Source organism: Pseudomonas sp. TAE6080 (assembly GCF_018732265.1).
Taxonomy (GTDB): Bacteria; Pseudomonadota; Gammaproteobacteria; order Pseudomonadales; family Pseudomonadaceae; genus Aquipseudomonas; species Aquipseudomonas brenneri.
Genome location: NZ_JAHIDY010000032.1, coordinates 1 through 57671, shown reverse-complemented (window position 1 = coordinate 57671; position 57671 = coordinate 1). Strand labels below are relative to the sequence as shown.

The following is a 57671-nucleotide window of genomic DNA, read 5'->3' as shown; positions in this document are numbered from 1 at the left end:
AGCAAAAACAGCACCAGTGGCGTATGCACCAGCAACTGCACAAACGAAAACCCGATCAAGTCCCGCGCCTTCAAGCCCAATACCCCCAGCAACGGCAGCATATAGAACGGGTTGATCAGGTTCGGCAGGGCCTCGGCGGCGTTGTAGATCTGCACGGCCCAGCCCAGGTGATATTGCAGGTCATTGGCCACTTGCATCACATACGGTGCTTCGATGATCCACTTGCCACCGCCCGAGGGGATAAAGAACCCCAGTACCGCCGAGTACACGCCCATCAGCAGCGCATAGGTGTCGTGGGAGGCAATGGAAGTGAAAAAGGTCGAGATATGGTGGGCCAGGGTCTGGCCGTCACCGCCCTTGACCACGGTCATCAGCGCCGCGATGGAGCCGTACAGCGGGAACTGGATCAACACCCCGGTGGTGGTCGGCACTGCGCGGGTGACCGCGTCGAGGAAGCTGCGCGGGCGCCAGTGCAGCAAGGCGCCGACCATGATGAACAGGAAGTTATAGGTGTTGAGCCCCGAAATCGCGCTGATCGCAGGTTTGGTCGAGAACTCGTGGAACAGCCAGCCGGCGGCCAGCAGCGCCAGCAGGATGGTCAGCAATGGGCTGTGTTCCAGCCATTCCCCCGGGCGGCTTGGCGGTTGTGGCTTGGGCAGGTTGAATGCCGGGTCCACGCCGCAAGCCTTGGCGTCACGCGCCGAATTGGGGCCCGGCGCGGTGACATAGGCGATGATCAGCGATACCACGATCAGCGCCAGCAGCAGCACGCCCGATTGCCACAGAAAGATGGTGTCGGTGAAGGGGATGGTCCCGGTGATTGCCAGGATCGACGGCGGCAAGCTGGCCGGGTTGGCCTGCAATTGTGCAGCCGATGACGACAGCCCCAGCGCCCAGACGGCACCCAGGCCCAGGTAGGCCGCCGCGCCAGCGGCGCGATAGTCCATGCGCAAATCCGTGCGCCGGGCCAGGGCCCGCACCAGCAGCCCGCCGAACACCAGGGACAGGCCCCAGTTGAGCAGCGAGGCAACCATCGAGATCAGTGCCACCCACGCCACGGCCGAGCGGCCGTTTTTCGGGATGCGCGCCAGGCGGTCGATCAACTTCACGGCGGGCGGCGAGCTGGCGACCACATAGCCACCAATCACCACAAAGGCCATTTGCATGGTGAATGGGATCAGGCTCCAGAAACCATCGCCAAAGGCCTTGGCGGCGTCGGTCGGTGCCGCGCCCATGCCCAATGCCGCCACGGCGACAATGATCACGGCGAGGGCGGCAAACACCCAGGAGTCAGGAAACCAGCGTTCGGCAAAGTTCGAGCAACGCAGGGCAAAGCGGGCATAGCGGCTTTCTTCGATAGGATCGGCCACGTTATTTACCTCTTGTATTTATTATGGGGCGGATTGCAGGCATCTTGGCCCAAGGCCATTTATTTGGGAATGTTGTTATTTTCATGGATCAATGAGTAAAACGAATATATCCGCGGCGATTGCCAGGACCCGGCCCAGCTCATAACCTGCACGCCTTTTCGTTTGTCTGCCGAGTTTCTCCATGACTGCCAGCACTTATCCACAGGCGCAGCGTTTCTCCCGCTCCGACTACAAAACCCTGGGCCTGGCCGCCTTGGGCGGTGCCCTGGAAATCTACGACTTCATCATCTTCGTCTTTTTTGCCCTGACCCTGAGCCAGTTGTTCTTCCCTCCGGAAATGCCCGAGTGGCTGCGCCTGCTGCAGAGTTTCGGGATTTTCGTCACCGGCTACCTGGCGCGACCACTGGGCGGCATCCTGATGGCGCACTTTGCCGATCACTTGGGGCGCAAGCGGGTGTTCAGCCTGAGCATCCTGATGATGGCGTTGCCGTGCCTGCTGATCGGGATCATGCCGACCTACGCGCAAATCGGCTATTTCGCGCCACTGATCCTACTGGCACTGCGGGTGTTGCAGGGCGCGGCGGTGGGCGGTGAAGTGCCCAGCGCCTGGGTCTTCGTCGCCGAGCACGCCCCCGCCAACCATCGCGGTTATGCCTTGGGGTTCCTGCAAGCCGGGCTGACCTTCGGTTACCTGCTGGGGGCATTGACGGCGACCTTGCTGGCGCAGATGTTCACCGCTGAACAAATCCTCGACTACGCCTGGCGTTTTCCGTTTCTGTTGGGCGGCGTGTTTGGCGTGATTGGTGTCTGGCTGCGCCGTTGGCTCAGCGAAACCCCAGTATTCCTGGCCATGCAGGCACGCCGCCAGGCCGACGCCGAACTGCCGTTGCGCACGGTATTGCGCGACCATCGGCAAGCGCTGTTGCCGGCCATGCTCCTGACCTGCGTGCTGACCTCGGCGGTGGTGGTGCTGGTCGTGATCACCCCGACCATGATGCAGAAAACCTTCGGCATGAGCCCCAGCCACACCTTCGCCCTGAGCGCATTGGGCATCGTCTTCCTGAATATCGGCTGCGTGCTCGCCGGTCTGTTGGTGGATCGCATCGGCGCCTGGCGCGCGGTGCTGGTCTACAGCCTGCTGTTGCCGGTCGGTATCGCCGTGCTCTACGCCAGCCTGATCGCCGGCGGCGTGTGGCTGGGTGCGGCATATGCCGTTGCCGGGTTGAGTTGCGGGGTGGTGGGCGCAGTGCCATCGGTGATGGTCAGCCTGTTTCCGGCGCAGATCCGTGTGTCGGGGATTTCCTTTACCTACAACATTGCCTACGCGCTGTGGGCGAGCACTACACCGCTGATGCTGATTGCATTAATGCCCACCAGCCCGTGGATTTGCGTCGGGTATTGCGTGGTGATGGGCGCGGTCGGTGTGGCCAGCGCAGTGCGGTTTGCCAATCGACCTGTTTTTTAAAGCCACCGCCTTACAAGTGTGGGAGCGGGCTTGCTCGCGAAAGCGGTGGATCAGTGACATTGATGTTGGCTGGTACACCGCTTTCGCGAGCAAGCCCGCTCCCACAAGGGGCGATCGGTTAACACTTTGATGGCCGAACCATGACAATAATGAAATCCATACCGAAGGTTTCCATTTATCGCTCTATGATCAGCGCACATCCCCCCCCCCTTGAGGACATTCCATGAGCGCAGGACACAGCCACGCCACCGTACGCGCAGGCCACGAACGCAAGTTATGGCTGGCCCTGGGGCTGACCGGCAGCTTCATGATTGCCGAAGTGATCGGCGCCTTTGTCACCGGCAGCCTGGCGCTGTTGTCCGACGCCGCGCACATGATGACCGACACCCTGGCCCTGGCCATCTCCCTGGTGGCAATCCAGGTCGCCAAGCGCGCCGCTGACCGCAAACGCACCTTTGGTTATGCCCGTTTCGAGATCCTGGCGGCCGCGTTCAATGCGCTGTTGTTGTTCGTGGTGGCGTTCTACATCCTCTATGAGGCTTACCAGCGCTTGCAGGCACCGGCCGAAATCCAGTCCACCGGCATGCTGGTGATTGCCGTGCTGGGGCTGATCGTCAACCTGATTTCCATGCGCCTGCTCAGCGCCGCCAGCGATGAAAGCCTGAACGTCAAGGGTGCCTACCTGGAAGTCTGGAGCGATATGCTCGGTTCCATCGGCGTGATCCTGGCGGCGGTGGTGATCATGCTCACCGGCTGGGCCTGGGTCGACTCGGTGGTAGCCGCTGCGATTGGTTTCTGGGTGTTGCCAAGAACCTGGACGCTGCTCAAGGAAAGCATGAACGTGCTGCTGCAAGGTGTGCCGGACGGTATTGATATCGACGCGGTGGAGCAGGCTATCTGCGCTGTGCCTGGGGTCAAGGAGGTGCACGACCTGCATGTCTGGGCCCTGACCAGCGGTAAAAACGTGCTGAGCACCCATCTGGTAGCGGACCCGGCACTGGGCAGCGAACAACAGATCCTGGCCCAGGTGACAGAGTTGCTGCATGAACAATTCGATATTTCCCACGTCACCCTCCAGATCGAAGGCGAGGGTTTTCATCAGGAACCGATCGCGCACTGACCGCTATTCGCGGTCTTCCAACACATAACCAACCCCGCGCAAGGTGTGGATCAACTTGCGCTCGAAGGGGTCATCGATCTTCGCGCGCAGGCGGCGGATCGAGACCTCGACCACGTTGGTGTCGCAATCGAAGTTCATGTCCCACACAAACGAGATGATTTGCGTGCGCGACAGCACCACGCCGCTCTGGCGCATCAGCAAGTGCAGCAACGCAAACTCCTTGGTGGTCAGGTCAATGCGCTGGTTGCCGCGAAAGGCCCGGTGGCGGCCCTGGTCCAGTTCCAGGTCGCCCACCCGCAGTACGTCCGGCACGGCGGCCTCGACACTGCGGCGCATCAGGGTGCGGACCCTGGCCAGCAGTTCGGGAAATTCGAAAGGCTTGACCAGGTAGTCATCGGCGCCCAGTTCCAGGCCCTTGATCTTGTCGGCCAGGCGCCCTTGTGCGGTCAACATCATGATGCGGGTGTTGCTGGTCTGGCGGATCCGCTGCAGCACATCCCAACCGTCCATCAGTGGCAGGTTCACATCCAGAATCACCAGTTCATAGGTGTGCTGCCTGGACAGGTGCAAGCCGTCGGCACCGCTGGCCGCGCAGTCCACCACGTAGCCACTTTCGCTCAGTCCCTGATGCAAGTAATCGGCAGTTTTCAGTTCATCTTCGATAACCAGGATTCGCATGTCGAGCGCGCCTCGGGGCAGGGGAAAGTATCAGCAAGTTGCCGCGAAGGTTAAAGCAAAAGCCCGTGCCAGAGCCTTTGCTAACGGATTTGTAATGTTCTGGCCACCCCTCTGATAAGTGGCGAAAGTTACATTGCCCCTGCTTGGATTTATCCGCCAACTCATGGGTGTGGAACGCTTGCTATGCCAACGTTTTTAAGAACAATTGTGTGCTCCGTCATGGGGGTGTTGGCGATGGCCCAAGTGGCAAGCGCCAATACCCTGACCCTCGAATCGGCCCTGAAAAGTGCCTTTGCCGACAACCCGGACCTGGCCGCCGCGCAATGGGAAATCGACATCGCCCAGGGCGGTCGGCAGCAGGCCGGGCTGATCCCCAATCCGGTGGCCTCCTGGGACGCCGAAGACACCCGCCGCAGCACCCGCACCACCACCCTCAAGCTGACCCAGACCCTGGAGCTGGGCGGCAAGCGTGGGGCGCGGATTGATGTGGCTTCGCGGGCACAAGACGCGGCCGCCCAGGAGCTGGAGCAGCGCCGCAACCTGTTGCGGGCCGAGGTCATCGATGGCTTTTATGGCGCCCTGCGGGCCCAGGAACGCCTGGAGCTGGCCCAGCGTTCAGTCGCGCTGGCCGAGCGCGGGCTGGTGGTTGCCAATGGCCGAGTCACGGCGGGCAAGTCGTCGCCGGTCGAAGCCACCCGCGCGCAGGTACAGCTCTCGGAAATCCGCCTGGAGCGCAGCCGTGCCGAAATCGGCGTGACCGATGCCTATCGCCGACTGGCGGCGATCACCGGCAACGCCAATACCGATTTCCAGCGCGTCGAGGCTGGCGCTTCAGCCATTCCGGCATTGCCGTCCAGCACACAGCTGCTGGCGCGCCTGGAAAACACCGCCGAACTGCGCCTGGCTGAACTGCAAATCCAGCAGCGTGAAGCCGGGTTGGGCCTGGAAAAGGCCCAGCGGATTCCCGACCTCGACGTGTCCATCGGCAGCCAGTACGACGCCAGCGTCCGCGAGCGCGTCAACCTGGTGGGCGTGTCGATGCCGATCCCGCTGTTCAACCGCAACCAGGGCAATGTATTGGCCGCCAGCCGCCGTGCCGACCAGGCGCGCGACCTGCGCAACGCCACCGAACTGCGCCTGCGCACTGAAACCCGCCAGGCCCTGGACCTGTGGTCGACCGCAAACAGTGAAGTGCGTGCCTTCAACCAAGTGATCCTGCCCGCCGCCCAAAGTGCGGTGGACAGCGCCACCCGTGGCTTTGAGATGGGCAAGTTCAACTTCCTCGATGTGCTCGACGCCCAGCGCACCTTGATCGCAGCCCGCACCCAATACCTCGCCGCACTCGCCCAGGCCACCGACGCCTGGGTGCGCATCGAACGGATTTACGGCGACCTCGCCCGCATTTGATCTTTCAGGAGTTCCCCATGAACAAACAACAAGGCCTGGCTCTGGCCGTCGCAGTGGCCATTGCCCTTGGGGCGATGGTGTTTTGGCCGGCTACCAGCGTTGCACCCTCGGCACCGGCACCTGCAGCGAGCGTTGAAACGCCGGCGGAGGAGGAGGAAGAGGGCGCGCTGGTGCTCAATGAGCAGCAGATCCAGGCTGCTGGTATTCAACTGGCCAAGGCTCAGCCCCGGCAAATCAGCACGTTGCTGTCGTTGCCGGGCGAGGTGCGCTTCGATGAGGACCGCACCTCCCACATCGTGCCGCGTGCGGCGGGCGTGGTGGAGTCGGTCAAGGTCAACCTCGGGCAGACAGTGAAGCAGGGTGAGCTGTTGGCGGTGATCGCCAGCCAGCAGATTTCTGATCAGCGCAGTGAGTTGGCGGCCAGCGAGCGCCGGGTCGAACTGGCTCGCACCACCTTCCAGCGCGAGCGTCAGTTATGGCAGGACAAGATATCTGCCGAGCAGGATTACCTGCTGGCGCGCCAGACCCTGCAAGAAGCCGAGATCGCCCTGAACAACGCGCGGCAAAAGATGAACGCCCTGAGTGGCAGCGCGGTCCTGGCCGGCGGCAATCGCTATGAATTGCGTGCGCCGTTTGCTGGCGTGGTGGTGGAAAAGCACTTGGGCGTCGGCGAGGTGGTGAGTGAGACCAGCGCCGCCTTTACCTTGTCGGACCTGTCCCAGGTGTGGGTCACGTTTGGTGTGTTCCCCAAGGATCTGAACAAGGTCCAGGTCGGCAAACCGGTGAAGGTCAGCTCCGCGGAAATGGGCACCGACGTGATGGGCACCGTGGCCTATGTCGGCAACTTGCTGGGTGAGCAGACGCGTACCGCAACGGTGCGGGTCAGCGTGACCAACCCCGACGATTCCTGGCGCCCCGGGTTGTTCGTGGCGGTGCAGGTGGCCACGGATACTTACTCGGCGGCAGTCACCGTGCCGGTGGAGGCGATCCAGACTGTGGAAGACAAGCCGTCGCTGTTTGTGCGCACCGCCGAAGGTTTCATCACCCGCCACGTTGAGCTGGGTGTCAGTGAAAACGGCTTTGTCGAAGTGCGCCAGGGCCTGGAGGCCGGTGCACAGGTGGCGACCGTTGGCAGCTTCGTCCTCAAGTCCGAGCTGGGCAAGGCTTCGGCCGAGCACGCCCATTGATCCTGCGAGTGATTCCCCATGTTTGAACGTCTGATTCAATTTGCCATCGAGCAGCGCATCATCGTGCTGCTGGCGGTGTTGTTGATGGCCGGTGTCGGCATCGCCAGCTACCAGAAACTACCCATCGACGCAGTGCCGGATATCACAAACGTCCAGGTGCAGATCAACTCGGCGGCGGCCGGTTTTTCACCGCTGGAAACCGAACAGCGCATCACCTTTCCCATTGAAACCGCGATGGCCGGCTTGCCAGGCTTGCAGCAGACCCGTTCGCTGTCGCGTTCGGGGCTGTCCCAGGTCACGGTGATCTTCAAGGACGGCACCGACCTGTTCTTCGCCCGGCAACTGGTCAACGAACGCTTGCAGGTGGCCCGCGAGCAGTTGCCGGACGGTATTGAAACGGCGATGGGGCCGATTTCCACGGGCCTTGGGGAAATTTTCCTGTGGACCGTGGAAGCTGAAGACGGCGCACGCAAGGAAGATGGCTCGGCCTACACGCCAACGGACCTGCGGGTGATCCAGGACTGGATCATCAAGCCGCAGTTGCGCAACGTGCCCGGCGTGGCCGAGATCAATACCATTGGTGGTTTCGCCAAGGAATACCAGGTCGCCCCGGACCCCAAGCGCCTGGCGGCCTACAACCTGACCTTGAACGACCTGGTGACGGCGCTGGAGCGTAACAATGCCAACGTCGGCGCCGGTTATATCGAGCGCAGTGGCGAACAGTTGCTGATCCGTGCGCCGGGGCAAGTGGCGTCCATCGACGACATTGCCAATATCGTCATCAACACTGTCGACGGTACGCCGATCCGCGTGCGCAATGTGGCCCAGGTCGATATCGGCCGTGAGTTGCGCACCGGCGCGGCCACCGAAAATGGCCGTGAAGTGGTGCTCGGCACGGTGTTTATGTTGATCGGCGAAAACAGCCGCACCGTGTCCCAGGCCGTGGCGAAAAAACTCGAAGAGATCAACCGCTCCCTGCCTGAGGGCGTGGTGGCGGTCACGGTTTACGACCGCACTAACCTTGTAGAAAAAGCCATCGCCACCGTGAAGAAAAACCTCTTCGAAGGTGCGCTGCTGGTGATCGTGATTCTGTTCCTGTTCCTGGGCAATATCCGCGCGGCGCTGATCACCGCGATGGTGATCCCGCTGGCGATGTTGTTCACCTTTACCGGGATGTTCACCAACAAAGTCAGCGCCAACCTGATGAGCCTTGGCGCGCTGGATTTCGGGATTATCGTCGATGGCGCGGTGGTGATCGTGGAGAACTCCATCCGTCGCCTGGCCCATGCCCAGCACCGCCATGGTCGTCTGCTGACGCGCAGCGAACGCCTGCACGAAGTGTTCGCCGCCGCCAAGGAAGCGCGTCGTGCGCTGATCTTCGGGCAGTTGATCATCATGGTGGTGTACCTGCCGATCTTTGCCCTGACCGGGGTGGCCGGGAAGATGTTCCACCCGATGGCCTTCACCGTGGTGGTGGCATTGCTCGGTGCGATGATTCTGTCGGTGACCTTCGTCCCGGCGGCCATTGCGCTGTTCGTTACCGGCAAGGTCAAGGAAGAAGAAAACTGGGTAATGCGCACCGCACGCCGGGGCTATGCGCCGGTGCTGGATTGGGTGATGGCGCACCGTAGCTGGGCGTTCGGCCTGGCGCTGTTGACCATTGTGGTGTCTGGTGCAGTGGCCAGCCGCATGGGCAGCGAGTTTATCCCCAGCCTCAGCGAAGGTGACTTTGCCCAGCAAGCCATGCGTGTGCCGGGCACCAGCCTGACGCAGTCGGTACAGATGCAGCAGCAACTGGAAAAAACCTTGATGGCCCAGGTGCCGGAGATCCAGCGGGTATTTGCCCGGACCGGCACCGCGGAAATTGCTTCCGACCCGATGCCACCGAATATTTCCGACAGCTACCTGATGCTCAAGCCCAAGGACCAATGGCCTGATCCGAAGAAGTCCCGGGAAACCCTGATCGCCGAGATCCAACGGGCCAGTGCGATTGTGCCGGGCAGTCAGTACGAGCTGTCGCAACCGATCCAGTTGCGTTTCAACGAGCTGATTTCCGGGGTGCGCAGTGACGTGGCGGTGAAGGTGTTTGGCGATGATCGGGATGTTCTGAACAAGACCGCCGGGGAGATTGCCGAGACCTTGCAGAAGCTCAATGGCGCTTCGGAAGTGAAGGTGGAACAGACTTCTGGCCTGCCAGTGCTGACCATCAATATCGACCGTGACAAGGCGGCGCGGTTTGGCCTGAATGTAGGCGATGTGCAAGACACCATCGCCGTCGCCGTGGGCGGGCGCAAGGCCGGCATGTTGTACGAAGGTGATCGGCGTTTCGACATGGTGGTGCGTTTATCGGAAACCCTGCGTACCGATATCGAAGGCTTGTCGCGGCTATTGATCCCGATCCCGGCGCTGGCCGGCAACACCTCGGGCCAACTGGGTTTTATTGCCTTGTCGCAAGTCGCCAGCCTGGACCTGGTCCTGGGGCCGAACCAGATCAGCCGCGAAAACGGCAAGCGCCTGGTGATTGTCAGCGCCAACGTGCGCGGGCGTGATATCGGCTCGTTCGTCGCGCAAGCGCAAAGTGCGTTGGAGCAGCAGGTGAAGATCCCCGCCGGCTACTGGACCACCTGGGGTGGCCAGTTCGAGCAACTCAAGGAGGCATCCGAGCGCCTGCGGGTGGTGGTGCCGGTGGCATTGCTGCTGGTGTTCGGATTGCTGTTCATGATGTTCAACAACCTCAAGGACGGGCTGCTGGTATTCACCGGGATCCCCTTCGCGTTGACCGGTGGGATCATGGCGCTGTGGTTGCGCGATATACCGTTGTCGATTTCCGCTGGGGTGGGGTTCATTGCACTGTCGGGGGTGGCGGTACTGAACGGCCTGGTGATGATTGCCTTCATCCGCAACCTGCGTGAGGAAGGGCGCTCGTTGTCGGTGGCGATCAACGAAGGGGCGTTGACGCGCTTGCGTCCGGTGCTGATGACGGCGTTGGTCGCCTCCCTGGGCTTTATCCCCATGGCCCTGGCCACCGGCACCGGCGCCGAAGTGCAGCGGCCGCTGGCGACGGTGGTGATTGGCGGGATTATTTCTTCGACGTTGCTGACGTTGCTGGTGCTGCCGGCGTTGTATCAGTGGGCTCATCGCCGCGACGAGGAGCCCGTGTAGGCTGGGGATGGTGGCCGAAAGAACACTGCAACTATTATTCGCGGGCAAGCCCATGGGCAAATATCAACCTGAACAAGGTAGCGCCCCCTGGCACGCTACTGACATCAGCCTGCCCCTGGTGCAAGGTCATGATCGAACGCACGATTGCCAGTCCCAACCCGGTGCCACCCTCGGTGCGGGCGCGGCTGTTGTCGGCACGGTAGAAACGTTCGAACAGGTGGGGCAGGTGTTGCGCCTCAATCCCCACGCCAGGGTTGCTCACCGACAGCGAGGCCCCCTTGGCGTGAGGTTCGATCAGCAGCGAAATGCACGAGCCGTCCGGGCTGTGGCGAATGGCGTTGGACAGCAGGTTGGAAATGGCCCGTTGGATCATCAGCCGGTCTCCCTGGACACAGGCATCGCCGGACAGGCTCAAGGTCAACTGTTTGTCTTCGGCACTCAGGGCAAACAGTTCCATGACCCGGTGGGCCTCATCGGCCAGGCTCACGGCGTCAAACGACGCCCGCGCCGCCGGATGGCTGACCTGGGCGAGAAACAGCATGTCGGCGACGATCCGCGCCAGGCGGTCCAGCTCTTCGGTGCTCGATTCCAGCGCCGATTTGTAGTCTTCAGGCGCCCGGGCACGGGACAGTGTGACCTGGGCCTTGCCCATCAGGTTGGTCAGGGGCGCACGCAGTTCATGGGCCAGGTCGTCGGAGAATTGCGACAACTGCTGCACACCGGCATCCAGGCGATCGAGCATGAAGTTGATGCCCTGGGCCAGTTCACTGAGTTCCCTGGGCAGGTTCTCGACGGTCAGGCGATGGGTCAGGTCCTGGGTCGTGACTTTGCCGGCGACGCGGCTGAATTGCTGCAACGGTGCCAGCCCACGCTGCACCAGCCACCAGGCGCCCATACCGATCAGAATCAACAGCAGCGGCAGTGCGATCACCGTGGAGCGCAGGTAGGCACTGAGCAACGCTTGATCGTCGGAGCGGTTCAGGGACAGCAGCACCCGCACATTATCCCCGCTGCTCAAGCGCATCCGGCTCGACGCGCTGAGGATCTGATTGCCGTGCCCATCGATCCAATTGAGAAAACTCAACTGTTCGCGCGCTGCAAAGTTGAGCAACAACGGTTCCTGAGGCTTTGCACCAACACTCAGCAGCACGGTGTCGGCGGGCGCGGGGCCGATGATGCTCAGGTAGAAATTGTCGTGGCCCATCACCAGGTCCAGCAAGGAATGGGGGCGAGCACTGATGTCTCGGGGGTTGAGGTCCTGGAGCAGGCTGTGTTGGATCTGTTCCATCTTGCTTTCCAGGCCCTTGCGCGCGAGGTTTTCCAGCTCATGGGTGAGGGTCAGGTACGCCAGGGTTGCCAGCAGCACCACCAGGCCTGCGCCCATCAGGCTGACGGTGAGCCCCAGGCGCATGGATAAACTGCCGGTTCTCATGGGCGTTCTTCCAGTACGTAACCCACGCCACGAATGGTGTGGATCAATTTGACCTCGCTCTGGTCATCGACCTTGGCCCGCAGCCGGCTGATCGACACCTCCACCACATTGGTGTCGCAGTCGAAGTTCATGTCCCAGACCAGCGAGATAATCTGCGTGCGGGTCAGCACTTCACCGCTCTGGCGCATCAAAACCTGCAACAGCGCGAACTCCTTGGTGGTCAGGTCAATGCGTCGCGTGCCCCGGTACGCACGATGGCGACGCGGGTCCAGCTCCAGGTCCGAGACGCGGAAAACTTCCGGCAACGCGATGGGTTCACTGCGCCGCAGCAACGTGCGTACCCGGGCCAGCAATTCGGGAAACTCGAAGGGTTTGACCAGGTAATCATCGGCGCCCATGTCCAGGCCCTTGATCTTGTCGGCCAAGCGGCCGCGGGCGGTGAGCATCATTACGCGCAAGGTGGTGTCGCGGCGCAGTTGTTCCAGCACTTGCCAGCCGTCCTTGCCAGGCAGGTTGACATCAAGGATCACCAATTCGTAATGGTGTTGCCCGGCCAGGTGCAGACCGTCGATGCCGCTGGCGGCACGATCGACGACATAGCCGCTTTCACTCAAGCCTTGATGCAAGTAGTCGGCAGTTTTTGGCTCGTCCTCAACCACAAGGATACGCATGCAGATTGACCTCTTACTGATAAGCGAATAGGAGAATGGAGCTACGCGGGAGAAGGGCTGTAGTCCTGAATGTAGGAAAATTCTGAGCCTTGAAGCTACTTCAGGGTCAAGGCGCATCCCGAGCAATCGCGCTGTTTGGGCGCCAGTGCGACAATTGGTCGCCAGGGGCGGGGGGGGATTGCATCGAGCGGGCAAAAAAAAGCGCCCGTAAGGGCGCTAAAAATTCATCTCCTTCCAAAGGAGCTCCACAAAAAAAGCTTCAAGAGATGAATGTGCTCGGTGTGCGCCGCTCAGATGGCCTCTGGGGCCGGTGTATCCGAGGGCGCTGGCGTTTGCTCGGCCACGGCTTCGCTGCCATGGATCTGTTGCTGTTGCTGGCGAAACTCGGCCAGGAACTGGCGTGAACGATCACTGCCGTCGTCGGCCAGTGCCGCGGTGGAGGCTGTGCTGAGTAAAACGGTGAATAAAATAGGCAGTGGCTTCATAAACTTTCTCCGCAAAGGACCTTTGCCGTTAGTTGCAAAAAATCGCCTCGGCCGGTCGATGCAGGCAGTATATAAAGTTCAACTTAACGAGAACGTGAGGCGCATATTACAGTTCTGACAGGCTGCAAATTGTGAAGAAGTGCTAGTCAACGGCAAGTGAATGTAAGCACTTGCCGTTGAGTGTGATCAGAGGATGGCCAGCGGATATTCCATGATCAGCCGGAATTCTTCCAGGTCCGACTCAAAGGCACTTGAGCGCACCGTCGCCTGGCGAATGCGTACAGACAGATCTTTCAACGTACCGCCCTGGAACACGTACTTGGCCTCGATATCGCGCTCCCAGCGGCGTTGGTCGGTGAGCGGGTCACCCAAGGCGTCGCGGCGCATATACACCGAGTTGGCGTTGCTGTAGTCGGCGCCCGTGCCCTTGCCGTAGCGGGTCATGAACGACAGGCCCGGGATGCCCAGGGTCTGCATGTCCAGGTCATAACGCAGGGCCCAGGAGCGCTCCTTGGGCGAGTTGAAGTCGCTGTACTGGATCGAGTTGTCGAGGAAAATCGAGTCCGACTGACGCAGGTAATCGAAGTCATTGTTGCCGTTGTTGCGCTGATGCGACAGGGCCAGTTGGTGCGCGCCGACCTTCACCCCAAGCTTGGCACTCCAGATATTGTTGTTGAGTTCACCCAGCAGTTTCTTGCCTTCATCCTGGGCGTTGTAGTAATTGAAGCCGCCAAACACCGACACCTCTTCTGTCAGTGGATAATTGGCCGCCGTGCCGAAATAGTACTGGTCCCAGGCGTCCTTCAAGCGGCTGCTGTAAAGGCTCAGGCTCACGTTTGGGTTCAGTTGATAGTCGCCCCCGAAGTAACCGACCCACGGCGAATTCACATTGCCGGCATAAAACGTCGCGAAGCCGTCACGCAGGCTGCTGTTGGTGGGCTGGCTCATGGCATGCAAGCGTCCACCTTGCAGGCTCAAGCCCTCTAGGCTGGTGTTTTCCACGGTGACACCGCGAAAGCTTTCCGGCAGCAGGCGTGAGTCACCGTAGTGCACCACCGGGGTTTTCGGGAACACATCACCGACCCTGACCACGGTATCGAACAGGCGCATTTTCACCGCGCCGCCGAGCTTGCTGTAGTCGTCTTCGGGGCGGTTGTCGCTGTCTACCGGCAACATGCCGAAGGAGCCCTTGCCGCCGCTGCGCCCCGTGCCGGAGTCGAGCTTGAGGCCGTACATGGCGAAGGCATCCAGGCCAAACCCCACGGTGCCCTGGGTGAAGCCAGACTCGAACTTGCCGATCAGGCCCTGGGCCCAGGCTTCCGAGTAGCCGTTGCCAGTCGGGCTGGATTGGCCCTTGCGGTCATCACGGTTGAAGTAAAAGTTGCGGGCCAGCACGTTCAACGTACTGCCCTCGATAAACCCTTCGGGCTTGTCTTCCACCGCCATGCTCGCCAGCGGCGTAGCGCCAGCCAGTGCGGCGATGATGGAAAGGGAAAGTGTGTGCTTAGTGCGCATGTATCGCTCCTCAGTGTTGGCAGCTATTAGCTTTTTTAGTCGCCTGGGGCGTTCTTATTGGATGGGCGCCCGAAACCCAGGAGGCCCGGCTTATAGTTGCAAACGCGAGATAACGCAGAGGTGTCACGCACATTACAATTTAGCCAGTTATAGAGAACCTGACGGATACGTAATCTGCGCGTGAACCTTCTGACAGGGTGCGTTAGTTACTCTTGGCTCTGAATTTTCAACGATGAAATCAGACGAGAGAGACTCTTATGAAACGTTTGACCTTGGCTTTGGGCGTGATGGTTTTTTCGCTCTCCATGGGGGCAATGGCTGAAGTCGGCGGCGATCGCGAGATTGCTCAATTGATGCAGCAGAACCAGCAAGCCATGAGCCGGTACGCCGCCAAGCAGGGCAAGCCGGCGCCCCAGGTGCGGGCTTACGAATATGGCATGAAGCTGGATATCGCCAAGGTGGTCAGCGTCACGCCGCCGATTCGTGCCTGCAAGGTCGTGCCTTCGCGCATGACCTATGAAGACTCCAGCGGCACTATCAAGACCCTTGAGTATCAGGTCATGGGCTTGTGCCGTAACAACGGCAGTTGAGGGGTTGAAAAAATAGTTGAGCCTGGGGCTCAAGTACTCTTCAGAAAACGCCAGCAGCGCCGATGGTTAGACAATCCATTCATATCTGCCCTCCGGTGCCGCCCATGTTCAATACCCGCTTGAAGCAGGAGCTGTCCGCTCTTCGCGAAGAACTGTCCAGCCTGCAGCAGGTCAAGGAAAGCCTGGAGAGCGAGATGCTGGCCTTGAGCCTGGACCCAGAGGGCCGTATCGAGTCGGTCAACCAGAACTTCCTCGACGAAATGGTCTACAGGTCCGGCGACTTGCTGGGGCACGCTATTCATCAGTTTGTACCGGAGCATGTGAAACGCGATGAGTTCCAGCAACGCTTCAACAACGCCCTGAGTCGTGGCGAGCACTTTGCCGGCACCGTGCGCTTGCTGCGTGGCAACGGCAAGGAGGCGTGGTTGCGTTCCATCGTGCAGCCGGTGCGTGGTGCGGATGGACGCATCATGCGTTTCTCGGTGTACTCCAGCGACTTGACCCGTACCATCGAAGCCTCCCGCGAGCACGAAAACCTGATCGCCGCATTGGTGCGTTCCACCGCCGTGATCGAGTTCGACCTCAATGGCAATGTGCTTGCCGCCAACGACCGTTTCCTGCAGGGCATGGGTTACAACCTGGCGCAGATCAAGGGCAAGCATCACCGCATATTCTGTGAACCACAGGATTACAACAGCGCCGAATACCAGGCGTTCTGGAAGCGTTTGAACAGTGGGGAATTTGTCGCCGGGCGCTTCAAACGCATCGACGCACATGGCCGCGAGGTCTGGCTGGAGGCGTCTTATAACCCGGTGTTGGATGCCAACGAGCGGCTGTACAAAGTGGTCAAGTTCGCCACGGTGATCACCGACCAGGTCAATCAGGAGCGCGCGGTGGCCGAGGCCGCCAACATTGCCTACAGCACCTCATTGCACACTGACAGCAGCGCCCAGCGCGGTACCGCTGTGGTCACCCAGGCGGTGGAAGTGATGCGCGACCTGGCCAAGCACATGGAGCAGGCCGGCGAGGGCATCGAGGCACTCAATGCGCAGTCCCAGGTGATTGGCAGTATCGTCAAGACCATCAGCGGGATTGCCGAGCAGACCAACCTGCTGGCGCTGAACGCAGCCATTGAAGCGGCCCGTGCCGGCGAACAGGGGCGGGGGTTTGCCGTGGTGGCCGATGAAGTACGCCAGCTGGCGTCGCGGACCAGCAAAGCCACTGAAGAAATCGTCGGCGTCGTGCGCCAGAACCAGGACATGGCCCGCGATGCCGTGGCACTGATGACCGATGGCCGGCTGCAGGCCGAGCAGGGCCTGTCCCTGGCGGCAGAAGCGGGCACGGTGATTGTCGAGATTCAGGACGGTGCGCAGAAAGTGGTGAGTGCGGTTGGTCAGTTTGCCAATCAGTTGTCCACCTAGACACCTGACTCAAGGCCGGCAAGGTCAAAGGTAAGAGCATCAGGGGGCGTGGATCTCAAAGAGCAACAGATCGGACCATTGCCCGTCGAGCAGGAACGCCTTGCGTGAATGACCATACTGGGTAAAGCCGCTGCGCTGCAACACCCGCAGCGAGCCGGGGTTCTCTGGGCGCACGGTGGCCTCGATGCGCTTGAGGGCGTGCTCGCCAAAGGCTTTCTCCAGGCCCAGCGCCACGGCTTGCCGGGCCAGGCCGCGCCCGGTGAACTCGGCACCCATGCGATAACCCAGGGAGGCCGAGTGATAGTAGCGACGGCGCACCTGGGTAAAGTTGATCCGCCCGACCAGCACGCCGTTTTCGCGGATCAGGTACTGGTAGGCGCGGTCTTCGCTGGCCTCCAGCAGTGCGCTCTCGATGGCACGTTGTACCCCTTCGACGCTGTAGTACGCCTCGGGCCGGGCATTGATCCAGCTTTCGAAAAATGTCCGATTGGCCAGCTCGAACGCCAGCAGTTCGTTCACGTCATCCCACTGTGGGGGCGTCAATGTCAGGTTCATCCCTGGAAACCTCGCGATGGCAGTAGCGCAGGGGTTCTTCTTCTCACATTCGGGCGGCAGGATTCAAGCGCCGGCTACCATTGCGCCTGCGCCAATGCCAGGGGCGAGGCTCAGCATTTCTGTAGGAGCGAGCTTGCTCGCGAAGAACTCAAATGCACCGCGTTTATCCTGGATAAACACGGCGTTCTCAGGTTCTTCGCGAGCAAGCTCGCTCCTACAGTTTAACGGCCGAGCATCTTCACCCAGCGCGACGGCGGGATGCCGAAGGTGCTGCGAAACTGCCGGGTCATGTGGCTCTGGTCGGTGAAACCGGCGATCAGCGCGGCATCCACCAATGACTGGCCCTGACCCAGCAGGTTGCGCACAAGATCCAGGCGGCGCATGGTCAGGTAGCGATAGGGACTGGTGCCGAACAGCAGGCGGAAATCCCGCGACAGGGCCCAGCGATCCCGCCCGCAGTGCGCGGCCATTTCATCCAGGGTGATGCTGCGCCCCAAGGCGCTGTGGATAAATTCACGGGCGCGTTCGGCGGCCTGGTAATCAAAGGTCTTGCGACAGACGCTGATGCCCGAGGCATTGTTCAGGGCATGGGCCAGGTCGAACAGCGCGTCCTGCTCCTGCATCGGGTCCAGCGGGCAGTCGAGTTGCTGCACAAAGGCCTGGCAGGCCCGGTGTAGCCATGGGTCGTTGGACAGCCCATTGTGGATAAACGGCAACGGCTTGCCGCCGAGAATCTGCTGGATCAGCGCCGGCTCCACATAAATCATCCGGTACTTGAAGCCTTCCTCACTGCCGGCCCAGCCGTCGTGGACCTCGTCCGGATGGATCACCATGGTCGTTCCCGGCAGGCTGTGGGTCTGGCTGCCGCGATAATGAAAGCTCTGCACGCCGAACAGGGTGTGGCCAATGGCGTAGGTGTCGTGGCGGTGAGGGTCGAAGCCAAACCCGGAAAAATACGCCTCGATCCGCTCCAGGCCGCTGGCATGGGGCGCCCGGTGCAGCCAGTCGATGTTCGCGGTGAGTTTGCCCATGGGATGTTTTTCGAAAGATGTCGGATGGAGTTACGTTAACTGAGTCTGGGGCGGCTGTCTGCCGGGGTCTTGTACGATTGTGCGTGGTTGCAAAGGTGGCTAATGGCTGACGGCTCATGGTAATAAACCTTACTTTTACAGTGAGGCCGGGTCATGAGTCAGTTGCGGGTAGGTATTATTTTTGGTGGGCGTTCGGCCGAGCATGAGGTGTCGTTGCAGTCGGCACGCAACATCGTCGACGCCCTTGACCGCACGCGTTTTGAGCCGGTGTTGATCGGTATCGACAAGGCCGGCCACTGGCACCTGAACGACACCTCGAACTTCCTGCTCAACCAGGAAAACCCGGCGCTGATCGCTCTCAACCAGTCCAACCGCGAACTGGCGGTGGTGCCGGGCAAGGTCAGCCGGCAACTGGTGGAAACCTCGGGCCAGAGTCTGCTGGAGCACGTTGATGTGATCTTCCCCATCGTCCACGGCACCCTCGGCGAAGACGGTTGCCTGCAAGGTTTGCTGCGCATGGCGGACTTGCCGTTCGTGGGTTCCGACGTGCTGGGTTCGGCGGTGTGCATGGACAAGGACATCAGCAAACGCCTGCTGCGCGATGCCGGTATTGCCGTGGCGCCCTTTATCACCCTCAACCGTGGCAATGCGGCGCGCACCACCTTCGACCAGGCGCGGCAAAAGCTGGGTTTGCCATTGTTCGTCAAACCGGCCAACCAAGGCTCCTCAGTGGGCGTGAGCAAGGTGGCTGACGAAACCGAGTATCTGGCCGCCATTGAACTGGCCCTGGGTTTCGATGAAAAAGTGTTGGTGGAGTCTGCCGTCAAAGGCCGGGAAATCGAATGCGCAGTGCTGGGCAACGAGCGTCCCATCGCCAGCGGCTGTGGCGAGATCGTGGTGCGTGACGGCTTCTATTCCTACGACAGCAAATACATCGACGACCAGGCCGCGCAAGTGCTGGTGCCTGCCGATATCCGTGTCGAAGACAGCGAGCGCATTCGCGCCCTGGCCGTTGAGGCCTTTGAAGTGCTGGGCTGCGCAGGCCTGGCGCGGGTCGATGTGTTTCTTTGCGAGGACGGTGAAGTCTTGATCAACGAGGTCAACTCATTGCCCGGTTTTACCCGCATCAGCATGTATCCCAAGTTGTGGCAGGCGGCGGGGATGAGCTACAGCGAGCTGGTCAGCCGCCTGATCGAACTGGCGCTGGAGCGGCATGGGCTGCGCAAGGGCTTGAAGATCAGCCGCTAAGCCTCAATCGCCATCGCCGGCTTGCCGGCGATGGTGGTAATCCTGAGTCAGTCCCCCAGCGCCTCACCCTCACGCCGTGGATCCGCGCCACCACTCCACGTTGCCTTGCCCTGGGCATCCCGCACCCGCACGATGGCCTGGGTGCCGCTGGTCATGTCGATCTCGCTCAAGGCGTGCCCCCGATCCTTGAGTGCCGCTTTCAACTGTGCGCTGAACAGCCCTCGCTCCAATTCGGTCGCGCCGTTGCGGCTGCCGAAGTTGGGCAGGCTGATGGCGGCTTGCGGGTCGAGGTTCCAGTCGAGCATGCCCACCAGGGACTTGCTCACGTACTCGATGATCTGCGAGCCACCGGGTGAGCCGACTGTGGCCAGCAGTTCGCCACTTTGGCGGTCGAAGACCAGGGTCGGCGCCATGGACGAGCGTGGGCGTTTGCCCGGCTCGATACGGTTGGCCACTGGCTGGCCGTTTTCCTCAGGGATAAAGGAAAAGTCCGTCATCTGATTATTCAGCAGGAAACCCTGGACCATGACATGGGAACCGAATGCCGCCTCGATGGTGGTGGTCATTGATACCGCGCCGCCCTGGTCATCCACGGCCACCACTTGCGAGGTAGAGATGCGCAGCGGCGAGCGATCCGGTGCGTAGGCCACCTCAATCCCGGTCGGCTGGCCTGGCTTGGCCACGCCCATGCTGCGCTCACCGATCAATGCCGCGCGGCTGGCCAGGTAACGGGGGGCGACGAGGCCCGCGAGCGGTACCGGGACAAAGTCTGCATCGGCGACATATTGCGCACGGTCGGCGTAGGCCAGGCGATCGGCCTCGGCAATCAGATGCACCGCTTCGGGCGCAGGTTCCAGGCCGGCAGCTGTCGCGGTCTTCACGGGTTTGAGCGGTGCCAGGGCCCAGCGCGGGTCACGGGCTTCCAGGGCCTGCAAGGTGCCGAGGATCTGCGCAATGGCAACCCCGCCCGACGACGGCGGCGGCATACCGCATACCTGCCAACGCTTGTAGTCGGTACACAACGGTGTGCGTTCCTTGGCGCGGTAGCCTTTGAGGTCGCTCAGTGCAAGGCTGCCAGCGTTGCGGTGGCCCTGGACTTTGCGTGCAATTTCCTCGGCGATCGGGCCTTGGTAAAGCGCGTCGGGTCCCTCTTTGGCAATACGCTTGAGTACATTGGCCAGCGCCGGGTTTTTCAGCACGGTGCCGGTGGCTTTCGGGCTGCCGTCGGCATTGAGAAAGTACGCCGCCATGTCCGGCGACTGGCTGATATAGCGGTCGGCAGCGAGCAGGCTGTGCAGACGCGGGGAAATTGCAAAGCCTTGCTCGGACAACTGGATCGCCGGCTCGAACAGCCGGGCCCAGGGCAGACGACCGTTCTGTTCGTGGGCCATCTTCAGTGCACGTAATACACCAGGCGTGGCGACCGAGCGACCACCAATCTGCGCCTGGGCAAACGCCATCGGCGTACCGTCGGCATTGAGCAACAGGTCGGCCGTCGCGCCGGCCGGTGCGGTTTCACGGCCGTCATAGGCCCGTACCTGCTTGCCATCCCACAGCATGATAAAGGCGCCACCGCCGATCCCCGAAGACTGCGGTTCCACCAGCGTCAGCACCGCTTGCATGGCGATGGCCGCATCAATCGCCGAGCCACCCTGGCGCAGGATGCTCCGCCCGGCCTCGGCCGCCAGCGGGTTGGCCGCAGCGGCCATATGGCGCCCGGCATGGCGTACGGTCATGTCGGTGCGATAACCCGAACCCAGCTCCGGCGCAGGAGGCAAGCCGGGGGGGCTGGCGCTGTGGCAGGCACTGAGGCTGAGGGCGGCGACGATCACCGAGAGACTGGTAAGACGCTGCAAGCGTAGGGTGAAAAGCACGCGCTGAACTCCGTTCATTTTGAGAATGATCTGTTGTCCCTGGGGTGAGGTTTTGCGGGTAAATCGCACCTGGCAGATATCTGCGGGGAAGGAGGGCGGACACTAACAGCGGGGAGACAGGAGCGTCAAAAGTTGATGGGTAACAGAATCAATCTTGCACAACCCCCTTGAGGGGAGGGTCACGCTATTCATTATCAAGTGAATGATTGGCTTTTTTGTGAATATTTAGATATCGACAAGTAGCGTTAAATTGGAGATTTTTTAAGTATTTCAAAGCAGATTGCAGAAAATAATTCTGCTTTAAATGTATGGATTTGTTTCTGAATTGTAACAAATGCTTTTCTAAATGATAAGGATTTACATTACACTCCGCAGCCTTTAGTGCTCCGTCTTGGTGCATATTGGCTTAACAAGGACTGTTTGCAATGAAGAATCCCCCCTACCTGTTCAGTTCTCTTTTCATGGCCTTCGGTGTGCTGAACGCCGCCCCGGCGTTGCAAGCGCAAGAGATTGGCGAGGTCGATAAACAGGCCGTCACCGAACTCGATACCTCGTTTGTCACCGCCACCGGCGGTGCCACGGACCTGCGGGATGCGCCGGCCAGCGTCAGTGTCATCACCCGTGAAGAAATCGAGCGCCAACCGGTGTACGACCTCAATACCCTGCTGCGGCGTGTGCCGGGTGTCACGGGGGGCTTCGGCCCGGTGGGGGAACAGTCGAAAATCAAACTGCGTGGCCTGGACGACAAATACACCTTGGTCCTGGTGGACGGCAAACGTCTGGGCGGTTCGGGAGACTTGAGCTATCGCCGTGACCTGGCACGCCAGGACCTGAACTGGATCACCCCGAACATGATTGAGCGCATCGAGATCGTGCGCGGCCCCATGTCTTCGCTGTACGGCTCGGATGCCATGGGCGGTGTGATCAACATCATCACACGCAAGGTCTCGCGGACCTGGAGTGGTTCTGCCAACGTCAACACCACGATTCCCGAAGACTCCGACCGTGGCCAGACCACCCAGACCAGCCTCAACCTGTCCGGGCCATTGACCGAGTCCGTCGGCCTGCGCCTGGGCGCCAACCTGACCCGCCGCGCCGCCGATGAAGTCACGGCGCGCCTGGATAAGGATGGCGAGTTCATGTACGGCGACGGCGCTGGCGGCGCCAAGGACCACAGCGTCAACGCCTTGCTCGACTGGAAAATCAATGACGAGCAGAGCCTGTCGTTCGAGGCCGTGCATGGCGTCGAGCGGTCCTGGTCGAGCAAAAAGACCTTTGGTGACTGGGGCGAAACCATGGGTGCCGGCTTCGGCCCCGGCCGTTTGATTCGCGACAGCTATTCCGTGTCCCACACTGGGGACTGGAGTTTCGGTACGTCGAAAGTGGACCTGTACCTGAACAAGTTCAAGAACGACATCGACTGGGGCAAATCCAGCGCCGAAGAGAAAATCGCCGAGGGCAGCCTGAACATTCCGTTCAAACTCCTGCTCGACCAGCGCCTGACCGTGGGCGGGCAGTGGAAACGTGAAGAACTGACCAACAGCGACACCCTGGGCACGGTGCCGGTGGACTATCAAGGTGTTGCGGTCTCCGGTTCTTCACTCAAGGGTGACTACTCGGCGGCGTTTATCGAAGATGAGTTGTACTTGCTCGATAACCTGGCCCTGACCCTGGGCAACCGTTTTGACCACAGTGAAGACTACGGCAACCACAACAGCCCGCGGGCGTACCTGGTCTACCATCCGCACCCGGACTGGACCGTACGCGGCGGTGTGTCCAAGGGCTTCCGTGCGCCCAGCCTGAAAGAGGGCAGCGCCGGTGCCGCCACCGAATCCGGCGGTCGCGGTTGCGGCTCGTTGAAACCTTTGGGTTATGTGAGCGGCAGTTGCTGGATGGCCGGTAACCCGAACCTGTCGCCAGAAACCAGCGTCAACAAGGAGATTGGCGTGTCCTTCGACCGTGACGGCTGGGAGGCCAGCCTGACCTACTTCCACACCGACTTCGAAGACAAGATCGAATACGCGCCACTGGGCCAGTTCCAGGGCCGCTGGTGGACCATGCTGGAAAACGTCGAAGAAGCGCGGACCCGTGGCTGGGAAGGTTCGGTTCGCGTCCCGCTGACCGACTCCCTGGACTGGCGCACCAACGCCACCTACATGCTGGAGAGCAAAAACCTGTCCACCGGCGAAGACCTGATCAGCGCGCCCAAGCTGTCAGCCTTCAGTGCGCTCAACTGGCAAGTCACCGACTCACTCAACACCGAACTGTCGGCGCAGCATGTCGGCAAACAGCGTGGGGCAGGTAATGACTTCGTCAAGTCGTACACCACCTACGACCTGACGGCGAACTTGGCCGTGACCAAGTGGCTGACCTTGAATGGCGGTGTGCAGAACTTGCTGGACGAAGATGCACGTGATGGTTCGACGACGTTCTATGTGCCGGGGCGTGCGTTTTTTGCCGGGGCTACTACTTACTTTTGAGGTGTAGCCATGCCCGCGAGTTTCAGGGGCTCGCGGGCTTTGCTAGAACAACTCGTCCAGTTGTTCGAAAAACTCTCGTTTTGCCGGCTTATCAGGTTCGCCCAGTCGGTCGAGAAAATCCTGTGCCGACTGCTCCGAAATATCTTCGCGAAGGTTGCGTTGTGCAAACGCGATGTCCAGCCAACGATCGGCGATCCCCCCACGGCCCAGGTCGATGAAGTGCAGGCGGTCTTGAGTGTCGACGAACACATTGGTGTCACACAGGTCGCCATGGCTGAACACGGGGTCTTCCTTCGGCCGCGTGGCGTGCAGATGGGCCAGCAGTTGTTCGGGGGTGTTCAGGTCTGGCCACGGGTGCGGCTCGGGCTCTTGCGCGCACAGGTCATGTGCAAGCAGGTATTCCAACTCGTTCAGGCGCTGTGACACGCTTGAGTCGAAGGGGCAGCCGGCGATGGGGACGTTCTGTAACTGGCGCAGTGCCTCGCGAAACAGCGCCAACAGGGCGCCAGGCTCATCGATACGCGCCTGGATCGGGGCGCCCGGCACACAACGGGTGATCATGAATTCGCCGTCGGTGCTTTCAGCAATAACTGTCACCTCGGGCACATTCAGATGGCCATCTACCCATTGCAGTACACGGGCTTCGCGCAAGACGCTGTAGGTCGTGGGCGCGTAGATGGCTGCGCAGGTTTTAAGAAAGAAACGATCATTGCCCCGGGTAAAACTGAAGACATCGCAGGGCGACTCGCCGACGTCATCGGCGATCAGCGGGGCATCACTGATAAATCGCGCGATGGTCCTGGGGAGTTCGAAAGGCACAGGCCTTGGCCTGGAAGACTGGGAGAGCACACATCACCTTTTCTGAGGGGGTGGAGTGACGAGTATGAATCGCCTCGGGTTTCGCAGACACCTCTTTGCCACTTTTCACCCAGTTTGCTAAAGGGCGAGTATGCGTTGTATTAGGTCGCCTAATACTCAGAACGATCGGAGATCAGATTATGGCGAACAGGGCTTTGGTGCCGGATCAAGAGCTATGGAGTGCATGGACGCCTGCCGAGTTGGCTGTTCGCCTGAAGGCTGTCTCGCTTCCATGGTGTGTTGTCGGCGGGTGGGCGCTTGATCTATGGCGCGGCGAAAAGACGCGAGAGCATGACGATATAGAGTTCACCATGTTGCGAGACGATTTCCCGGCATTCCGGCACGCGCTTGGCGATCTTGATATGTACACCGCGAAGAGTGGAGTGCTCACTTTTCTCCCCTTGGGCCACATCCCGGGGCTAGACATTCATCAGGTGTGGTGTTTCGACCCCGTTGCTCAAGCCTGGCGGGTGGACATGATGATTGAATCAGGAAGCCCTGAAGTATGGGTTTACAAACGTGATGGGGCTATCCGGTTTCCCCGTACAGAAATGTTGTATTTGAGCAGTGAAGGCATCCCATATTTAAGGCCCGCAGCGATCCTCTTGTTCAAAGCCCAGCATGTGCGGCCCAAGGATGAAGAGGATTTTCACAAGACCTTGCCTACGCTGCCCGATGAGGAGGTGGCGTGGCTGAGGCAGCATTTGCTGAAGCTTCATCCGGGGCATCACTGGATAACCCCTTCATGACCGCTACAAGTATTCAGCCAACCTGGGGGCATAATTTGGCTGGCGTGTACCAGTGGACTGTAGAGTCGATGTGAACGTGTTTTTGCTTTTCAGGCATGAAGGGCGTGTCAAGCGTGCCCAGTGCTATCGAAACCCAGTCGGCAAATTCGCCTTGAGACCGTGACCAGAACAACGTCGAACCACAGTGCGCGCAGAATTCGCGTAACACCGTCTCTGAGGATGCATAGGTTTTGATGCTAGTGGCGCCGCCAAGTATTCGTAGCGCGTTGCGGGGAACGCTGCCGTACGAAGCGAATGCTGCCCCGTGAGCTTTACGACACTGGCTGCAATGACAATGACTCACTGCTTTTGGTGTGGCACATAGCTCGTAACTGACGGCTGCGCATAAGCAGCTTCCTTGGTACATCGCAGCCATACGCTCTTCCGTGCATGTGAAAAATATCAGCTTAACCGTCAGGGCAGGTCTAATCCCAGTCACAGATACGAGAGTTTTCAGCCATACAGGTGGGGCTAGGCGTCGAACTTCGACATCCCCCTAGTCCACGCTCAACCCCCACAACACATCCAGCACATGTTGTGTAGGCCGTTCGACGTCCCCGCCACGGTGAGCAATGCCCAGTTGGCGCCATAATAAGGGCTGTAATGGTCGCATGACGATCCGGGTATCAGGCAATGGCGTGGAGGCTTCATGCGGCAACAACGTAGCACCATAACCGGCCGCCACTAGGCTTTTGATCGCGTCGTTGTAGTTCAGTTGAATGCGTGGCACGGGCAGCAGTCCTTCGCTGGCGAACCAGTCTGAGGTCAGGCGCGAGAGTCGAGTAGTGTTGTCATTCAGAATTAATCGCTGAGCGGCCAGCCAGCCAGGGGTCACAATATCCGGGCACTCCCAGCGAGCCGGCAGGAAAGCCATGACCGGGTCCCGCCGCCATGGCTCGATCCGCAATTGCTTCACTGGTGTCTGTGGCAGTGCGACCAGGCCGATATCCAATGAGCCCTCGACAAGTCTCCCCAGTGTTTCCTGCGACGTGAGCACCGCAACTTGCACATCGATGGCGGGGTGTCTTTGGCCTAGTGTTTCTAGGGCTTGTGGCAGTAACTGTGCGATAGCCCCTGTGGAGGCGCCCAGCCGCACACGCCCGGCCAAGCCTAGTACCTGACGCTCCACGTCCTCAAGGGCCTGCTCCGCATCCGCCAACAGGCGCCGCGCACGGGCCACCAATGTTTCTCCAATCGCCGAGGGCTGTACACGCCCACGTGTGCGCGATAACAGCTTGCCGCCAACCCGCGACTCCAAGTCGGCAATATGCAAACTGACCGTAGGTGGCGCGAGGTGCAGTGCCCGAGCCGCTTCGGCAAACGAGCCCAGATCGGCAATGGCAACCAGCGTGCGCAGTCGGTCCAGGCTGATTTCGCGCATAGGTCATTCCTTGTTCAGAAAAACTTAACTTCATCGTTTGGAAATTCAACTTTTCCTATCTTAGCTCGTCACTGAAGATTGGAGCTCCTGATTTCCTATACCGAGCGCATTCCATGGCAAGTCCTCTTATATTTATTGATGGCGACCAAGGCACCACCGGTTTGCAAATTCAGCAACGCCTATCCAGCCGGAGTGATCTGCGCCTGATGACACTCAGCCCCGAACACCGCAAGGATCCGCAACATCGCGCCGAAATGATCAACGCCTGCGATATCGCGATTCTTTGCTTGCCTGATCAAGCTGCGCGAGACGCTGTAATGAGCATCGAAAACCCCGCCGTTCGGGTGATCGATGCGAGTTCGGCGCACCGCACTCATCCAGGCTGGACTTATGGTTTTGCACAGATGAGCCCGCAGCAGGCCAAACAAATCGCCACAGCGCGGCGGGTCAGCAATCCAGGTTGCTATCCCACGGGAGCGATAGGGCTGCTGCGGCCATTGCTAGAGGCCGGGTTGCTGCCCAGGGATTACCCCGTAAACATTCATGCGGTATCGGGATATTCCGGAAAAGGGCGCGCCGGAGTGCAAGAGCATGAGGGCGAGTACGCATCACAAGCGCTCGCGTATCAGGTTTATGGCCTGGGGCTGGCGCACCACAAACATGTTCCGGAGATTCAGCAGCAAAGCGGTTTGACGCAGCGGCCGATGTTTGTGCCGGCTTACGGGGCTTTTCGGCAGGGGATCGTACTCACCATACCGTTGCAACTTCGGTTGTTGGCGCCGGGCGTGAACGCGGTGCAGTTGCATGCATGCCTTATGCAGCACTACCGCGATACCGAGCATGTGCAGGTGATGTCGATGCAGGAGGCCAGAGCGTTGACCTACCTTGATCCCCAGGCGCTTAACGGGACGGACAGTTTGCGTTTGGTGGTGTGTGAAAATGATGAGGCGGGGCAGGTTCTGTTGGCTGCTGTGTTTGACAATCTTGGGAAGGGAGCTGCTGGAGCGGCGGTGCAGAACCTGGACTTGATGATTGCGGGAGTATGACGTCGACTAACATTGGCTCTCAGGTGCGGGATGATCCGTTGCTGAATATTGCTCGCCCGCTAGCTACAGAGCCTGTCCAGGATCCAGACAGTTAAGGGACTGGCGTTCACATATTTCTTATTAGAGCAAAGCTATGATGCTCTCCCGTATGCAGTGAGCCTGATAGGACGACCGATTATGAATTTGAGTGTCCTCTATGCATTAGCTGCTGCGGCGTTGTTTGGCGCCAGTACTCCGCTCGCCAAGCTATTGGGTGTGGATACTCCGCCCATTCTGTTGGCAGGACTGCTCTACCTGGGCAGCGGACTCGGCCTGGCCATTGTTCGTTTTGCTCGCGATCAACGCTGGCAACGGCCCGGGCTTCCTGCTGGAGAGTGGCCCTGGTTGATTGGCGCCATTGTCTTTGGGGGTGTACTTGCTCCCGTGGCTCTCATGTACGGCCTCACTCGGACAGCGGGAGCCACGGCGTCGCTGATGCTCAATCTTGAGTCGGTCCTCACGGCAGTGCTGGCGTGGGTCGTGTTCAAAGAGAACGCAGATCGTCGTATCGTTATCGGCATGATCGCTATTGTTTTGGGTGGGATTGTTCTGTCGTGGCCGCAAGGGCAGGCGACGACTCACGATTGGACTGGGCCGCTGGCCGTGGCTTTCGCCTGCCTCTGTTGGGCCATCGACAATAACCTGACCCGCAAGGTCTCTGCCTCCGATGCGCTTTTTATAGCGGGGAGCAAAGGCTTGGTCGCAGGCGTGGTCAATTGCTGCTTGGCGTTTGCCATTGGGTTACAACTGCCAGCCTTGGCGACGTTAGGGCCAATCATGATGCTTGGGTTTCTTGGGTATGGCGTGAGTTTGGTGTTGTTCGTTCTTGCCCTCCGGGGGCTTGGAAGCGCGCGCACCGGGGCATATTTTTCCACTGCTCCCTTCCTCGGCGCGGTCATCTCGATCCTAATCTTGGGCGAGTCGGTATCGCTGATGTTCTTGCTTGCTGCCGCATTGATGGCCATCGGTGTCTGGATTCACTTGATGGAACATCATGCTCACGAGCATCAGCATGATCCCCTCAAACACAGCCATCGCCATACGCACGATGAGCACCACCAACATGAGCACGGCTTTGAGTGGGACGGTACTGAACCGCATAGTCATCCGCATGAGCACGCACCGATCCAGCATAGCCATGCTCACTTCCCCGATATACATCACCGGCACAAGCACTGATCTGGCCTTGGTGGATCACTGATCCCGCAGACTGCAGGCGACGGTCAGTTCAGTATCGGAAAGGGGGCGGCGTTTTATCTCGGATCGCTTCATTTGGGCTTAGGGGGATGCAAGGAGAGATAGCCAGAAACAAGAAAGCCCGCACGAGGCGGGCTTCTTGAGGTGATTCATAGACTGCTGTAGACATCTATGGATCGGTACTTGGTGGCTACACAGTCATTTGAACCAAATTCATAACCTACTGTATTTAATATTTTTTTTAGCTGTTAAGTCAGGTTGGCATACATGTAGGCATACATGCCGCCGGGATCTCAACGAATGCTCCTCTCATACCTGATCTTGGCATAATGTCGTGCGTCTCGACAAAACGACGGACCTCGGACTGATCTACCAAAACATGGCGTCCATTGCCTTCAAGTGGCATTACTAGCCAAATAGGCTGGAAAAACTGGATTTGTGGGTGATGTTGGATAGATGGTTAGCCGCCAATCGTTATTTTGATGTGAGCCCCTGAACATAGGAATGCGGAGCCTTCCTATGTTCAGGGGCTTGGTCTGAAAGTCTTAATGACTTTGGTGTTGGCGACAGTCGTCAAACAAGCTATCTCCGCAGATGGGGTGTCGTTTGCGGCTTCGGCGCTAACCAGTTAGTGCTAAGCGTATTGGTACGAGCTTCCGATGCTTGGTTTTATTGGACGCCGCCACACCGTTGAAACCGGCCTGGACGACAACAAGTGTTTTCGTAGTGCTTGCCTGTTGCTGATGTAACGGTTACCCCCATACCTGCTGGCGTTTGAGGAAGCTCTCGATGGTGTGTGCGGCCTGCTCGATTGAGGAGGTTGTGCTGTCAATGACAATGTCGGGGGCCACCGGGCGTTCATAGGGCGAGTCAATGCCGGTGAAATTCTTGATCAGGCCTTTACGTGCCTTGGCGTAGAGGCCCTTGGGGTCGCGCTGCTCCAGGACATGCAGAGGCGCATCGATAAATATTTCAATAAAGTCGCCGGGGACGAACAGCGCCCTGGCCATGCGGCGTTCCTGTTCGAAGGGCGAGATCAGGCAGACCAGGGTGATGACCCCAGCATCTACCATCAGCCTGCCGACCTCGGCCGTGCGCCGAATGTTTTCCTTGCGGTCGTTATCGGCAAAGCCCAGGTCGGCGGTTAAGCCCTGGCGTAGCCGGTCGCCGTCAAGCAGGCAGGTGTGCAGCCGCTTACCGTGCAGGCCGGCCTGCACGCGATTGGCAATGCACGACTTGCCGGCCCCCGACATACCGGTGAACCACAAGAGCAATGAGCGATGCCCTTTGAGGGTGGACTGGGCCTGGCGTTCGATCTCAAACGGGTGGGGCACCAGGTCCGGGGTACGCAGGGGATGTGAAGGTAGTACCAGTGACGGGGGCATGAAAGACATCTCCATGGGGGCGGATGACAGTCAGAATTCAATTACCGCTCGGTAGCGCACTGTGTTGTTGCGCAGGGCGTCCAAGGCCTGGTTGATCTGCTCTGTCGGGAAAATCTCCACCATCGGCCAGACATGGTGTTCGCTGGCAAATTCCAGCATTTTCAGCATGTCGTGACGCCCGCCGACGTTGGCGGTACTGACGGTCAAGGTCTTGTAGGTCATGGCAGGAATGTCCAGCGTGACCGGGCCGGGCATCCCGGCAAAACACAGGGTGCCATGGGGGCGCAGCAGGGCGATGGCCCGTTCCCAGTCCTGGTCGTTGGAAGCGGTGATTAGCAAGAAGTCCAGGGTATTTTCCTGTGCCTGCAACGTGGCCAAGTCCAGGGTGTAGAAATGGCGCGCACCCAGCTGTAATGCCTGGGCTTTCTTGTTATCGGAGCTCGATAACGCGGTGACCGTGCAGCCGAACTTGGCTGCAAACTGGATGGCCAGGTGGCCGAGCCCACCGATGCCCAACACGCCCACTCGCATGCCTGGCCGGGTGCCCCGTAGCAACGCGGTGAACACCGTCTGCCCGGCGCAGAACAGCGGCGCGGCCACATGAGAGGGCAGGTTGTCGGGGAGCAAGAACACGAAGCGGCTGTCGCAGGTCAGGAAGTCGGCAAACCCGCCTTTTTGCCCGTTACTGCAGGTTGGCAGCACGGCCGCACAGTGTTGCTCTTCACCCTTGAGGCACCACTCGCACGCCAGGCAGGCGCCCTTGTACCAGCCGACGCCGACGCGCTGGTCGGGGCTAAGGTGGGTAACTGCCGACCCGGTGCGCACCACGCGCCCCACAACTTCATGGCCACACACCTGTGGGTATTGGGAAGCTTCACCCCAATCGCCTTCAATCAAATGCAGATCGCTGGTGCAGGCTCCGCAATGGGTCACCTGGATCTCCACTTCGTTGGCCCCGGGATCCGGGAGTAGGTAGGTGAACGGTTCCAGTGGAGAGCCCGGCCCATAGGCGGCCCAGCCGTTAGTAGTGCGTGTCATGGGTTCACTCCTGGGTTAGGTTCAGTGCCGTGAGGTACTGTTGGGTCCATTCAGCGTCGATCACCGGGCACTCCAAATGATCGAGCAGCAGCGGCGGTGGAGGGTTGAAGTAGCTGAAGTCATCAATGATCATCGGCAGGATTAACAGCGTACGCTGCAACACGGCCTTGCCAGGGGCCTGTTCCTTGAGTCTGGCTTGCCATTGTTCCAGGGGCAGTGGTGCATACTGGGTTGGTCCCAGAAGCGTCTGTATCCAGGCGCATAACTGGGTCCATTTGAGGTTCGCCGCAGGGTTATACAGGTGCTGTACGGGCGGTGAACCCAAGGCCTGGCCGTGGATCGCTGTGTGGGTAAATACCTGCGCGACATAGTCCACGGGGGTCAGGTTCATTGACCAGCTCGCTTCGTCTGGCCAGGCATTGAGGGCCAAGCAGCTGCGAATCAGTAGCCCGACATAGTCCTCCTGGTTTATCGACGCGCCACTGTCGGGATGTGCGGGGGCGCTGATGTCGCCACAGCGCAGAATGTTCAGGGACAGCCCGCGGCTTTCGCAAAACGCAATGGCCAAGTGTTCGGCCACCAGCTTGGCGCGGTTATAGCCGGTCGATGGCACCGGCTCCGGTAGGGTCGAGGCAAACACCACGCCGGCCCCGTTTGCGGCTGCCAGGCCGAGCACCTCGACCACACCGCCGACGTTGGTCTGGGCCAGGCGTTCATAGCGCTTGAGCCAGTTGACGTCGGCGGCGCAATGAATGATGCAGTCCACGTCTTGGCACAGCCGCTGATAGGCCGCGCTCGCTAGGCCGAACTGTGGTTGCGCCAGATCCCCGGCCAGGCCCTCGACCCGAGCTGTGCGGGGCGACAATCCCAATTCGGCTACCCGACGTTGAGCCTGGGCCGCATCATCCGCACGGACCAGGCACAAGACCGTCTCCACACCGGCTGTTTGTTGCAGTTCGGCAACCACCCTGCGCCCTAGATACCCAGTCGCTCCGGTGACCATGATTGTGCGTCGGGCCAGGCGTCGCGGCGCCTGCGGCAGGCTCGCCACAGCCGTGGTCAACCGGGCCAGATAACGCTCGGCTTCTGCCGTGACCGAAAAGGCCACTTCCAACAGCGGCGTACCTTGCAGCCGATGGGCCAGCAGCTTGCTGATCCCTGCCACCGTCGAGTCGCGGGTGATATCGGCAATCGTAAGGTCCGTCTCGAATGCGCGATTGATCCGCGTCATCAAATCCAGCAGCAACAAGCTGCCGCCAATATCGATAAAGTCGCTATCGGGCCCCAAGGTGACCCCTTTCAGGTTCATGCAGCGCGCCCACAGCCTGGCCACCCGTACTTGCAGCGGCGTCAGCGGCGGTAGGTCATCCGCCAGCGGTGCTAAAGGCTGCAGCAACAGGGCTTGGGCACCCAGACGTTTCTGGCTCGCTCCCGCCGGAATCGACGCGGCAAGAAAGTACCCCAGCGGCACACTGAATGCGGGCAGGTGCTGGCCTGCCCACTGGCGCAGGGCGCCAGCAACTGGGGGGTTGTCGGGGTCCTGGGCGTTGATAAATGCCACCAGTTGCATATCCTGGCCCTCGCCACGGGTAGTGACCAGAGCGCTGCGTACCTCGGGGTGGGTCATCAATACCCGCTCGACGTCTGCGCTGAAGATCTTGAAACCGCGTACCTTCAAATGAGTCGTCGCACGCCCTATCAGATAGACCTCTCCGGTTTCGCTCAGCCGCACCATATCGCCGGTACGCAGCAGCCTGTGTGCCAGCGCCGGGCAGTCGGTGGCCATTGGATTTTCCACGAAGGCACTGCGGTTTGCCGCGTCGTCATTGAGGTAGCCCACGCTGAGGCCCGGGGTATGGACGTACAGTTCACCGTGGCCACCCAGCGGCGTGCAATCGAGGGCCGGGTCTAGCACGTAGGCCTGGGTTCCGGCGGTAAATTGCAGATGTCCGTCCGGGGCGGATAACGCGACATCTCCGGCTTCATTCGAGCCATACAGGTCGATCACCCGGCAATGCGGCAGGCAGCGCACGAGATTCTGGCGCGTGGTCGCTGGCAATTGTTCGCCGCTCAGCCACAGGCAGTGCACTGCGGCAAAGGCTTGTTTGAACGCCGGCTCATCCTGCATCAGGCCTGCCGCCAGGCTGGGGGTGATCATCAATTGGCTGAGCTGGCCCCACTGGACGAATGCCCGTAGAGCCTGAGGATCCAACACCATGGCATCCGGAATCAGGCAGGCGGTGGCACCGCTGAAAATAGGGTAGTAGACATACCCAGCCATCCAGGCATTGAGGCCCACGCGGTCGCCCGGGCGGATGTACTGTTGCCAGAGCTCCAAGGAATCAAGGCGACCGTGTTCGGCGATGGTGACAATCTTCGCCGTGCCGGTAGTGCCGGAGGTAAGCAGGCCGTAAGCTAGGTCATTGACGACAGCTGCACGTCGGGCTACGGCAGCGGGCGCGGGGTCCAGTTCGTCGAACACCAGGGTGCGATAACCGGGCGGCAAGTCGTTGAGACTGGTGGTGTCACCTATCACCACCACCGGCTGGAGGTTGGCCAGGGCCTTGGCGGTAGCCTCCAGGCCATACCAGTGAGGGATATCGAGGTAGGGCCAGCCCAGCAGGCTGCAGGCGGTCATGGTGATCAGGCTTGGAAGGTCCTTGTCCAGACGGATAGCCACCCAGCCGCTATGGGTGCAAACTTTCGACAGGCGCTCGGCCAGCGTGGCGGCATGGGCATGCAGTTGCCTGGCATTCAGTTGCCTATGCGGTGTCATCGCGACCAACCTGTCAGGGGCTTGGTCCAGTAAGCGCAAGAAGTGTTGCTGCCATGATAGGGCCGGCGCGGTGGCAGTGCTGGCGTGGCGGTTGCTGGCGATTTGATGCGTGCGGCTACGTAGGCTCGCATTTAGCGCAAGGGTTGCCAGTTGCGCACTGATTCGCGGGGCCTGAGCGCCAGGGTTGGACGGATCGATGGCTATCAGGGGCAAGTCTAGGGCCCTGGCCGATGGCGTGTCAGGTGCCATTAGGCACAGGAACCTCTGACGCGCCTGCTCGGAAGAGCAATAGGCTATATTTTCGTCGGTCGTCAGCAGCACCAGCGGCCCGTCCTGCAACATGGCCAGTTCACGCATGGTTTCCTCGTTCAGCATCTGGCCGCTGCTGTCCAACAGCCAAAGGGCATAGTCTTCGGGGAGATGGGCCGCCAGTTGCAGGGCGCTACTGCGATGCTCGTCGGTTGGGGCCAGTAACAGGACTTGGAGTCGCGTCGTGGTCGGTTCATGCAGGCACTTGAGGTGATCCGCTGCATCAGCCAGCCGTTGCCAGGTGGCGGATAGCTGGAAAAACCGATAAATCACCTGCTTGTTCCGCGCCGTTTGTTCCACTATCTCAGGGAATTCAATGGCCGAGTGTGTCACCGGGGCGAACCCGGATGAGCGCTCGGCTTCATCATGCCAACCCTTGAAAAACTGCCATTGCGCAATCTGTTCCGGCTCCCATGACAACAGTCGTGGGGAATAGTCGATACCGGCAAAATCGCAGAAACGCATCAGGGTGCCTTGGGTATCCCCCATCAAGTCGGCGTCACTGTCCAGGTACAGCACTTGGTCGCTGGGGCAATGCTCTAGTACTAGATTATGGATGCTCGCCAGCTCATCGAAACCCGACTCGGCGGCATCGAAATAAGTGGTGCCGCCGCCCTGGCTCACGCGATAAAGCGATTGCATGACATCCAGTGGCTGGCGTACCAGGAAGACATGCTTGAAACCCGTCAACCAGGCGCCATCAATGGCCTGGAAGTCAAAAAAATAGGCGATCTCTTTAGCAAATTGCAGTCGCATGGGCAAAGCGGGGCGTTGGCACAGCAGGTCCATCGCGTGGCTGTAGCGGGAGATGCCCACGGGGCCTTGTTCGGCCTGACGGGTGCGCTCGATCAGCGCATGCTTGGCGGGAAAGTGCTGCAACAGGAAGGGTTCCGACAGCTGCTCATGTAGCACCCTCACGTCTGGATGTTGCATCACGGCCCGCTCGAAGGCGGTCGAGCGGCTCCGGGAGACGGCCCAGAGAATTACGTTGGGCAGATGAGATGACGTCAGCATAAACAGCTCCTGGGCAGGGCCTGTACACGTGAGGTGTCAGAGCTCGCCTGCGGGTTTTTTCAGCACAATGAAACCCGACAGCAGAATAAGGACCAGGCCGGTAGCGGTTCGGCCGTTCAGCATTTCGTTGAACAACAGGGCGCCCCAGGCGATGGCAAAAATCAGGTAGGTGTAGTCAAACGCACCAATGACCGAGGTCTCACCAACTTGGTAGGCTTTGGCGAGCCCGATGCTGACGACTACCATCAGGACCGCCAATACGATCATGATCCACCAGTCGCCCTGGCCCATGGCCGACCAGCCTCCAATCAGGAATCGTAAACCGTCATCCACCGGAAAATGCGGGCCGGTCTGCAGCACCACCAGGCTGCCCACCACCCCAATGATCAGCAACGCGACATTCATGGCCAACGCCAAGAGTACGGGGTCCTCATCGGCACATTTGCCCTTGGTCACCACCACGGCAAGGGCGTATAGAATGGCGGCGAGTACAGGCAGTAGCGCATAGGTATTGAAGTCTTCGGTGCTCGGCGCCAGGGTAATCACGACCCCGACAAAACCCAGGCAGATCGCCAGCCATTTGCGTGTGGTCACGTTCTCCTTCAAGGAGAGGGCCGAGAACAAAGCGATGAACAGAGGTGTGGTATAGATAGCCAAGGCGGCGACGGTCAGGCTGATGAAGGGCAGTGCGCCGTAAAAGGCGATCCACATCAACGACAGCAGCAGGCTTCTTATCACCACCCACAGGGGAGACAGCGGCCACAAATTCGTGGCGCCGCGCAGGTGAACCACCAGCGCCATCAGAATGCCCGAGGCCAGCACAGAACGGATTACATACAGTTGCCACATTGAAGTATCGGCACTGGTTGCCTTTATGATGGCGTCTGACACCGAGAGCAAAAATACCGAACCTACAACGATAAGAATGCTTTGTCGGTTATCAGTGGCGGTTATCGTAGTGCTTCCAGACATGAGTTTTCCTTGATTAACTGCTTTAAGGATTCTGAGTGCGCACTGGCAGTATTTAAAGTGACTTATGGTTACGCAGAAGGACTGAAAATTATGGATAATTTCAAACGCTCACTGCCCCCACTGTCCAGCCTTGTGCCTTTTGAAGCGGCGGCGCGACTTGAGAGCTTTTCCAAAGCCTCTGAAGAGTTGAACTTGACCCAGGCCGCAATTAGCAAACAGGTGCGTTCTCTCGAAGAATTCCTGGGTGTTGCGTTATTTACCCGCAGAAATCGGGCGGTATTCCTGACGGCGGCGGGTGTCGAATTTCGCGATGCCGTTCGGACCGCATTCCTGGGTATTGCGTCGCAAGCCGAAGATCTGAAAAAAGGCCGGGAAAGCAGCGAAGTAGTCCTAGTGGCACAGTTGTGCGAAGCTTTCTATTGGCTGACGCCCAATATTCCCGCGCTGCATAGGAAGTACCCGGATATGGAGGTGCGCCTTAACGCATCGACCCAGCCCATCACCGCAACCGCTGAAAAATTTGATATCGCCATCCAGACCTCAGGCCGGGCTTCTGGCGATCACACGCGGCTGTTTACCTTGAGCGATGACATCTATCCGGTATGTAGCCCACGCTACCTCGCTTCTTTTGGCAGCACGCCGCTGGTCTTGGCGGACTTGGCCAACCTGCCGCTGCTGCACCACGTTGCAGTACCGCAAGACTGGAGCACCTGGAACGATTGGTTGCTGGAATTCGGCATCAAGGCGGGTGGCTCCAAGGACAAACTCTTCGACAGCTATCCAGTGATGATGCAGGCTTGTGTCGAGGGGTTCGGTTTTGCATTGGGGTGGCGTCGGACCACCGAAAAAATGCTCGCCAGCGGCGACCTGGTACGGCCCTTTGCCGAATCCACCCATCTGCCGGAAGCCCTGAGCGTCTACAAATGGCGAGACGCCAACCTGCGTCCGGCAGCCCGGCAGTTGCTGGATTGGTTGAAGTCATCCTTTGGTGACTGAGGCGCAATGCCTGCGTTCGGTCCTTCGCTGAGAAGGCAGGGCAGATCAACAGCGAAAGCTAGAGCGCAGGACCGTTCGCTGAGGAGCTCGCTTGCGATAGCGGCAGTTGGAACACCGCAGGGTGTCAGATATTCAACGTCATCGTTAACGACCACCTCAGGCAAGCCAGCTCCCTACAGGGAGACGCGCCCGGCTCAATGGCCAGATTAGCTATTAGGTGGCGACGGTAGCACTGCCAGTACTTATGGTATCTGATACACCACTATCGCAGCCTCGCTCTCGACATAACCCCCAAGGGGAGTTTTCAAAGACCCTACGAGGGTGTCAGCAGGCCAAGGGCCGCCAGGGTTTTTTTCTGGATGTCATGCACGGCGTGTTCGCTATTAGCACCCAGGCCAGGGTCAACGACAAAGCGTCCTTGCTGGTAGCCATCACTGCTCAATCCCCGCTGGACGCTGGCGCACAGGGGCACATCTTCTTCGCGAATAACCGCTACAAAGTCGATGACTTCCTGCTCTTCCCTAGTGGGTGTGGCGGCATCGCAAAACCATTCGACCACTTGTAAGGTGTGATCCACTGCGATGGGGATGTGGTGCAGGACATTCATATAGCCCCCCGGGTACACCTCCAGGCAAAAGTTTGGCCATAAGTACCAGGCACCAAACTGACGGGACTGTGGTGAGGTTTCCTTCATCGTATACCCTTGATTCGTTCCACTGTCGTGGCTGACATGGGCGTGGTAGTGCTCATGGATCGCCAAGTGGTAGCTCTTGAGATCAAGGGTGGCCATGGACAGGGTCGGATGGCACATCGGGCAGTGATAACACTCCGAATAGTTTTCCACCGAAACTTTCCAGTTGGACTGCACGCTGTAGTTCTTGGAATACGCATGGGACAATTTTTCCGGCGCCGGAGCAAAGGATCTTATGGAGTCTTCCAGGCCGGGAAGCAGGGCTTGCATGGATGCGCATTTGCTGTCGAAATTGATAAAAATAAACCCGCAAAATACCTCAAGCCGGATGGGCGCGAGCTGCACCTGCTCAGTACAGAAGTCCTTGAGATGCTCGGACTTTCGCGCGCTGACCAACTGGCCCTGGGTGTTATAGGTCCAGGCATGGTAAGGGCAGGTCAACAGCCCAGGCACATGGCCACTCCCCTCCACGAGCCGGTGTGCACGATGCTGGCAAACATTGTGGAATGCCTTGAAGTCGCCGTCCTTGTCTTTGACCACCAGGGCACTCTGGCGACCCAGGTCCCGGACGTAATAGTCACCGGCCTGGGCCAAGGCTGAAACGTGGCAAACGTACTGCCAGGTCTTGCAGAAAATCAGCTCCATTTCCTGTTCGAAGAGCCGGCTATCCACATAGTGTTCGCTGGGTAAGGTGAAGGATGCAAAGGGATCGGTGTCGAAGCCGCGAGCCAGATGCAAGGATGATGGGGCGCTGGACATGGAGCCTCCATGGATCAACGTGGTGGAAAGGGCCGCGGCGCTCAACTGTACTGCGCGACCGGTGATTCGAAATGCTGGGGGTCGAGTTCGAGCCCCAGCCCCGGGCTATCCAGTACATACGCACGGCCCTGGCGAATGTCGAACCCTCCCGTGGCCAATTGCACATCGTGGTGCCGGCAGCAGTTCCAGCTCGCGCGATGAAAACGCGCTGGCGTCGCTGTGGCCAGATGCATGACGGCGCTGTCCGAAATCAAGGTGCCGCCGACGTCCTCGATGTTCATCTGGATTCCGTGATGGATGCAGAAGTCGCGCAGTTGCCGGGCCTTGGTCAAGCCACCGACCCGACCGATTTTCAGCCCGATGACCTGAGTGATGTTATGGCGTTGGGCATACGCAAGGTCTGCCAGGGTCACAATAGACTCATCAAGGATAATCGGGTTACGAGTCATCTCGCGCACGGCGCGGCACTGATCCATGGACTCACAGGGCTGTTCGAAACACACCGTAGGATCCTGCACGCTGTTCATCACCGCGACGGCATCGGCCACCGTCCAGGCACGATTGACGTCGAACGTAATCACCTCGCCCGGCAAGCGCTGCGCAATCAGGTTGTTGATCCGCGTCACATCCTCTTCGACACCGGTGCCGACCTTGCAGGAATGGGTGCGGTAACCCTGCTGTCGGGCGGCCGCCAGGTGTGTGGCCATAAGGTCGGGATTGTCTGTGGGAATGCTGCTCTGCAAGGCAATCGAGTCCTGGAATTTACCCCCCAGCAGGGCATACAACGGCAGGTTGCAGTGCTTGCCGAGAATGTCCCAGCACGCCAGGTCAATTGCCGCTTTCACATACGGGTGCCCAGGCAGCATCACGTCCATCCGCTCGTTGATCTGGTCCAGGTGCAACGGGTTTTCCCCCATCAGATGGGGCGCCAGTTCATCGATCCCCGCCCGTACGCCTCTGGCATAGGCCGGCAGGTAGGTGGCGCCCCATGGGCAGCTTTCACCCACCCCCAGCATACCTATAACGACCACGGTGGAATCCAGCGCGGCATAGTGCAGGCGACCGCCGCTGAGGCTGTATTTTGCCTTGAGCGGGACGTCGAACTGGTAGACCTTGATGGACGTTATTTTCATGGCACAAGTACCCCCTCGGCCTGGGCAAGACCCGCCATGCGAGGCGAGATGGCAACATCCAGAATCGATTGTTGGAAAATCCGGTTGATAACGCTCAGCTTTAGCTCATGGCGTTTTTGATCGACTACCGCGATGCTGTCGAAGCACGGCTCGTAGCTGTCCATGTGTTCGGCCACCCAACTAGGGCCGCAGCTCCAGTTGACGACCTGGGTGACCAGCGAGGGCGACAGGCCCATGGCGCCGCCAATTTCAGCGGCCTCCCCGAGAATGACCCGGTTGATACAGGCGAGGAATTCCACCAGATGCGTCGCCAGCTTGATCTTTTGATTGTCGGTGAACCGGATGCCGGAGTGGAACGTTTCCGGCAGTGTGGGGGTGATCCGGCCGAAAGCATCCTCGGTAAAAGCGCCGCTGTGTCGGTAGTTACGATTGGCGCCGTAGGGCGAGGGTGCCTGGAAGTCGGCCAGCGCAAGCGCAATGCTGTTTTCCTGTTCGCTCAAGGCTGCGACCTTGACGTGATTGTCCTGAGTGTCGAACCGCGCTCCGGCCTGTCGATAACGATCAGCGATGATCCGCCCCAAGGGAATCGCCACCCCCAACTCATCGGCCAGCGCCTCGGTGAGGCTCATGTCCTTGACCGTGATCTCCAGGGTGCACGAATGGTCGTAGCTGGCGTCGAGCATAAACGGGGTCAACTGATTGCTGACAAAGCAGTTGCCGCGGGAGGTTTTTACGAAATCCCAGAACCAGTGCAGCGGGATCTCATTGGCCCGGGCCAGCACCAGCAACTCGGCCCACACGGCGGTGGCGGCGTAAAACAGCAGGTTGGTCAGTAACTTGACGGACTGCCCGGTGCCGATCTCACCTACATAAAATGCCTTGCGGCCCATGGTCTCCAGCACGCTGCTACTTGATTGATAACCGACTTTGTCGCCACCGATGTAGAAACACACATTGGCGAAATCTACCCCCATATGCGACAGATTGCTGACCGGGGCTTCAAGGCTATGGATGTGTTTTTGTCGGGCCAGTCCGGCGATATGCCGGGTGTTGTGATAATCGGTGGTGGAGGTATCGATCCATACCGAGTTTTCCGCCATCCCGGCCAGCGCACCCTCCGGCCCGGTCATGTTTTCCAGCACATGATGGGGTAGGGGCAGGCAGGTCACGACAACCTCACAGCCGCTGGCACACAGCGCGGGGGTGGCCTTCCAGCGCGCACCTGCAGTGATCACGGAGCGCGCACGTGTCGGGTCGATGTCATACACCTGAACCTCGTATCCGGCGAGCAGCAGACGCTCCACCAGTGGCCGGCCCATATTTCCAACACCGATGAAGGCGATTTTGTTTGGCTCTGCGGTGTGCATATCGCTTCTCCTGTGGGCCGCTTCAAGCGAACTCGCGCGCCCTGCCGGCGCCCTGGCCGGATACCCAGATGGAATTGAAGTTATCGAGCATGACCTGCCGGCAGGCGACCGTCTGGTCACTGCCTAGCGGGGTAAACACGGCAGCGATGTCCGGGTACACAAAAAACGGCAGTGACACCCTGGCGCTGCTTGCACGGTGGATCACCTGGTGCGGCGTACTGGTAAACAGGCCATTGCTCCACTTCATCAACATATCGCCGAGATTCACCACCACTTCGTTGGCGCGGCAAGGAACGTCGATCCACCGGCCTTGTGAAAAGGCACTGAGGGCACAGGCATCTCGCGGGTCCTGGAACAGCAAGGTGAACATGCCGTTGTCGGTGTGCTTGCCCGCGCCACTGCCCGAGGGTGGGTAATACAGCGCACGCTGGATCAGCACCGGGTTGGAAAAAAACGCCTGGAAAAAATCCCGGTCCAGCCCGAGGGATAGGGCCAGGCCGCGCAGTAGTGCGGGCACTACCCGGTCCAGTACTTCTTGTTGTAGAGCGAGCATGGACTTGGCAAAACCGGGGGCCTGGCCCTCGCTGGGCAACAGGTTCGGCCCGGTAAACGGCAAGTCGCAGGCCGGCGCTTCCCGGCCCATGTCGAAATGCTGCTTTCGATCCGGGCCGGTGGGGGGATGCAAGGTCTCGCCAAACGTATCGACATATCCACGGCACGTCTTGGGGATGACCACTTGCCGGTCCTGACAGAACTGGTTCTTGGTGGACAGTGGCAGCGCGAAGAATTGGCGGGCGGTTTCCAAGGCATCCGCTATCAACGAGGGCCGTATGCCATGATCGGCCAGGTAGAAGAATCCATCATTGACGCAACATTCGCGCAAACGGCTGATTTCATAATCTGCTTGGGTCGATTCAAGACGCTCAAGGGAAATACTATTGAGCACATCCATGTTCGACTCCTGATTATTTGTTGACGGCAAACGCCAAGTAGTGGGCTTGCACGTCGTTCAAGTAAGCTGCGTTCATAAACGAAGGCAATGCAGAAAGTTGTCTGGAGGCCGTTAGTTTATTCAGTAGGGAGTCAAAGTGTTCTGCTATATAAAAAGTACAGCGTGTACTCAGTAGGATCAACCCGCTATTTTTTGTGATTCGCATAAGTTCATGGATGGCCTCTGTGGGTAAATGGCCCTCGATAAATGCACCGCAGCAAAAGGTTGCGTCATACTGGTTGTCAGCGATCATTGGATTATGTTCAGTAAGATCCACCCCGCCATACAATGTTGCATAGGCCTGGGTTTCGCGCGCCAAGTTAGTCATGGCCGGCGATAAATCACAACCATCGACAGGCGAAAATCCCCGCAGCATCAGTTCTTTGCCTACCAGACCGGTTCCGCAGCAGGCATCCATGATCCGCATGGGCCGGCGCGCTCCAGAGGCCGGGAGCAACGAGTCGAAGAGGTCACCGAGCATGCGGGGGCCGCAGTAGTTTTCTTCAGATACATCGTTGTCATAATCGACTGACCAGGTTTCGTAATAATTCCTCAAACGCGAATAGTCCCGATCAAAGTTAAGCGCCTGGTTAACGGAAGTTGGCGGTAAAGGTTGGCCACCTTTGATCGCGTAGTTTTCGCTGGCCATTCTGTATTCTCCGAAAAAATTAATCTTCAGGTTGAATTGAACAGTGGTTGCTGCTTGGAGGGCTATTTTTATTCGTCAACTATGGCGCTGTAAATAGCAGGTAGACGACTTATCCTACAGATTATTCCTTATGGTTAACTGTTCGTTATACATTGCGTTTATTCTCCGCTGATCATCGAGAAGCAATGAGCCAGCCTTGACAGAAAACTCCTCAGTACCTTGACGTCTCACCTTCAGCCATCATCACGCTAATGCAGACAGGGCACCACGCCCATGCTATTGCTTAATTTATTCGGCGATCATGGCTGAACACGGGTGGCGAGCCTGGTACCCAAGGCTCAAGGGCTGGGTGGACAAAATTCTGCTGAATGGCAAATCCTTTGCCTTTACCGCCGAAGACCTTTGGACAGCAAGATGCGGGCATCCTCTATACCTGTAAAGCGGGTAGAGCGAAGCTGGTCTATGACGTCGTTGATAAAAGTGACGATGAACGCTATGGATAAGCTTGTGGTCACCTTACGTTCATCAAGGCACGACGATTCCATTTCCCTAGCGAACCGCTGGACCCTGGTTCGTCCTAACCTTTAGGCAGCACGCACCATCGTGTCGTGGAGCAGAAGCCAGATCGGTCTGCCGGGGTAATTTGAATTTGTTAATTAAGTTATTGATTTATAAAATTAATATCGGTTTTAGTATTTTGGCTGGAATACCAATTGGAATACCGTGCGAAATTGGCCACCCGTTTGCACCCGATCTGACCACCGATTGCATCGGAGTTGACCAGCACACTTCGTAACCATGGTTGGCAGTTAACTGCGCATAGCTGCCGGTGACGACAGGCAAAAATCGGCCAGAAGCGGACGATTGGCACACTGATACAAATGGTTCGTATCACGTAAATTATGCCCCGCTTTAGCAAATTAGGCCGTGCCGCTTTTTTCAGGTGCTTGGATACCGTTGTTCGCCTTCGATGTTCAGATAGCCCTTTCCCCTGAGCATTGAAGCTAAGCAATATGTACCTCAGCACTAACAGCGAATTCTGCTTTGGTTTATGATCGTAAGAACCTCAACGGCTCGTGGAAAAAGGATAGATCATGGCGCCAAATGACGAATATTTAAATGCATTGAACGCTTGGGCGCCAAATTTGGGAGAAGTCTTTACTACCCTTGGCTACCTTGGCTCACCCTCTTCAACGGCTTGGCTTGCCTCAAGCCCAAGGTCTTCGGACTTACGCTTACTTTTCGACGCAGACGGGCATGTTTCAGCATCAGAGATGTGGCGAAAAATTCTGAGAGAGGATGAGATAGTCGCATCGCCAGTATTTATGTTGATACTTGAACATATGCGACGAAACCCAGTTGATATGAGTAGTTCATTAAAGGATGTTAGATTAGACTTTTCGAAGTCGTTAGCCAATATTGCACATCGAGCCGCTGATGCGCTATATGAAGATGCTAAGGGGAGTTTTGCAGGGCATGAGATTGACGTAGCCATTGCACGGTACCGGGTTGCCCTTTCCGAATTTAGATTCTCTATCGAAAGTCAAGTATTAACGGAGTCTGCTAGGCGAATAGCCACCGGTAAGTATGCAACTGCCGTCGCAATGATCGGGCGCTGGGTCCAAGTTTCGCCTGCCACTGTGTCAAGAGCATTGTCCTATTCTAAAGAGTCTATGACTCTAGGGAATCTGAAGCCTGAGACACTTACTTACCGACTTGAGCTCTTGGTTCAACAGTTTGACCAAACTGGTGACGAAAACCTTCTGCAGGACGCGCTTAAACTCCTTTCGGAGAATCCAAAGATTGTTGAGGGATCAGAACTTGCGGAGGTTGAAGCTCGACTCCGCCTAGCGTTGCTCTCAGACTCCGGTATTGGAAGCGTTAGATTCCAACAGCTAAAAATAGCGAAACTTAAGCTGACCCGCTCTCGTCCTAGGGGCTCAGTTGATGAAGCTCGTTGCCGTGTTCTTTCCACCATAGTTGAAGCGGCCAAACAGACGCAGTTGGATCTGCCAGCGAGGTCGATGGCAATACCAAGGGGATTGCTCGCACTGATGGCTACACAACCTTCCGCCAAATTGTGGGGAATCATCAGATGCGTAATCAACAATTTAGAATATCTGCTAACAGATCGAGGGTCTGTACCAGCGGCTGTGCTGAGCGCACAGTTTTTACGTCAAATGGTAGATGGTCCATCTGATCTTCTTAAGCCGAATGACCTATCTAGGTACGTGAATATAACAGGGTCACTGTCTGAAATGGCGCGGTCTAACCGACACGTTCAATGGGAGGCTGGAGCCGCGGCACTGTCGGTAGCTAAACGAACTGGCAATCTGGACTTGGCTCATCGTGCTCAAGATGTATTTACCGAACTTTGTACCCTACATCCTACTTGGCCGCTTCCGAGAATCGGTATAGCGCGAGTGAAAGACTACCTAGATGGCCTTTCCGGTGGCGAAACATCATATACCACAGTCAGTTGGCGTGAGGCAGCTATCCTAGCCTTGAATTCCCCAATCTACGCACGATCAAATTTGGGTGGCCGTAACGAGGTATTCGCTGTTGCTGACGCTCGCGGATTTCTTTCTGAAACGTTCGTCTTCAAGCGGACTACGAAAGAAAAGGCAGACCACGAGGCGACGATGTTGACCTCGCTACGAAAAGTGATCGCTTCTCGTGGAGATACGAGTCTGTTTGAAGTGCCTCGTTCGCTCGCTATTGTAGAGGTTCCCTCTGAAGACGAGCGGCGATGGGTGCACGTATCTCAGCGAGCAGCGGGACGATTAGTGAGCGAGCTTTCTGCGGAAGAGGCCTTGGCCGTACTAGAGCCGATCACAGACCTCCTCGCTATCTTTCATAGCGTTGCAGGAACTCCTCCGATAGGTAAATCAGCATGGCGACCATTAAAAGACTACCTCAAGATGTGGTCGAGGAGTCTCTTCGAGCAAGAACATGCTGACAGCTTTGTTGACTCCCTGCGTAAACTTTTTCCTGGAGAGCTGCCGCTGGTTAGAAAACGAGACGGTCATGCATCAAACTGGATAGTTGACCCAGCTGGGCGAATCGTAGCCATTGATCTTGAGTCCAGCGAGTTCATACCGATTGGATACGATGTTGTCCAACTAATAGAGGATAATGCGCTTGTACAAGCGAACCTGGACGGCTGGCGCATGCGAATTGCGCTTATGGAAAGATATTTTAGCCGAATGGGCCACACAATTAGTGAATCAGACTTAATTGTCGCATACGGGTGGTTCGCTATCACTCGTGCCCTGCGACTAGGGACTGAAAAAGAGGCAGGAAAGCACCTGCGACGTCACGCGCGGGAGCTATGCGGTCTGATCTCAGAGTGCTGCACTGACTTAATTCAAAATTTGGCACGGGAACTGCTTCAGGCTCTCTCCCGCATAGAACAGAATGAAGCAAATGAATCCGTGCCTAGCCACGACCATCGTCGATTGAGCAAGACAATGGCCTATCAACTCCGCCATTCCGGCCCGAGCAACGGAATACCCGTGGATAACACAGGGTTTGCGAGCATGGAGGATTTAGCTCGCTCACTAAAAGTGGATTCGAGTCATTTACTCGCTATTGCCGAACATCCCGGCGAGCCAAGATTCGAAATAAGAGACGGTCGCATCAGAGCTCTTTACGGGCATACACTGGATGTTGTTATCGAGGCCGGTATCAAATTGGGAGCACCAACTGCTTTGTATCACGGGTCTAGCTGGTCCGTACTCGATAGGATCGTGAGGGACGGAGTAATCCCGATGGAGCGGCGTATGGTGCATTTGACAAATGTCGCTGAGGAGGCCATGGCGGTAGGTGAGCGCAAGGGCGCTCCGGTTGTCCTTGCGATAGAACAAAGCAATGATGAAACGCCCGTCGCTGAAGGCATCTGGGTGTCAGCGCATGTTTTGCCACATCGCCTGTCCATAATTAATCCTTTTATTGAGGAAGCTGGTGCGTCTCGCTAAATATCAGCAGCCTTTTCCATAGATGAAACTAGAAACTTCCGCCTTCTTCTAGCAGTTTACGAGCTTGCTATCTTCTCCTTGCTGAGGAGAAGGAAAAACGGGGCCCCAGAATCTAATCTGCTCTGGGCGCCTTCTAGCTTGGATCTTGACTGTCCGCTTCTGGCCGGTTTCTGCCTGTCGGTACCCTCGGTCTCGGGGGGCGTTCAGTTAGGCATCGATACTTTGAATGGTACGGTACTGTAAAACTAGCGATACCATTACCGTAACTGAGGTTTAAGTGATCAATCGACACGAACTCGCCGGTTGGGCGACTCGCGTTAACAGCAAGCGATTCAATGCCAAATTAGAATAGCCGCTTACATCGACTTGACCGAAATAACCTCCACAAACTTGAATTTTTTTCTAGCCGTCTTTTTAGCTTCTTGCTCCGCAACTAGGGTGCTCAGCGTATCGACCTCATGTACTTCCTCGTGCATTTTGCCTTCAAACTCATTTCCCACCCGCAGCGTGACTCTCAGCCTGGGCGTAAAGGCTTTTGACGTTTTCTTTTTCTTCGCTGCCTTTATCGGTTGCACGGTCACGACATCCGGAACGGTGTCTTGCACGTGTGAGTTAATTGCCGGTGCAGGGGACTTAGACTCACCGAACAGCGCCCGGCGCATCTCTTCTTCCGTCAACTCTGTATTCATATCATTTCTCAGAAGGGTCTTATGTACAGTCTGACCGATTCTATCAGTGTGGCCGGACTCGGCGGTAAATCGTCGTTGGGTCAGACCTGATGCGATAGAGGGCCACCAGATACCTGCGAGCATCAGCGTCTGGCCGGCCTTCATTCGGATGCATATTTTATTGATACTGCATGCTTGTGTTGTCACTGCTTCGCATTTACGCTTTGTCCGTCGCGGTCAGTCCCGTGGCCGGGTGTCAGAACCTGAATTGTTCGAGGCGCATGGCGCCATAGCCAGCAATTAAGTGCTTACAGAGGCTTAGCTGCTGCTTTTCTATGGCGGTCCGTGCGGGGCAGGCTTCGGCCTGGCCGGTTCCCTCGGACGCCGGTTTCTGACCCCCGTACGGTCCGCCACCCATTTCGTGTCAGAACGGCTGGGTGGATGGTTCCTTAACTGTCCGAGGAGATAAGGAAAATGTCCTGTCCCCCTTTTAAGCTCGTGCGCCGCCCTAGCCGTTTGTTTCGTATTGCAAACTATCTCGGAGGATTCCGCGATGTTTGATCTCTCGCTTCTAATTAGCCTCCCCAAACCAAGCACCATCGATACTGCATCGCTTACCCCTGAAGATGCCGCGATTAAACTACGGCAGGCTGCCACTCTTCGGCTTAATGGAGCACAGAGTATTCTGCTTCATTTTCCGCAGGACGTTGAACTGGCTGTAGAGCTGCTGGATGACGCTGCAGTGTTGTTCGACAAGGCGTTTCGATATCTGACGGGTATGCCAGCTCAACGAGTTCATCAACAGATTGGTGAGTACTTCTCTGTCCCATCCGCTGACGGCTGTCCTGGTATTCGAACGCCCTGGGGCAATGAATTCGGCCCAATGATTGAGGACGGCGTTCGTTGTGCTGAGACCTGGCTCGATGGCTCATCACTACCGTTATGGTGGGCTCTGGCGCAGAATCGAAAACGTCATCGCCCGGGAGATCCCCAAGAAGCATTTGAAGCAGGTTTTCTGCTGCGATTGCAGCAGACGCTGATCATGCGACGTGAGGCAGTCACTGCCCAATCAACCAGCATCGATGCCTGAGTTTGTAATTGACGTTTGAGACTTTGCTTTTCCCGCCAAACCCTCCGATTAAGCGATCTTTGATCGCGCCGGTCGGAGGGTTTACTCGCTTTTTTCGAAGCCACTTCGTTCCACCATCTCATTTTGAATTTCAATTAGCGTCACGCCCTCGTTTACCCATCAGAAATTACTTTTCGAGTGCCGCTCCAGTGTAAGAACGGATCTTGCCGTGGTCATGGCTAGAGAAGTGGCGACACCGGCGACACCGGCGACAACGCAAGTAGAACGTGGCCTGGAGCATGGCGACAAAAGTGGCGACAGTCGCCACTTTTTGCACGCCTTGCCCTTGATGCTTGACCGTCTTTTCGAGTGGGTATAACAATTGGCGCACGGATCGCTGTCGTTGACAGCACCAGCCCAGGTAGCCAGAACCTTCAAGGCTACGCCACTTGCGTGGTGGTTCTACCGAAGTGCGATTAGCGTCCGGCGGCTCGCACGGTCACTCCACAAGAGTGATGGATGCCCACTCGACTGATCTGCCCACTGCGGCCGACGATGGACCTTCCTCGCTGCACTGCAGCCACCTCACCTCTCGGCACACTTCATTGCGCCAGACTGCGCCCGTCTCTTTCTCCGGGAAAGAGACGGGCGCTCGTACCACTGCTGCAAGCCACGTCGTACAGGGCATTGCCGCAACTCTCCTCGTGACAATCGACCTGACAAATCCGATTCGTCGCCATCCGCAACGACACAGGCACCGGTGCCGCAGCCCATGGAAAGGCTGCATCTGACTGACAGTCAGGCATGCCCCAGGTGTCCATGTCGTTGCCTTCTCCTACTCCAGATCTCCAGGTGCCGAACTCGTCAGTCGGCACAGCCTCTACCCGCCCGCATCTTCGGATGCGACTAAGGAGGCCAGATTCATGGGGTTATGCCCTCGCTCCCGGTTGTAAGGAGCCGTTCGTTCCGCGTCAGTGAGCACCTCACAGGCCGCAGGGGCCTTGATCCCTGATAACACTCAACAACCGTGGCGGGACTACGTGAGGACAACCAGCAATGAACGAGGAGAGGGCCATGCAGCAGTTAGATCCGAAGCTTGAACTACCACAACCACCTCGACCGTTGATTGAGTCGAATCCCTTAGCCCAGCCTTATCCGGTGCAGGCACTGGGTGGGGTTCTTGGGCCTGCGGTAGAGCGAATGGCCGACGTCATCGGCGTGCCCCAGGCACTGGCCGCGCAATCAGTGTTGGCTGCCTCGGCGCTGGCCACTCAAGGTCATGCGGGCTTACAGCTCGACGGGAGAAATTATCCCCTGTCGCTGTACCTGATCACGGTGGCCGCGTCAGGTGATCGCAAGACCGCCGCAGACCGATGTGCATTGCTGCCGGCACGGCAATGGGAGCGTGAACAGTGGCAGCGCTATCGCGAACAACTTGCCCGGTACCGTGCCGCACAGCGACAGGCGCAGCGTATCAAGCCTGGCGATCCTGAGCCCGCAAACGGAATGTCGCTCGAAGCGGAGCCCTCAGCCCCTAGACTGATCACCACCGACCCGACTATCGAGGCCCTGATCAAGGGGCTCTGTCATGACCTGCCTAGCATGGGTCTGTTCTGTGATGAGGGTGGACAATTCCTCGGCAGCAGCACCATGAGTCGGGATAACCGGTTGAAAGCGGTCACGACCTTGTCGTCACTCTGGGATGGCAGCCCGATAGATCGCGCGCGTTCCATGGTTGGTGAAAGCTTGCGAGCCTATGACCGACGCTTGAGCCTGCACCTGATGCTGCAACCGTATTTGGCCATGCAGTTACTCTGTGATCCGTTGCTGCAGGGGCAAGGCATTCTAGGGCGCTGCTTGATGACCTGGCCCACCAGTCTAGCCGGGCAACGTAGCTACCAGGCTGTCGACTTGTCCAAAGACGCTGCCCTCAAGCGCTATCATCATCGCCTTTCGGCTCTGTTTTATCAGCCTTGGTCACTTTCCGCTGACGGAGCCTTGCAACTGTCAAAGCTGAGCCTCAGTCCGCTGGCGCGTCGTCGCTGGATTGATTTGCATGATGCTATCGAAGCTCAACTGGGTGAGTTTGGCGAGCTGGCCAGCGTGCGGCCCAGCGGTTCGAAGGCCGCCGACAACCTTTTGCGCGTCGCCGGCATTTTGGCCGTTGTGGAGGAGAGCAGTGTCGTGGAGGTCGACCATATCCAGCGGGCCTCGGCCTTAGTTGGCTACTACCTCACCGAGATCCAGCGCCTGACCGAGCAGGAGCCGGTGTGCAGGGTAAAAGAAGAGGCGGACCGGCTGTTGCGCTGGCTGCAGGTCAAGGAGTGGACGCGCTTCAGTATTCGAGATCTGAATCGCAACGGTCCCCGCTTTGCCCGCAAGAGCAGTCGTCATGCTGCCAAGCTGTTGGTCGAGTTGATTGATCATCAGTGGCTGATCACCGACGGGCAGACCTTCGAGGTGCGTCATGTTCAATCTTGATGAAGCGTTGCGTAACCATCTGGCTCAGCGCCAAAAGGAGCCGAAAGCGCAGTTTGTCGCCGCTACTGTCGCCACTTTGTCGCCGCCCTCAAAGCCAGGCAGGACAAGGGGTGTCGCCGATGTCGCCGGTGTCGCCACCACCCATAAAGCTATTGCCTCGACGACAGTCATCATTCAGTGGTTGAAAGAAGAGGGCGCGCATCTCTACGTCATCAATAACACGCTGTGTTTTCGCCCGACTGATTGGTCCCAGTTCGCCGTCGTGAGTGCGAACTGGAGAGCCCTTTTGCATGAGCTCGCTGCAGTCGATCAGGAACAGAAAAATGGCTCGCGTCGGTAAGCGAGCGGGGCGCAATTTCGGCTTCGGTCGCCAGCTCAGCTATGCCGGGCCGCAAGCACTGAAAGATCTGTTTGGCGATGGCCATTTTGCGACCGTCAAAGCCCATAGTTGTAGCGGCCTGCATTTAAAAACGTCCCGACCTGCAATCAATACGATTTTCGACCGGAATTAACTGCGACTGACCGGCCCGGCAAACCAGCATTAACTGCGAATGAGCCTGCATTGATCCGCGCCGACCTGCATTCCATCGTCGCCAGCCTGCATTATTTGCAAATGACAGGACTCAGATAGGCAAGCCCGCTGCCAGCATCTTGTCACGTAACTCAACCGCCCGCGCCGGGTCTAGCGCATTACTGAACAGAGCCTTGATTTCGGTGGGTTTGGCATCGAATTGCTCCACTAGATCCTTGATGCGGTAGCCGTGACGAGTGAGGGTTGGCTCCAGATCATCCAGTTGGCGCGACAGCACCGATTGCACGAGTTCCGCCGAAACGGGTTTCTCGCCGGTCAGGTAGCCGGCTTCCAGTGCCAGGCTGAGGTGCAGTTGGATTTGCAGTGGCGTGCGCAGTTTAGTGGCGAGTAGGTCGATCGCGTCTTCGGTCAGAATCGACTCGGGTTCGACCTTCCCCGCAGTGCAGGTTTCCAGCAGCCACTGAATGTATTCCCGCTGACTGCCAGCAATGCCATCGAGCGAGAAGATGTCGGTGCGGTAGCCGATTTCCTCCATCGTCGGTCGGCGCAGGTCGTTACGCAGCTTGGGATGCCCGGCCAACACGATCGACAGCCGCCCGTCACCGTCCTCCACCAGCTCCATCAGACGCTTAAGACCGGTCAGGGTATGGCCGTTGAGGTCATGGGCCTCATCGACGAACAGGGCGACCGGGCGCTTGTTCTTCCTCACCAACTCGCGTAGGTCACGCTCACGCTTTTCGCCCTGGGTGGGGATGCGTACCTGCTTCTCGGTGGAGAGGTCATAGAAGAGCGCTGCGATGAAAGTGGCCAGCTTGATGCTGTGCTTTTCAATGGCGAGAGACTTGGAGACCGTGATCTTCTTTTCCTCTTCCATCGCTTGTTGAAGCCGGCGCAGCATTACGGTCTTGCCGCTGCCGATGACGCCGCACAGTGCAATCAGCCGTCCTTCGAAGATCGCCCCCTTGATGTCCTTGATCAACTGCTGATGGTGGGCGGTTTCAAAATAGCCGGCCTGGTTCAGTGGCAACGCCAGTCCGTAGTGCTGCATTACTTCAGCCCGCATGTTCTTCTCCTGTTTTCTTATGGCGGAAGTAGCCCCGCACGCGCTCCAAGACAATGCGGCGTGTCAGGGTTTCGCTCAGCACCTGATGGATGAAGGCTTGATCGTCGGGAGAGAGCTTAGCCAACGGCTGCGCTAGGTCATCGGCAATGGCGAGCTTGGCGGCGATGGCATTGGGAAACCGGTATTCGTGCGCCTCGGCATCGAAGGGTTGGCGTGGCAGTGCCGTCGGAATAATAGAGGGTGTGAGTCGCACATCGTCGCCAGCCAATGCGGCGATAGGCAGGCCAAGCTGGCCGGCTAGCAAGCGGATGCGATCAGAGCGCTCATCCGCCTTGCCGCGTTTGAAGGCGCGGTAACGATGTAGGGGAATTGGCCCGGAGACGGGGTAGTAAGGTCCGAAGCGCTCCCCCTCGAACTCGGCATAGAGTTCGTCATCGAACAAGCCCCAGAGCAACACCACGGTTTCGCCCGCCATGTCGGGCTCCACCTCGTAGGCCGTGCCGTCGATGGTGACGCGGGCATCGACGCCGACCTTGCGTCGTTCCGGCTCGCGGGCAAAGCGGCAAAACTGTTCCCAGGTGCACATTTCGCGCAGGCCCTCGACGGGCAGGTTGGCCAGCCAGTCCTCAATCCGCGAATGCGGTTCGGAGCGATGATCCTGCACGTTGTAGGTGCGCACCAGATAACGCAGCAGCCACTCATTGGCCTGCGCTTCGGTTTCCGGTTTGTGGAAGTGATACAGCGTCTCGTGGGCTTCCTTCACCGTGCGGAAGGGGCGCTCCACTTTGCCTTTCGAGCGAGCCGTGGTGCGGGTGCCATCCTTGCCGGCCGGGATGTGTGTCTGCCATTCGATGTCCAGCGCCTGCATGACGTTCTGGAATACTCGGCGTTTGGCCACCGGGCCGTTGTCCAGGTAGATCATCTTCGGGCGGCCTTGGAAGGGAAAAGTCGGGTCCGCCTTCAGCGTCATGGCGTTGAACAGGAAGCGCAGCGCTGACTCCGCGTCCTCGCCATATACACAGTGGTACTCCTGATAGGCCACTCCGCTGCGGTCATCCACCACGCTGAACAGCATCAGCGTCGGCATGCCCCTAGCCGGATCGATCCAGTCCGGCTTATCGATGTGCTTGAGGTCGGAGGGCGACAGGTCGAACTGCCAGCAGTCATTGCTGTGCGCAGCCTGAAAGCGGGTGGCCGGTGGTTGCCGCAACAGCCGCGACTGGTCCAGGTGCCAGCGGCTTAGGTACTCGTTCACCGTGCTGCGGGTCAGAACCCCTTTGGGCGCCTTGACCAAGCCTTGCTCGGTTTCCACCCCATAGCCCTCCAGCAGCTCGATGGCACGGCGGGTAGATAGGTGCCGCCCTTGTTTGTTGGTGGTGCGCAGTTTCAGCGCGGCAATTAGCTCGCAGTAGCGCTCCAGCTCGGCCTGCTGCAATACCCGCGGCTTACCATGGTCGGCGCGGTGAGCCGCGTGGGGTTTATGGATGAGGTTCAGCGCCCGGTATACGGTGCTTGGGGACACGCCGTACAACTCGGCTATCGCGGCCACCTGAGTAATCCGTTCCGGGCTTTTCTTGGGCAGACGGTCGAGCCGCTGCCGCAACTGCATCAGCGAATCGGTCGGGATGGCTTTACGCCGCCCGCTGGGCATCACGCTCGGCCTCGGTGAGATAGTTGTAGAGCGTCGAGCGGCCGATGCCCATCATCCGACAGATTTCCGCCACGGTATGTTTCCGCTCATGGTAGAGGCGCAGGGCAAGCTCCTGCTTGGCCGGGTCGAGCCGTTTCTTGCGTCCGCCCTTGCGGCCTCGCGCCCGTGCAGCGGATAAGCCGGCTTGGGTGCGCTCGCGGATTAGGTTGCGTTCGAACTCGGCCAAGGCACCGAACAGGTGAAACACCAGGCGGCCACCAATCGAGGCGGTGTCGATGTTTTCCTGCAAGCTGCGCAAGCCGACGCCGGCGGCGTCCAATTGCTCAACCAGCCGGATCAGATCCTTCAGCGAGCGGCCGAGGCGATCCAGGCGCCAAATCACCACGGTGTCGTCACGGCGTAGCGTGGCCAGCAAAGCGGTCAAGCCAACCCGCTCAGCCTTGGCACCGCTGGCGGTATCCTCGAACACCCGCTCGCAGCCGATCTTCGCCAGAGCATCGCGTTGCAGATCGAGGAGTTGGTCGTCGGTCGAGACGCTGTCGTTTTCAGAAGACGACCGCACCATCTGACTGGATGTAACGCCTGGTGTGCATACGGCTCCTGACAGCCCAATATCAGGAGTCGTCTGCACCAATCTCGACTATGCTCAATACTCGTGTGCACCAAAGCGAGGTTTGGGCATGACATCAGACACTCCACCGATTGCCGCGCAAGGCGTGGCCACCCTGCCCGACGAGGCATGGGCGCAAGCCCGGCACCGGACGGAAATCATCGGGCCACTGGCAGCGCTTGAGGTGGTCGGGCATGAAGCCGCCGATGAGGCAGCCCAAGCGCTGGGCCTGTCCCGGCGACAGGTATATGTCCTGATCCGTCGCGCCCGGCAGGGTACTGGCCTGGTAACAGACCTGACGCCCGGCCGATCCGGCGGCGGCAAAGGCAAGGGGCGCTTGCCGGAACCGGTCGAGCGCATCATCCGCGAGCTGCTGCAAAAGCGCTTCCTGACCAAGCAGAAACGCAGCCTGGCGGCGTTCCACCGCGAAGTCGCGCAGGCGTGCAAAACCCAGAAGCTGCCGGTGCCGGCGCGCAACACCGTGGCCCAGCGGATTGCCGGACTACACCCGGCGAAAATAGCCCGCAGCCGGGGCGGGCAGGACGCTGCCCGTCCCTTGCAAGGCGCGGGTGGCATTCCGCCCGAAGTCACCATGCCGCTGGAACAGGTGCAGATCGACCACACCGTCATCGACCTGATCGTGGTCGACGAGCGCGACCGGCAACCGATTGGCCGCCCATATTTGACCCTCGCCATCGACGTGTTCACGCGCTGCGTACTCGGCCTGGTGGTCACGCTGGAAGCGCCGTCCGCCGTCTCGGTCGGCCTATGCCTCGCGCATGCCGCCTGCGACAAGCGGCCCTGGCTGGAAGGGCTGAATGTGGAAATGGACTGGCCGATGAGCGGCAAGCCCAGGCTGCTCTATCTGGACAACGCGGCCGAGTTCAAAAGCGAAGCGCTGCGCCGTGGCTGCGAACAGCATGGCATCCGGCTGGACTATCGCCCACCAGGCCAGCCGCACTACGGCGGCATCGTGGAACGGATCATCGGCACGGCGATGCAGATGATCCACGACGAATTACCGGGGACGACCTTCTCCAATCCCGGCCAGCGCGGCGAGTACGATTCCGAGAAGATGGCCACCCTGACGCTGCGCGAGCTGGAGCGCTGGCTCGCGTTGGCGGTAGGCACCTATCACGGCTCCGTGCACAACGGCCTGCTCCAGCCGCCGGCCGCGCGCTGGGCCGAGGCCGTGGAGCGCGTTGGCGTCCCGGCCGTCGTTACCCGCCCCACCGCGTTTTTGGTCGATTTCCTGCCGGTGATCCGCCGCACCCTGACCCGCACCGGCTTTGTCATCGACCACATCCACTACTACGCCGACGCCCTCAAGCCGTGGATTGCCCGGCGCGAGCGCTTGCCCGCCTTCCTGATCCGGCGCGATCCGCGCGACATCAGCCGCATCTGGGTACTGGAACCGGAAGGTCAGCACTATCTGGAGATCCACTACCGCACCTTGTCCCATCCGGCCGTCACCCTCTGGGAACAACGCCAGGCGCTGGCCAAATTGCGTCAGCTCGGGCGCGAGCAGGTGGACGAGTCGGCGCTGTTCCGCATGATCGGGCAGATGCGCGAGATCGTGACCACCGCCCAGAAGGCCACGCGCAAGGCGCGGCGCGACGCTGATCGCCGCCAGCACCTCAAGACGTCGGAGCCACCGGCCAAGCCCATACCGCCGGATGTGGACATGGCTGACCCGCAGGCAGACAACCTGCCGCCGGCCAAACCGTTCGATCAGATCGAGGAGTGGTAGCCGTGGACGAATATCCCGTCATTGACCTGTCCCACCTGCTGCCAGCGGCACAGGGTTTGGCCAGGCTGCCGGCAGACGAGCGCATCCAGCGCATTCGCGCCGACCGCTGGATCGGCTACCCGCGCGCGGTCGAGGCGCTGAACCGGCTGGAAACTCTGTATGCGTGGCCGAACAAGCAACGCATGCCAAACCTGCTGCTGGTCGGCCCCACCAACAACGGCAAGTCGATGATCGTCGAGAAATTCCGGCGGGCGCACCCGGTCGGCACCGACGCTGACCAAGAACATATCCCGGTGCTGGTCGTGCAGATGCCGTCAGAGCCATCGGTGATCCGCTTCTATGTCGCGCTGCTGGCTGCGATGGGCGCGCCGCTGCGCCCGCGCCCACGGCTGCCGGAAATGGAGCAACTGGCGCTGGCCCTGCTGCGCAAGGTCGGCGTGCGCATGCTGGTGATCGACGAACTGCACAATGTACTGGCTGGCAACAGCGTTAACCGGCGCGAGTTCCTCAACCTGCTGCGCTTCCTCGGCAACGAGCTGCGTATCCCCCTGGTCGGGGTCGGCACGCGCGAGGCGTACCTGGCCATCCGTTCGGACGATCAGTTGGAAAACCGCTTCGAGCCGATGCTGCTGCCGCCGTGGGAGGCCAATGAGGACTGCTGCTCGCTGCTGGCCAGCTTCGCGGCGTCACTCCCGCTACGGCGGCCATCCCCGATTGCCACGCTGGACATGGCCCGCTACCTGCTCACCCGGAGCGAAGGCACCATCGGCGAGCTTGCACATCTGCTGGT

Annotated in this window: 45 protein-coding genes and 2 pseudogenes (1 of these 47 running past the window's edge); 22 read left to right on the top strand and 25 right to left on the bottom strand. The window is 59.0% G+C overall.

Annotation, left to right across the window (positions count from 1 at the left end; translation table 11 throughout):
• On the bottom strand, positions 1-1370 hold the 5' portion of the coding sequence (locus KL786_RS21635; protein WP_032859871.1) for a short-chain fatty acid transporter. It extends 49 nt beyond the left edge of the window; only the first 1370 of its 1419 coding nucleotides appear in the window; the start codon lies at positions 1368-1370; its stop codon lies off the left edge, out of view.
• Between the two features lie 181 nt (positions 1371-1551).
• Between KL786_RS21635 and KL786_RS21630 the strand changes: the two genes are divergently transcribed.
• Positions 1552-2835, top strand: a complete 1284-nt coding sequence (locus KL786_RS21630; RefSeq protein WP_215518935.1) for an MFS transporter — start codon at positions 1552-1554, stop codon at positions 2833-2835.
• A 223-nt stretch (positions 2836-3058) separates the two neighbouring features.
• A complete protein-coding gene (locus tag KL786_RS21625) occupies positions 3059-3955 on the top strand; it encodes a cation diffusion facilitator family transporter (protein WP_215518934.1) in 897 nt (298 codons plus the stop codon).
• A gap of 3 nt (positions 3956-3958) precedes the next feature.
• Here KL786_RS21625 and KL786_RS21620 read toward each other — a convergent pair whose 3' ends face one another.
• Positions 3959-4633 carry a heavy metal response regulator transcription factor gene (locus KL786_RS21620; RefSeq protein ID WP_032859875.1) on the bottom strand — a complete coding sequence of 225 codons (675 nt, stop codon included), beginning with the start codon at positions 4631-4633 and terminating at the stop codon, positions 3959-3961.
• A gap of 183 nt (positions 4634-4816) precedes the next feature.
• Between KL786_RS21620 and KL786_RS21615 the strand changes: the two genes are divergently transcribed.
• Genes KL786_RS21615 through KL786_RS21605 form a run of 3 tightly spaced genes read left to right on the top strand, consistent with a single transcriptional unit; the run spans position 4817 to position 10389 of the window.
• Positions 4817-6040, top strand: a complete 1224-nt coding sequence (locus tag KL786_RS21615) for a TolC family protein (RefSeq protein ID WP_215518933.1) — start codon at positions 4817-4819, stop codon at positions 6038-6040.
• Between the two features lie 17 nt (positions 6041-6057).
• The gene (locus KL786_RS21610; RefSeq protein WP_215518932.1) at positions 6058-7227 is read left to right on the top strand and encodes an efflux RND transporter periplasmic adaptor subunit; all 1170 of its coding nucleotides are present in this window, start codon (positions 6058-6060) and stop codon (positions 7225-7227) included.
• Positions 7228-7245: 18 nt separating this feature from the next.
• Positions 7246-10389, top strand: a complete 3144-nt coding sequence (locus tag KL786_RS21605) for a CusA/CzcA family heavy metal efflux RND transporter (RefSeq protein ID WP_215518931.1) — start codon at positions 7246-7248, stop codon at positions 10387-10389.
• 34 nt (positions 10390-10423) lie between these two features.
• Here KL786_RS21605 and KL786_RS21600 read toward each other — a convergent pair whose 3' ends face one another.
• The 4 genes from KL786_RS21600 to KL786_RS21585 form a co-directional block, all read right to left on the bottom strand.
• Positions 10424-11821, bottom strand: coding sequence for a heavy metal sensor histidine kinase (locus tag KL786_RS21600; RefSeq protein WP_215518930.1), 1398 nt, complete (start codon positions 11819-11821; stop codon positions 10424-10426).
• A complete protein-coding gene (locus KL786_RS21595) occupies positions 11818-12492 on the bottom strand; it encodes a heavy metal response regulator transcription factor (protein ID WP_215518929.1) in 675 nt (224 codons plus the stop codon). Before KL786_RS21595 ends, KL786_RS21600 begins: the two co-directional genes overlap by 4 nt.
• Positions 12493-12782: 290 nt before the next feature.
• A complete protein-coding gene (locus tag KL786_RS21590; protein ID WP_215518928.1) occupies positions 12783-12977 on the bottom strand; it encodes a DUF2790 domain-containing protein in 195 nt (64 codons plus the stop codon).
• A gap of 186 nt (positions 12978-13163) precedes the next feature.
• A complete protein-coding gene (locus tag KL786_RS21585; protein WP_215518927.1) occupies positions 13164-14492 on the bottom strand; it encodes an OprD family porin in 1329 nt (442 codons plus the stop codon).
• A 257-nt stretch (positions 14493-14749) separates the two neighbouring features.
• Between KL786_RS21585 and KL786_RS21580 the strand changes: the two genes are divergently transcribed.
• From KL786_RS21580 to KL786_RS30150, 3 genes and pseudogenes are all read left to right on the top strand, one after another.
• On the top strand, positions 14750-15082 hold the full coding sequence (locus KL786_RS21580; protein ID WP_215518926.1) for a DUF2790 domain-containing protein: 333 nt from the start codon (positions 14750-14752) through the stop codon (positions 15080-15082).
• A 62-nt stretch (positions 15083-15144) separates the two neighbouring features.
• Positions 15145-15963, top strand: a pseudogene (locus tag KL786_RS30155) (PAS domain-containing protein); the annotation flags it as partial.
• A gap of 108 nt (positions 15964-16071) precedes the next feature.
• Positions 16072-16503, top strand: a complete 432-nt coding sequence (locus KL786_RS30150) for a methyl-accepting chemotaxis protein (protein WP_373347773.1) — start codon at positions 16072-16074, stop codon at positions 16501-16503.
• 39 nt (positions 16504-16542) lie between these two features.
• Here the strand turns inward: KL786_RS30150 and KL786_RS21570 are convergent, their stop codons facing one another.
• The gene (locus tag KL786_RS21570) at positions 16543-17058 is read right to left on the bottom strand and encodes a GNAT family N-acetyltransferase (protein WP_215518924.1); all 516 of its coding nucleotides are present in this window, start codon (positions 17056-17058) and stop codon (positions 16543-16545) included.
• 221 nt (positions 17059-17279) lie between these two features.
• Positions 17280-18089, bottom strand: a complete 810-nt coding sequence (locus KL786_RS21565) for an AraC family transcriptional regulator (RefSeq protein ID WP_032859894.1) — start codon at positions 18087-18089, stop codon at positions 17280-17282.
• Between the two features lie 153 nt (positions 18090-18242).
• Between KL786_RS21565 and ddlA the strand changes: the two genes are divergently transcribed.
• Positions 18243-19337, top strand: a complete 1095-nt coding sequence (gene ddlA / locus KL786_RS21560) for a D-alanine--D-alanine ligase (protein ID WP_215518923.1) — start codon at positions 18243-18245, stop codon at positions 19335-19337.
• 47 nt (positions 19338-19384) lie between these two features.
• Here the strand turns inward: ddlA and ggt are convergent, their stop codons facing one another.
• Positions 19385-21229, bottom strand: a complete 1845-nt coding sequence (gene ggt / locus KL786_RS21555; protein WP_215518922.1) for a gamma-glutamyltransferase — start codon at positions 21227-21229, stop codon at positions 19385-19387.
• Between the two features lie 407 nt (positions 21230-21636).
• Between ggt and KL786_RS21550 the strand changes: the two genes are divergently transcribed.
• Positions 21637-23691: a TonB-dependent receptor domain-containing protein gene (locus KL786_RS21550; protein WP_215518921.1), complete on the top strand. Its 2055-nt coding sequence runs from the start codon at positions 21637-21639 to the stop codon at positions 23689-23691.
• A gap of 42 nt (positions 23692-23733) precedes the next feature.
• On the opposite strand, the gene KL786_RS21545 is transcribed toward KL786_RS21550, so the two are convergent.
• Positions 23734-24510, bottom strand: coding sequence for an APH(3') family aminoglycoside O-phosphotransferase (locus tag KL786_RS21545; protein WP_215518920.1), 777 nt, complete (start codon positions 24508-24510; stop codon positions 23734-23736).
• A 179-nt stretch (positions 24511-24689) separates the two neighbouring features.
• Here KL786_RS21545 and KL786_RS21540 point away from each other — a divergent pair, with 179 nt between their 5' ends.
• Entirely contained in the window at positions 24690-25298 is a 609-nt protein-coding gene (locus KL786_RS21540) for a nucleotidyltransferase domain-containing protein (RefSeq protein ID WP_215518919.1), read from the top strand.
• Between the two features lie 13 nt (positions 25299-25311).
• Here KL786_RS21540 and KL786_RS21535 read toward each other — a convergent pair whose 3' ends face one another.
• Both KL786_RS21535 and KL786_RS21530 read right to left on the bottom strand, forming a co-directional pair.
• On the bottom strand, positions 25312-25713 hold the full coding sequence (locus tag KL786_RS21535; protein WP_215518918.1) for a GFA family protein: 402 nt from the start codon (positions 25711-25713) through the stop codon (positions 25312-25314).
• Positions 25714-25833: 120 nt separating this feature from the next.
• A complete protein-coding gene (locus KL786_RS21530) occupies positions 25834-26718 on the bottom strand; it encodes a LysR family transcriptional regulator (protein WP_065944323.1) in 885 nt (294 codons plus the stop codon).
• A 113-nt stretch (positions 26719-26831) separates the two neighbouring features.
• Here KL786_RS21530 and argC point away from each other — a divergent pair, with 113 nt between their 5' ends.
• On the top strand, positions 26832-27764 hold the full coding sequence (gene argC, locus KL786_RS21525) for an N-acetyl-gamma-glutamyl-phosphate reductase (RefSeq protein WP_215518917.1): 933 nt from the start codon (positions 26832-26834) through the stop codon (positions 27762-27764).
• Between the two features lie 177 nt (positions 27765-27941).
• A complete protein-coding gene (locus KL786_RS21520) occupies positions 27942-28982 on the top strand; it encodes a DMT family transporter (protein WP_215518916.1) in 1041 nt (346 codons plus the stop codon).
• A gap of 770 nt (positions 28983-29752) precedes the next feature.
• Here the strand turns inward: KL786_RS21520 and cysC are convergent.
• The 4 genes from cysC to KL786_RS21500 are packed head-to-tail and all read right to left on the bottom strand — an operon-like array spanning position 29753 to position 36494.
• Positions 29753-30385, bottom strand: coding sequence for an adenylyl-sulfate kinase (gene cysC, locus KL786_RS21515; protein WP_060765849.1), 633 nt, complete (start codon positions 30383-30385; stop codon positions 29753-29755).
• A gap of 30 nt (positions 30386-30415) precedes the next feature.
• On the bottom strand, positions 30416-31423 hold the full coding sequence (locus KL786_RS21510; RefSeq protein ID WP_068575866.1) for an NAD(P)-dependent alcohol dehydrogenase: 1008 nt from the start codon (positions 31421-31423) through the stop codon (positions 30416-30418).
• 4 nt (positions 31424-31427) lie between these two features.
• Positions 31428-35522 carry an SDR family oxidoreductase gene (locus KL786_RS21505; protein ID WP_068575867.1) on the bottom strand — a complete coding sequence of 1365 codons (4095 nt, stop codon included), beginning with the start codon at positions 35520-35522 and terminating at the stop codon, positions 31428-31430.
• Between the two features lie 36 nt (positions 35523-35558).
• Positions 35559-36494: a DMT family transporter gene (locus KL786_RS21500; protein ID WP_060765851.1), complete on the bottom strand. Its 936-nt coding sequence runs from the start codon at positions 36492-36494 to the stop codon at positions 35559-35561.
• 9 nt (positions 36495-36503) lie between these two features.
• On the opposite strand from KL786_RS21500, the gene KL786_RS21495 reads away from it, so the two are divergent.
• Positions 36504-37490: a LysR substrate-binding domain-containing protein gene (locus KL786_RS21495; protein ID WP_230962007.1), complete on the top strand. Its 987-nt coding sequence runs from the start codon at positions 36504-36506 to the stop codon at positions 37488-37490.
• 313 nt (positions 37491-37803) lie between these two features.
• Here KL786_RS21495 and KL786_RS21490 read toward each other — a convergent pair whose 3' ends face one another.
• The 5 genes from KL786_RS21490 to KL786_RS21470 are packed head-to-tail and all read right to left on the bottom strand — an operon-like array spanning position 37804 to position 43080.
• Positions 37804-38940 carry an aromatic ring-hydroxylating oxygenase subunit alpha gene (locus KL786_RS21490; protein ID WP_060765853.1) on the bottom strand — a complete coding sequence of 379 codons (1137 nt, stop codon included), beginning with the start codon at positions 38938-38940 and terminating at the stop codon, positions 37804-37806.
• A 41-nt stretch (positions 38941-38981) separates the two neighbouring features.
• Entirely contained in the window at positions 38982-40073 is a 1092-nt protein-coding gene (locus KL786_RS21485) for a mandelate racemase/muconate lactonizing enzyme family protein (RefSeq protein ID WP_215518915.1), read from the bottom strand.
• Positions 40070-41440 (bottom strand): NAD(P)-dependent oxidoreductase, encoded by a 1371-nt coding sequence (locus KL786_RS21480; RefSeq protein ID WP_083235680.1) that lies wholly within the window; start codon positions 41438-41440, stop codon positions 40070-40072. Before KL786_RS21480 ends, KL786_RS21485 begins: the two co-directional genes overlap by 4 nt.
• A gap of 22 nt (positions 41441-41462) precedes the next feature.
• The gene (locus KL786_RS21475; protein WP_068575870.1) at positions 41463-42392 is read right to left on the bottom strand and encodes an isopenicillin N synthase family dioxygenase; all 930 of its coding nucleotides are present in this window, start codon (positions 42390-42392) and stop codon (positions 41463-41465) included.
• A 13-nt stretch (positions 42393-42405) separates the two neighbouring features.
• Complete coding sequence (locus KL786_RS21470; RefSeq protein WP_060765855.1) at positions 42406-43080, bottom strand: class I SAM-dependent DNA methyltransferase; 675 nt, start codon at positions 43078-43080, stop codon at positions 42406-42408.
• Between the two features lie 1094 nt (positions 43081-44174).
• Here KL786_RS21470 and KL786_RS21465 point away from each other — a divergent pair.
• Entirely contained in the window at positions 44175-47057 is a 2883-nt protein-coding gene (locus KL786_RS21465; protein WP_215518914.1) for an RNA 2'-phosphotransferase, read from the top strand.
• A 356-nt stretch (positions 47058-47413) separates the two neighbouring features.
• Here the strand turns inward: KL786_RS21465 and KL786_RS21460 are convergent, their stop codons facing one another.
• Entirely contained in the window at positions 47414-47746 is a 333-nt protein-coding gene (locus KL786_RS21460) for a hypothetical protein (protein WP_060765856.1), read from the bottom strand.
• Between the two features lie 532 nt (positions 47747-48278).
• Between KL786_RS21460 and KL786_RS21455 the strand changes: the two genes are divergently transcribed.
• From KL786_RS21455 to KL786_RS21435, 5 genes and pseudogenes are all read left to right on the top strand, one after another.
• The gene (locus KL786_RS21455) at positions 48279-48815 is read left to right on the top strand and encodes a LasR-specific antiactivator QslA (RefSeq protein WP_060765842.1); all 537 of its coding nucleotides are present in this window, start codon (positions 48279-48281) and stop codon (positions 48813-48815) included.
• Between the two features lie 214 nt (positions 48816-49029).
• The gene (locus KL786_RS21450; RefSeq protein WP_155717247.1) at positions 49030-49173 is read left to right on the top strand and encodes a hypothetical protein; all 144 of its coding nucleotides are present in this window, start codon (positions 49030-49032) and stop codon (positions 49171-49173) included.
• 695 nt (positions 49174-49868) lie between these two features.
• Entirely contained in the window at positions 49869-51275 is a 1407-nt protein-coding gene (locus KL786_RS21445; RefSeq protein ID WP_060765843.1) for a YfjI family protein, read from the top strand.
• Positions 51262-51615, top strand: coding sequence for a hypothetical protein (locus tag KL786_RS21440; RefSeq protein WP_060765844.1), 354 nt, complete (start codon positions 51262-51264; stop codon positions 51613-51615). Before KL786_RS21445 ends, KL786_RS21440 begins: the two co-directional genes overlap by 14 nt.
• A pseudogene (locus KL786_RS21435) lies at positions 51599-51724 on the top strand (integrase domain-containing protein); the annotation flags it as partial. The gene KL786_RS21440 and the pseudogene KL786_RS21435, both read left to right, overlap by 17 nt.
• A 174-nt stretch (positions 51725-51898) precedes the next feature.
• Here the strand turns inward: KL786_RS21435 and KL786_RS21430 are convergent.
• The 3 genes from KL786_RS21430 to KL786_RS21420 are packed head-to-tail and all read right to left on the bottom strand — an operon-like array spanning position 51899 to position 55083.
• Positions 51899-52870 carry an ExeA family protein gene (locus KL786_RS21430; RefSeq protein ID WP_024015038.1) on the bottom strand — a complete coding sequence of 324 codons (972 nt, stop codon included), beginning with the start codon at positions 52868-52870 and terminating at the stop codon, positions 51899-51901.
• A complete protein-coding gene (locus KL786_RS21425) occupies positions 52860-54497 on the bottom strand; it encodes a DDE-type integrase/transposase/recombinase (protein WP_200876640.1) in 1638 nt (545 codons plus the stop codon). The genes KL786_RS21430 and KL786_RS21425 overlap by 11 nt, the downstream gene beginning before the upstream one ends.
• Positions 54498-54501: 4 nt before the next feature.
• Complete coding sequence (locus KL786_RS21420) at positions 54502-55083, bottom strand: recombinase family protein (protein WP_353844679.1); 582 nt, start codon at positions 55081-55083, stop codon at positions 54502-54504.
• A 118-nt stretch (positions 55084-55201) separates the two neighbouring features.
• Between KL786_RS21420 and KL786_RS21415 the strand changes: the two genes are divergently transcribed.
• Complete coding sequence (locus KL786_RS21415; protein WP_034011913.1) at positions 55202-56881, top strand: TnsB C-terminal domain-containing protein; 1680 nt, start codon at positions 55202-55204, stop codon at positions 56879-56881.
• Positions 56882-56883: 2 nt separating this feature from the next.
• Positions 56884-57671, top strand: a 788-nt coding sequence (locus tag KL786_RS21410; protein ID WP_215518912.1) for a TniB family NTP-binding protein, incomplete at its 3' end; no start/stop codon positions are given.

Bases quoted from the DNA above. Each gene is read 5' to 3' on its own strand.
- KL786_RS21475 (WP_068575870.1), bottom strand. From the start codon at position 42,392: ATGGATGTGCTCAATAGTATTTCCCTTGAGCGTCTTGAATCGACCCAA.
- KL786_RS21620 (WP_032859875.1), bottom strand. From the start codon at position 4,633: ATGCGAATCCTGGTTATCGAAGATGAACTGAAAACTGCCGATTACTTG.
- KL786_RS21625 (WP_215518934.1), top strand. From the start codon at position 3,059: ATGAGCGCAGGACACAGCCACGCCACCGTACGCGCAGGCCACGAACGC.
- KL786_RS21590 (WP_215518928.1), bottom strand. From the start codon at position 12,977: ATGAAGCCACTGCCTATTTTATTCACCGTTTTACTCAGCACAGCCTCC.
- KL786_RS21605 (WP_215518931.1), top strand. From the start codon at position 7,246: ATGTTTGAACGTCTGATTCAATTTGCCATCGAGCAGCGCATCATCGTG.
- KL786_RS21600 (WP_215518930.1), bottom strand. From the start codon at position 11,821: ATGAGAACCGGCAGTTTATCCATGCGCCTGGGGCTCACCGTCAGCCTG.
- ddlA (WP_215518923.1), top strand. From the start codon at position 18,243: ATGAGTCAGTTGCGGGTAGGTATTATTTTTGGTGGGCGTTCGGCCGAG.
- KL786_RS21490 (WP_060765853.1), bottom strand. From the start codon at position 38,940: ATGTCCAGCGCCCCATCATCCTTGCATCTGGCTCGCGGCTTCGACACC.
- KL786_RS21500 (WP_060765851.1), bottom strand. From the start codon at position 36,494: ATGTCTGGAAGCACTACGATAACCGCCACTGATAACCGACAAAGCATT.
- KL786_RS21470 (WP_060765855.1), bottom strand. From the start codon at position 43,080: ATGGCCAGCGAAAACTACGCGATCAAAGGTGGCCAACCTTTACCGCCA.
- KL786_RS21595 (WP_215518929.1), bottom strand. From the start codon at position 12,492: ATGCGTATCCTTGTGGTTGAGGACGAGCCAAAAACTGCCGACTACTTG.
- KL786_RS21455 (WP_060765842.1), top strand. From the start codon at position 48,279: ATGTTTGATCTCTCGCTTCTAATTAGCCTCCCCAAACCAAGCACCATC.
- KL786_RS21480 (WP_083235680.1), bottom strand. From the start codon at position 41,440: ATGCACACCGCAGAGCCAAACAAAATCGCCTTCATCGGTGTTGGAAAT.
- KL786_RS21610 (WP_215518932.1), top strand. From the start codon at position 6,058: ATGAACAAACAACAAGGCCTGGCTCTGGCCGTCGCAGTGGCCATTGCC.
- KL786_RS21550 (WP_215518921.1), top strand. From the start codon at position 21,637: ATGAAGAATCCCCCCTACCTGTTCAGTTCTCTTTTCATGGCCTTCGGT.
- KL786_RS30150 (WP_373347773.1), top strand. From the start codon at position 16,072: ATGCGCGACCTGGCCAAGCACATGGAGCAGGCCGGCGAGGGCATCGAG.
- KL786_RS21570 (WP_215518924.1), bottom strand. From the start codon at position 17,058: ATGAACCTGACATTGACGCCCCCACAGTGGGATGACGTGAACGAACTG.
- KL786_RS21540 (WP_215518919.1), top strand. From the start codon at position 24,690: ATGGCGAACAGGGCTTTGGTGCCGGATCAAGAGCTATGGAGTGCATGG.
- KL786_RS21485 (WP_215518915.1), bottom strand. From the start codon at position 40,073: ATGAAAATAACGTCCATCAAGGTCTACCAGTTCGACGTCCCGCTCAAG.
- KL786_RS21630 (WP_215518935.1), top strand. From the start codon at position 1,552: ATGACTGCCAGCACTTATCCACAGGCGCAGCGTTTCTCCCGCTCCGAC.
- ggt (WP_215518922.1), bottom strand. From the start codon at position 21,229: ATGAACGGAGTTCAGCGCGTGCTTTTCACCCTACGCTTGCAGCGTCTT.
- KL786_RS21430 (WP_024015038.1), bottom strand. From the start codon at position 52,870: ATGCGGGCTGAAGTAATGCAGCACTACGGACTGGCGTTGCCACTGAAC.
- KL786_RS21615 (WP_215518933.1), top strand. From the start codon at position 4,817: ATGCCAACGTTTTTAAGAACAATTGTGTGCTCCGTCATGGGGGTGTTG.
- KL786_RS21460 (WP_060765856.1), bottom strand. From the start codon at position 47,746: ATGAATACAGAGTTGACGGAAGAAGAGATGCGCCGGGCGCTGTTCGGT.
- KL786_RS21440 (WP_060765844.1), top strand. From the start codon at position 51,262: ATGTTCAATCTTGATGAAGCGTTGCGTAACCATCTGGCTCAGCGCCAA.
- KL786_RS21580 (WP_215518926.1), top strand. From the start codon at position 14,750: ATGAAACGTTTGACCTTGGCTTTGGGCGTGATGGTTTTTTCGCTCTCC.
- KL786_RS21535 (WP_215518918.1), bottom strand. From the start codon at position 25,713: ATGGCTGCGATGTACCAAGGAAGCTGCTTATGCGCAGCCGTCAGTTAC.
- KL786_RS21510 (WP_068575866.1), bottom strand. From the start codon at position 31,423: ATGACACGCACTACTAACGGCTGGGCCGCCTATGGGCCGGGCTCTCCA.
- KL786_RS21445 (WP_060765843.1), top strand. From the start codon at position 49,869: ATGCAGCAGTTAGATCCGAAGCTTGAACTACCACAACCACCTCGACCG.
- KL786_RS21450 (WP_155717247.1), top strand. From the start codon at position 49,030: ATGGCTAGAGAAGTGGCGACACCGGCGACACCGGCGACAACGCAAGTA.
- KL786_RS21585 (WP_215518927.1), bottom strand. From the start codon at position 14,492: ATGCGCACTAAGCACACACTTTCCCTTTCCATCATCGCCGCACTGGCT.
- cysC (WP_060765849.1), bottom strand. From the start codon at position 30,385: ATGCCCCCGTCACTGGTACTACCTTCACATCCCCTGCGTACCCCGGAC.
- KL786_RS21415 (WP_034011913.1), top strand. From the start codon at position 55,202: ATGACATCAGACACTCCACCGATTGCCGCGCAAGGCGTGGCCACCCTG.
- KL786_RS21520 (WP_215518916.1), top strand. From the start codon at position 27,942: ATGAATTTGAGTGTCCTCTATGCATTAGCTGCTGCGGCGTTGTTTGGC.
- argC (WP_215518917.1), top strand. From the start codon at position 26,832: ATGGCAAGTCCTCTTATATTTATTGATGGCGACCAAGGCACCACCGGT.
- KL786_RS21465 (WP_215518914.1), top strand. From the start codon at position 44,175: ATGGCGCCAAATGACGAATATTTAAATGCATTGAACGCTTGGGCGCCA.
- KL786_RS21530 (WP_065944323.1), bottom strand. From the start codon at position 26,718: ATGCGCGAAATCAGCCTGGACCGACTGCGCACGCTGGTTGCCATTGCC.
- KL786_RS21505 (WP_068575867.1), bottom strand. From the start codon at position 35,522: ATGCTGACGTCATCTCATCTGCCCAACGTAATTCTCTGGGCCGTCTCC.
- KL786_RS21565 (WP_032859894.1), bottom strand. From the start codon at position 18,089: ATGGGCAAACTCACCGCGAACATCGACTGGCTGCACCGGGCGCCCCAT.